Raw genomic sequence first — 57,671 nt, 5'->3', positions numbered from 1 at the left:
TGAATTCGCTGCATGGGAGGTACGGCTGCCCGCCCCCAGTCGCAGACCGCTGGCACGCCCGGATGCTCCAAGCACGCCATGATGCGGGACTCTCGCCGGAATCGCCGTACGAGGGCATCGTCATGCCTGTCCTCGTGCAACTGGATGAACTTGACGGCGATCTCCCGGTCAAGGTGTGGTGTCCCGACCGAACCAGGCCTGCCCGATGGCTCCACCGGGGATCGGCAATGGCTCCAGCTCGTAGCGGCCGTTCAGCAAGGTCCGCCCGGACACACCGCCTCCCCGCCCCGCTTTGGCGATATCGCCAGCCGCTTGGCGGGGAGGGCCGCGCTGGCCGCCATCGCCCGGACCAGCACATCCCAGTCGGGCCGAGGCAATGTGCCTCGCCAGGTAGTCGAGGTCTCCATCGTGGCGTACTCGGCGTAAGAACCCCTGGGGATCCCTAAGAAGCATTAGGGAGTCGGGACAGGTTGATCTTGCCGATGGGTTCGTATTCGGATCCTGTTTCCGCAGCTCAGCCACCTGACAGGGCGGATCGGCAAGGCTCGTTTGGGGCCTCGAATCGCCGACGCCCCCAACCGAGCCCCCAATGCCGCACCCAGCCGAGCCCCCACACGCGAGCTGACAACCACGGGGCCGGCTCGGCGGCGACGAGCGCCCACAACAGGCCCCTTTTCGACCGCTGGCACGGGTCGCCGCACAGCCCGCAGGCCACCGCGACGGTCGCGGGATTCCACACCGCTGCTGCACCCTTGTCAGCCTCCGTCAGGACCGACAGCGCCACCGACCCGAACGTGCCCTCGGTTCTATGGAGACCAGCTGCTTGGCCCACCCGTCGGGTCAGGTTCTGTCAGGTCGGGTCAGGTTCTGTCAGGTCGGGTCAGGTTCTGTCAGGCAGCGGGCTTGCGGACAGCAGCGCTCGCTCGCCTCACAGACACGGCGCAGTCTGACCGGAATCGCGGGCCGTGGTCCTGTCAGGCGGAGTCCCGGTCTGACAGGTCCCGCGTGAGCTGGTCAGGTGTGGTGGCATCGGCGCGCAGGAGGTGCACGAGCGCGGAAGCGGTGGCGTCGGACAGGTGGCGCCCGTCAGCGCGTAGCCGTCGGGCGAGGGCCTCGCGGGACAGCCGTGTGCATGAGCGGTCAACGCGTGGGCGGCGGTCCGGGCGGCCGGGACCAGAGCGACGGTCTGGGGGCCTCGGTCCGGACCGGTGTGTGTCGCTCGCCCGCCGGTCCGGGACCGCCGAACGCGGTCCGGGACCGCCGAGCGCTGGTCCGCTGAGGCGGGACCGCGGCGGTGGCGTCCCGGACCGCGGGCAGGCCTGCGCGGACCGGCAGAGGCGGTCCGGGGACCGGTCCGCCAGAGTCCAGGACCGACTGTCAACGATGAGCGCCGGCCTCCCGGGTAGACCGAACCGTAGCTCTGAGCGCTGGCCCCGCCGGCGGTCCTTGCCGTCGCATACCGGCGACGGCGGGCAGGTTGTCGGCCACCTCGACGCAGTTGCCACCGTTGCCGCCGCTGCGGGCGCCGGTCCACCAGGTGCGCGCCAGTCAGCTCAACCCAGGGCACTGCTCCGGCACCTGACGGCGCCGGCCGACGAACTAAGCCAGGCCACAGGTACTGCTCGCCAAGTTCGCCCTGACAGGATCGCTCCTGCTCCCGGCAGTGCTCGGCCAGGCCCTGGTCGCCGGCGGGCTGCTCCAGGAGCAGCGCCAATTCCGCAAAGTCGTCCCGCGCCATCCGATAATCGCCTGGGAGCATTTGCAGATTCGCCAGGTCAAGGCGGATCGCCACGATCTCGGATCTTGGGCGTGGCTGCCCGCTTGCCGGCGCCCGCCAGGGGCGGGCGGCGGCGTGGGTGGGTGTGGGCGGGTCAGGTGGTGTGGGCCGTGGTGTCCCGGGACCGCTGGGTAGGGATCGGGCGGGTGGGCGTCGCCGGCCAGGGGATCTCCGGGGCGGGGTGGAAGGCGATCCCGGCGGCGGTCCAGCGCGGGCCGTGGCCGGCGAGGCGGTCCCGGAACGCGGCCCAGTCGTGCGTCGACCGGGGGGACCAGCCCAGCTCGGCGACGGCGGGCAGGCGCGGGAAGAGCATGAACTCCACCTCGGCCAGCGTGGTGACCGTCTCCGTCCAGAGCGGCGCCTCCACGCCGAGCACGGCCTCGGCCGGTACGCCGGTCAGGTGCGTCCCCGGATCCCAGTCGTACGCCCGGCGTACGTCGATCAGCCCGGCCCAGTCGTGCCCGATCGGGGTGTCCGCGGTGTACTTCATGTCCACGTATGCGTGGTTGGCGGGGGAGAGGATCAGGCGGGCGCCGCGGCGCACCGCGTCGGCGGTCTCGGGGTCGTCGCCGTTGGTGCCCCACCACTGGAGCACCCGCCCGTCGGCGTGCCCGGCCGGGGCGAGCTGGTGCCAGCCGACCACGGTCTTCCCGGTCGCCGCCACCAGTTCCTGCGCCCGTTCGATGAAGCCGCGGTAGGTGTCGGCCGGCACCTTGAACGCCTCGTCGCCGCCGAGGTGCAGCCACGGCCCGGGGGTGAGCGTGGCCACCTCGCCGAGGACCTCGGCGACGAAGGCGTACGTCCGCTCGTCGGCGGGGTCGACGTAGCTGAAGCCGACCTCGGTGCCGGTGTACGGCGGTGGCGGGATCTTGCCCGGCGCCAGCTCGGGGTACGCGACCAGCGCCGCGTTGGTGTGCCCGGGCAGGTCGATCTCCGGCACCACGGTGACGTGGCGGCGGGCGGCGTACCGGACGATCCGCCGGTAGTCGTCCTTGGTGTACCAGCCGCCCGGTCCGTCGCCCACCTCGGTGGTCCCGCCGACCTCGGTGAGCCTCGGCCAGGAGTCGACGGCGATCCGCCACCCCTGGTCGTCGGTGAGGTGCAGGTGCAGGTGGTTGAGCTTGTAGCGGGCCAGGTGGTCGATCACCCGCAGCACGTCGTCGACTCCGAAGAAGTGCCGGGCCACGTCCAGCATCGCGCCCCGGTACGCGAACCGCGGCCGGTCGACGATGGCGCCGCCGGGCACCACCCAGCGCTCGGCGACCGGGGCAGCGCTGTCCACCGCCGCGGGGAGGAGCTGCCGGAGCGTCTGCACGCCGTGGAACAGGCCGGCCGGGGCGCCGGCGGTGATCCGGACCTCGGCGTGGGTCACGTCGAGCCGGTAGCCCTCGTCGCCCAGCGACTCGGCGCCCGCGCCATCCGCTCCGTCGTCACCGGCCGGGCCGGCCGCATCGGCGGGCGCCGCCGCGCCGGACAGGGTGAGCATGAGCGGACCGTCGGCCCGGGTGGCGGAGTCGGTGACCGGAAGCGGGTAGCCGGTGGCGGGGCGGAGCAGCTCGGCGAGCTGTTCGGCGACGTCCCGGGCGGCCGGGTCGGCGTCGACGCGGATTACCGCGTCCTCGGGGAGCAGGAAGTCGGCCGCCGGGTCCGGCGCGACCAGCTCGGGGGCGGGCACCACGTCACCCAGGCGCACCGGCGTGGGCGGGGCGAGCAGCTCGCCGGCCGTGTGGGCGGCGCTCCGGGCCAGCTCAGCGGCGGCGGGCTGGCGGGCGGAGAGCTCGACCGGGTCGAGCGGCTCGGGACCGGTCTCGGACGGGGCGGCGGGGGTGGTCGGCACGGTGACGGCTCCCGGGTGTATTTGCGCCGGATATGGCAAAGGTGAGGTTCAGCGGAACCAGTGCCGTCAAGCGTACGAGAGGAACGGGGAATTGCGTGATCCTGCGCGTGGAAGCGTTCCCAAAAGCCGGTACGAACGCGGATAGTGGTGACGGTTGTGCCAATAGTCACCGAACGGTCCCAGGCCCCTCGATGTTCGCTTAACCTTCGCCCACCGATCGCTGACGACACCGGGATTACCGGTGGTCGGTCTCGGGGTATGTCCGAACTGAACCTTCGTTAAGTGTCTATTCCGGCGCGCGTGGGAGGCTCTGGTGGCAGCGCAAGAGACGGTCGATCACAAGTACGTCTACGACTTCGCCGAGGGCAACAAGGACCTCAAGGAGCTGCTCGGCGGCAAAGGGGCCAACCTGGCCGAGATGACCAATCTCGGGCTGCCGGTGCCGCCCGGCTTCACCATCACCACCGAGGCCTGCAAGGCGTACCTGGCGACCGGCCGGGAGCCGGACGGGCTGGCCGGCCAGATCGCGGCGCACCTGGAGTCCCTGGAGCGGGAGATGGGCCGCAAGCTCGGCGACCCGGAGGACCCGCTGCTCGTCTCGGTCCGCTCGGGGGCCAAGTTCTCCATGCCCGGCATGATGGAGACCGTCCTGAACGTCGGCCTCAACGACCGGAGCGTGGTCGGACTCAGCGCACAGGCCGGGGGGAACGACAGGTTCGCCTGGGACTCCTACCGCCGCCTGATCCAGATGTTCGGCAAGACCGTCTGCGAGGTGCCGGGCGAGGAGTTCGAGCACGCCATCGACGACGCCAAGCGCGCCAAAGGCACGGACAACGACCTCGACCTGGACGCGGACGACCTGCGCGGGCTGGTCGACACGTTCAAGAAGATCTTCGCGAAGCACACCGGCCGGGAGTTCCCCCAGGAGCCCCGCGAGCAGCTCGACCTGGCCATTCGCGCCGTCTTCGAGTCGTGGAACGCCGAGCGCGCGGTGGTCTACCGGCGGCAGGAGCGCATTCCGGCCGACCTGGGCACCGCGGTCAACGTGGTGGCCATGGTCTTCGGCAACCTCGGCGCCGACTCCGGCACCGGCGTCGCCTTCACCCGCGACCCAAGCAGCGGCGCCCAGGGCATCTACGGCGACTACCTGGCCAACGCGCAGGGCGAGGACGTGGTCGCCGGCATCCGCAACACCGTGCCGTTGCAGGAGCTGGAGCGGATCGACAAGAAGTCCTACGACGAGCTGCTCGACTACATGGCCCGGCTGGAGGAGCACTACAAGGACCTCTGCGACATCGAGTTCACCATCGAGCGCGGCAAGCTCTGGATGCTGCAGACCCGGGTCGGCAAGCGCACCGCCGCGGCGGCCTTCGTCATCGCCGGCCAACTCGTCGACGAGGGCCTGATCGACCTGGACGAGGCGCTGCACCGGGTCAACGGCGCGCAGCTCGCCCAGCTGATGTTCCCCCGGTTCAAGCTCGACCACGAGTTCGAGCCGGTGGCCAAGGGCATCGGGGCGTCGCCCGGCGCGGCGGTCGGCAAGGCCGTCTTCACCTCCGCCCGGGCCGTCGAGCTGGCCGCCGAGGGCGAGGCGGTGATCCTGGTCCGCCGGGAGACGAACCCCGACGACCTGAACGGCATGATCGCCGCCAAGGGCATCCTCACCTCGCGGGGCGGCAAGACCAGCCACGCCGCCGTGGTGGCCCGGGGCATGGGCAAGACCTGCGTGTCCGGCGCGGACGAACTCCAGGTCGACATCCCGGCGAAGAAGTTCACCGTCGCCGGGCAGACCGTCAACGAGGGCGACGTGGTCTCCATCGACGGCACCACCGGCAAGGTCTACCTCGGCGAGGTGCCGGCCACGCCGTCCGAGGTGGTGCAGTACTTCGAGGGCACCCTCGACCCGGAGCAGATCGACGACCCGTTGGTCCGGGCCGTACACCGGATCATGACCCACGCCGACGCCAAGCGGCGGCTGGCGGTCCGGGCGAACGCCGACACCGGCGCGGACGCGGCCCGGGCCCGGCGGTTCGGCGCCCAGGGCATCGGCCTGTGCCGCACCGAGCACATGTTCCTCGGCGACCGGCGGGAGCTGGTGGAGCGGCTGATCCTGGCCGCCGGGGACGAGGAGCGGGAGGCGGCGCTGGCCGCGCTGCTGCCGTTGCAGCGGGAGGACTTCGTGGAGATCTTCCGCGAGATGGACGGCCTGCCGGTCACCGTGCGGCTGATCGACCCGCCGCTGCACGAGTTCCTGCCCCCGCTGGAGCAGCTCGCCGTCAACGTCGCGGTCGCCCAGGAGCGCGGCGAGGACGTGGCCAAGGAGGAGGCGCTGCTCGCCGCCGTCCGGCGGATGCACGAGGAGAACCCGATGCTCGGCCTGCGCGGCGTACGCCTGGGCCTGGTCATCCCCGGCCTGTTCGCCATGCAGGTCCGCGCGATCGCCGAGGCCGCCGTGGCGGTCACCCGGTCCGGCGGGTCGGCCTGCCCGGAGATCATGGTCCCGCTGGTCGGCGCCGTGCAGGAGCTGGAGACGGTACGCGCCGAGGCCGAGAAGATCATCGCCGAGGTGGTCGGGGACAGCGGCGTCGAGGTGCTGATCGGCACGATGATCGAGGTGCCCCGGGCGGCGCTGACCGCAGGGCAGATCGCCGAGGCGGCCCAGTTCTTCTCCTTCGGCACCAACGACCTGACCCAGATGGGCTGGGGCTTCTCCCGCGACGACGTGGAGGGCGCCTTCTTCTGGCGCTACCTGGAGCTGGGCATCTTCGGCATCTCGCCGTTCGAGTCGATCGACGCCGAGGGCGTCGGCCGGCTGGTCCGGATCGCCGCCGAGGAGGGACGGGCCGCCCGGCCGGGGCTGAAGCTCGGCGTCTGCGGCGAGCACGGCGGCGACCCCGACTCGGTGCACTTCTTCCACGAGGTCGGGCTCGACTACGTCTCCTGCTCGCCGTTCCGGGTGCCGGTGGCCCGTCTGGAGGCGGGCCGGGCCGTGGTCGAGACCCAGGGCTCCGACTCCCGCTGACCGCCCGACCCTCGATGATCATGAGGTTGGCGGCCGACCTCGGCTGCCGCCGCCAACCTCATGATCGACCGAACGCGCCAGGCGCGCCGATCCGCGTGGTCGGGCGTAACCTGGGCTGATTCGATCACTGCCCGATCTCGCAACGAAGGGTGGCCGCATGAGCAGCGTCTGGGAGAGCCTGACCGTGGACGCCCTGGACCCATCGCGGCTCGCGCACTGGTGGGCCGAGGCGCTCGGCTACCAGGTGGTCAGCGAGAAGCCGGACGCGGTGGAGATCCGCCGGGCGCCGGACCAGCTCCCCGCCATCACCTTCGTTCCGGTCACCGCCGCGAAGGAGACCAAGAACCGGCTGCACCTCGACCTGCGCCCGGCGGACCAGGAGGCCGAGGTCGAGCGGCTGGTCGACATGGGCGCCCGGCACGTGGACATCGGCCAGGGCGAGGTCGGGTGGACCGTGCTGGCCGACCCGGAGGGCAACGAGTTCTGCGTGCTTCGGGGGCGCAAGGAGTGAGCCGGGTCCGCGAGCCCCACAGTCGCGAACCCCGCGACGGCCGGCGGCCGCGGCCCGGGCGCGAGCGGTGGCGCGACCGCGGGGATGACGGTTGACCACCGGCCCCGACGCCGACGACGCGGCGCGCTTCGTCGTCGAGGCGCCCAAGGACACCGGCTCCGGGCGGTCGCCGTACGAGCGGGACCGGGCGCGCGTGCTGCACTCGGCGGCGTTCCGCCGGCTCGCCGCGAAGACCCAGGTGCACACGGCGGGCACCGACGACTTCCTGCGTACCCGGCTGACCCACTCCCTCGAAGTGGCGCAGATCGCCCGGGAGATGGGCGCCCGGCTCGGCTGCGACCCGGACGTGGTGGACACCGCCGGGTTGGCGCACGACCTGGGGCATCCGCCCTTCGGGCACAACGGCGAGGACGCCCTGGACCTCCTCGCCGCCGGCTGCGGCGGCTTCGAGGGCAACGCGCAGACGCTGCGGGTGCTCACCCGGCTGGAGGCGAAGGTACTCGGCCCGGACGGCCGTTCCGCCGGGCTCAACCTGACCCGGGCCGCCCTCGACGCGGTCAGCAAATACCCCTGGGAGCGCCGCCCCGGCCAGCGCAAGTTCGGCGTGTACGCCGACGACCGCCAGGTCTTCGACTGGCTGCGCGCCGGGGCCCCGGCCGGCGGCCGGCGCTGCCTGGAGGCGCAGGTGATGGACTGGGCCGACGACGTGGCGTACTCGGTCCACGACGTCGAGGACGGCATCCACGGCGGGTACGTCAGCCTGCGGCCGCTGCTGACCGACCCGGCGGAGCGGCGGGCGCTCTGCGCCGACGTGGCCGCCACCTACTCGGGGGAGGCTCCCGAGGACCTGCACGAGGTGCTGGTCGAACTGCTCGCCGAGCCGGCGCTCGCCCCGCTCGCCGCGTACGACGGCAGCCACCGGGCGCTGGCGGCGCTGAAGGCGACCACCAGCGTGCTCACCGGCCGCTTCGTCGCCAGCGTGGTGGCCGCCACCGAGGAGCGGCACGGCCCCGGCCCGCACCGCCGGTACGCCGCCGACCTGGTGGTGCCGCGCCGGATCCGGGCGCAGTGCGCGTTGCTCAAGGGCATCGCGCTGCGTTACGTGATGCGCCGCCCCGGCGCCGGCATCCGGTACGCCCAGCAGCGGGAGATCCTCGCCGACCTGGTCGCCGTCCTGGCCGACCGGGCGCCGGACGCGCTCGACCCGGTCTTCGCGCCGCTGTGGCGGGAGGCGCCGGACGACGCCGCGCGGCTGCGGGTGGTGATCGACCAGGTGGCCTCGCTCACCGACCCGGCCGCCCAGGCCTGGCACGTCCGCCTGGCCCGCAGCTGACCCGCCCCGCGCGATTTGTCCGGATCGTGCCGGCACCGACGGGGGAGAGACCCGGGCGGAAGTGGGCGACCAGGCGATTTAGGCTAGCCTAAGTGTTATGACGGAGCGTCCGAAGAAGGTCACCGCCGCCACGGTCGTACGGACCGAGCGGCCCACCCCGCACCTGGTCCGGCTGGTGCTGGGCGGGGAGGAACTGGCCGGCCTGCCGGTGGGCGCGTACACCGATCACTACATCAAGTTCCTCTTCCCGCCGGCCGGGGTGGTCTACCCGCACCCCACCGACCTGGCCACGATCAAGCGGGAGTTCCCGGCCGCGCAGTGGCCGCGGCTGCGGGCGTACACGGTGCGGGCCTGGGACGCGGCGGCCGGCGAGCTCACCGTCGACGTGGTGTACCACGGCGACCAGGGGCTGGCCGGGCCGTGGGCGGCCGGCCTGCGCCCCGGCGACCGGGTGCTGTTCACCGGCCCCGGAGGGGCGTACGCCCCGGACCCGGCGGCCGACTGGCACCTGCTGGTGGGGGACGAGAGCGCCCTGCCGGCGATCGCCGCCGCCCTGGAGCGGCTGCCCGCCGGCGCGCCCGCGAAGGTCTACCTGGAGGTCGACGGCCCGGCCGACGAGCTGCCGCTGACCAGCCCGGGTGCGGTCGAGCTGAGCTGGCTGCACCGCGCCGGCCGTCCGGCGGGCGCGGCGCTGGTGGAGGCGGTCCGGGCGCTCGACTTCCCGCCCGGCCGGGTGCACGCCTTCGTCCACGGCGAGGCCACCGCTGTCCGGGAGTTGCGCCGGCTGCTGCGCGTCGAGCGCGCGGTGCCCCGGGACGCGCTGTCCATCTCCGGCTACTGGCGGCGCGGCCTGGACGACGAGGGCTGGCGGTCCACCAAGGCCGCCTGGAACGCCCAGGTCGAGGCCGACGAGTACGGCGCCGCCGCCCTGCCCGCCTGACCGACCCTGCCGGGCTGCTGACCTGTCGCGATCGCAACCGAGAGCGGGTGTGCCTCGACATGTAGTAGAGGTGCTACATTTCGCGGTATGACTGCGGTCGAACTGCCGGGAGTCGCCCCGGCTCCCCACCCGCCCGGCGAGGACCTGGTCCTCGACGTCCGCGACCTGCGCATGCGGTACGGCACCGTCGACGTGCTGCACGGGGTCGACTTCACCGCCCGGCGCGGCGAGGTGCTCGCCCTGCTCGGGCCCAACGGCGCCGGCAAGACCACCACCATCGAGATCCTGGAGGGCTTCCGGATGCGCTCGGCGGGGGAGGTCCGCGTCCTCGGCGTCGACCCCGGCCGGGGCGACGAGCGGTGGCGCGCCCGCATGGGCGTGGTGCTCCAGTCGTGGCGCGACCACGGCAAGTGGCGGGTCCGGGACCTGCTGGCCCACCTGGGCGCCTTCTACGCGGCGTACGCCACCGACCGGATCAGCCGGCCCTGGCCGGTCGACGAGCTGCTGGACACCGTGGGCCTCACCCCGCACGCGGCCAAGCGGGTGCACCAGCTCTCCGGCGGCCAGCGCCGCCGGCTGGACGTGGCGGTCGGCATCGTGGGCCGCCCGGAGCTGCTCTTCCTGGACGAGCCGACGGTCGGCTTCGACCCGGCCGCCCGGCGCGAGTTCCATGAGCTGGTGCACCGCCTCGCCGACCTGGACGAGACCACCATCCTGCTCACCACGCACGACCTCGACGAGGCGGAGAAGCTCGCCGACCGCATCCTCATCCTGGCCGGCGGCCGGATCATCGCCGACGGCTCATCCGACGAGCTGGCCCGGCGGGTCGCCGGGGACGCGGAGATCCGGTGGACCCGGGACGGCGAGCGCTTCGTGCACGCCGCGGCCGACGCCACCGGCTTCGTCCGCGACCTGCTGCGCCAGCACGGCGACAGCGTGCAGGAGTTGGAGGTGCGCCGGGCCAGCCTGGAGGACGCGTACATGGCACTGGTCTACGAGGAGGAATCCGGGGTCCGGGCCGGCACGGCGGCGGCCTCGGTCTGGCGGCAGGGGAGCGAGCGATGAGCGAGCGAGCGAATCATCAGTGCAGCGCCGTGGTGCCTCATGCCGGCGCCGAGCGGAGCGAGGTGGCGGCATGAACCCGACCACGGCGGCCGTCCGGGCCGGCGTCCAGCGCGGCGTGATCGAGCTGCGCAACACCTTCACCAACGCGCAGGACCTGTGGAACTACTTCTTCCCGACCGCGGTCCTGCTGGTCACCATGTTCTTCATGCGTGGCGCCACCGTGCCCGGCACCTCCTTCTCCCTCGGCGCGCGTACGCTGCCCAGCGCTCTCGGCATGGGGCTCGCGTTCGGCGGGCTGATCGGCCTGTCCCAGCAGCTCATCGTCGACCGGGAGGACGGCACCCTGCTGCGGGCCAAGGCGACGCCGAACGGGATGCTCGGCTACCTGATCGGGAAGATCGTCATGCTCTCGGCGGTGGCGCTGATCGGGCTGGTCCTCCAGCTCACCCCGGGGCTGTTCTTCCTGGATGGGATCCGGCTCACCGACGGCGGCGCCTGGCTCACGATGGCCTGGGTGGTGCCGCTCGGGCTGGTGGCGACGCTGCCGCTGGGCGCGGTGATCGGCTCGCTGATCGAGAACCCCCGCAACATGGGCCTGGTGGTGCTGCCGACCTTCGGCCTCATCGCGCTCTCCGGCATCTTCTATCCGATCAACGGCTACCCGGGCTGGCTCCAGGCCGTTGCCCAGGCCTTCCCGGTCTACTGGCTAGGGTTGGGGATGCGCTCGGCGCTGCTGCCGCCGGAGCTGGCCGCCGTCGAGCTGGGCGGGTCCTGGCGGCAGCTGGAGACGTTCGGTGTGCTGGGCCTCTGGGCCGTGCTCGGGCTGACCCTGGCCCCGGTCGTGCTGCGCCGGATGGCCCGCCGCGAGTCCGGCTCCCGGGTCGCGGCCCGCCGGGAGAAGGCCATGCAGCGGGCCATGTGAGAGGGCGTCGATGAGTGAGAACGTGCACAATCGGATCGCCGTGCTGCGCGCCGAGCGGGGCATCTCCCGGCGGCAGCTCGCCGATGCGCTGGGCGTGCACTACCAGACGGTCGGCTACCTGGAACGGGGCGAGTTCCGGCCCAGCCTGCACCTGGCGCTGCGGATCGCGGCGTACTTCGAGGTGCCGGTCGAGGTGGTCTTCTCCATCGAGCCCTTTCCCCGGATCGGGGAGGATGCCCGCAGCTCCGGGCGTCCGGCCTGAGGCGGCGCGTCAACGCTTGCGCGCCTGGCCGGTCAGATGCCGGCTGGCGAGCACCGCGTATCCGGCGACCGCCGCGGCGAGCAACACGAGCAGGGGGAGCGGTCGGGCCACGACGGCGCTGATCACGGCGACCGAGGCGATCCCGTAGCCGGTGATGGCGAGCCGGCGGACGTCCGGCCGCTCCACCGACAGCCAGTTCAGGCCGAGCCCGCAGAGCAGCCAGGTCACCAGGGAGGCCGCCAGGATCAGCCGGACCATGGGTCGAGTGGTCGGCGCGTCCGCCTCGACCTGCCGGACCACCTCCCCGAGCGACCAGCCGAGCAGCAGCAGCCCCGCGCCCAGCGGGATGTGCAGGTGGGTGTAGCCCACCCCGCCGCGCAGCCGGGCCATCGCCAGGCCGGCGTTGACAAAGGTGGTGTAGACCCACCAGACCGCGGCCGGGATGGTGAACGCGATCGCCGCCGCGCCGATGATGCGCGGCCCGGATCCGGCCGGGACCGCGGCCAGCAGGTCGGCCAGCGCGCTGCCCAGGACGATGATCGCGAACTGGCCGATCCGCTCGGGCAGGTGCACCACGTCCACCGGGAACCGGCTCAGCCGGCGCAACCCCAGCCAGGGCGTGGCCAGCTCGACGGCCATCGCCGCGGTCCACATGGCCGGCCGGGTGGACGCCGGCACGGCCAGCGAGGCGAGCCAGATCGCCCAGCCCATGCCGAAACCGACCAGGTAGACGTTGGTCACCAGGCGGGCCGGCTCCCCGGTCGATCGGGCCCGCAGGTAGAGCAGTAGCAGGACGCCGCGGACCACGAGGAAGCCGGCCGGCAGCAGCACGCCGTTGGGGGCCTCGGCCACGCCGAGGGTGAGTGCCCCGACGCCGACCAGCGCCACCAGGACCAGCAGTCGGTGCGGGATGTCGTCCGGGTCGTACCGGGTGTCGTAGAAGACCTGGCCCACCCAGGCCCACTGCAGCACCACGAAGAGGCCGCACGCGGCGAGCACCGCCGAGGTTCGGGGCTCGTGGCCCAGCCGGTTGACCACGGCGCCGAGCGCGAAGACGAACATCACGTCGAAGAAGAGCTCGAGCCAGCTGGCGTGCCGTTGCCCGGCGTCGTCCGCCCGACGACCGGGGAGGGCGAGCCGGGCGGTCAGCCGGCTCGCCCAGGAGGCCGCCCCACCGCCCGCCCCTCGCACAGTCACCGATGATCGCGGACCCGGCGTGACCTCCGGGGCGGAACGCGCGAGCCCGGGCGGCATTCGCCACACCGGGTGTCCCCCGACCGTCGGATCGTCGGTCCGGCAGGGCAGGATGTACGCCGAGGGGGTGGCGGAGATGGCGGGGCGGATCCGGGACGAGGACATCGCGCTGGTCCGCGAGCGCACCTCGATCGCCGAGGTCATCTCCGACACGGTGACCCTCAAGTCGGCCGGCGGCGGCAACCTCAAGGGGCTGTGCCCGTTCCACGACGAGAAGAGCCCCTCGTTCAACGTCTCGCCCGCCCGCAACGTCTGGTACTGCTTCGGCTGCGGGGCTGGCGGCGACGCCATCAAGTTCCTGATGGACGCCGAGCACCTGAGCTTCGTGGAGTCCGTCGAGCGGCTGGCCGCTCGCGCCGGCATCCAGCTCCGCTACGTCGAGGACGACCGGTCGGCCCCGCGACGCGACCGGCCGCAGCAGGGGCAGCGGCAGCGGCTGGTCGCCGCGCACGCTGCCGCCGTCGAGTTCTACCGCGCCCAGCTAAGCACCGCCGGCGCCCGTCCGGCCCGGGAGTTCCTGGCCCGGCGCGGCTTCGACCGGGCCGCCGCCGAGCGCTACGGCTGCGGCTTCGCCCCCGACGCCTGGGACCTGCTCACCAAGCACCTGCGGCAGCAGGGCTTCACCCACGACGAGCTGGTCACCGCCGGGCTGTCCCGCCCGTCCCGCTCGGGCAGCCTGATCGACCGGTTCCGCCGGCGGCTGCTCTGGCCGATCCGCGACCTCACCGGCGACGTGATCGGCTTCGGCGCCCGCAAGCTGTTCGACGACGACGACGGCCCGAAATACCTGAATACCCCCGAGACGCCGATCTACAAGAAGTCCCACGTCCTCTACGGCATCGACCAGGCCAAGCGGGAGATCGCCAAGCAGGGCAAGGTGGTCGTGGTCGAGGGCTACACCGACGTGATGGCCTGCCACCTGGCAGACGTCCCGACCGCGGTGGCCACGTGCGGCACGTCGTTCGGGTCGGACCACATCTCCGTCCTCCGTCGGGTGCTCTTCGACAGCGACGAGCGAGCCGGCGAGATCATCTTCACCTTCGACGGGGACGCCGCCGGGCAGAAGGCCGCGCTGCGCGCCTTCGAGGACGACCAGCGCTTCGTCGGGCGTACCTTCATCGCGGTCAGCCCGGACAACATGGACCCGTGCGAGCTGCGCCTGGCCAAGGGCGATCTGGCCGTCCGTGACCTGGTCGCCCGCCGCGAGCCGCTGGTCGACTTCGCGCTCCGCCACGTGATCAACCGGTACGACCTGGACACCGTTGACGGCCGGGTGGAGGCGATGCGCCGGGCCGCCCCGCTGGTCGCCAAGATCAAGGACCGGGAGAAGCGCCCCGAGTACGTCCGCAAGCTCGCCGGCGACCTCGGCATGGAGATCGAGCCGGTGCAGCGTGCGGTGCTGGCCGCCGCGTCCGGGAAGCCGGCCGGCGAGGCCGCCGCCCCGGCCCGCTCCGGGCCGGCGGCGCCGACCGTGGACAGCCCGCAGTCGATGGTCGAGCGGGAGGCGCTGAAGCTCGCCCTCCAGGAGCCGGTGCTGGCCGGCCCGATGTTCGACGCGGTGGAGGCCGGCGAATACCGGCACCCGGTGCACGTCGCGGTGCGGGCGGCGATCGCGGCGGCCGGCGGGGTGGCGGCGGCCACCAGCGGCGCGGTCTGGATCGAGCAGGTCCGGGACGCCTGCGACGACCTGGCGGGCCAGGCGCTCGTCGGCGAGCTGGCCGTCGAGCCGCTGCGCATCGACGGCGAGCCCGACCCCCGGTACGTCTCGATCACCATGGCCCGGCTCCAGTGGGGCTCGGTGACCGGCCGGATCAAGGACCTCAAGTCGAAGATCCAGCGGATCAACCCGGTGAGCAACAAGGACGAGTACTTCGCGCTCTTCGGGGAACTGCTCTCGCTGGAGCAGCACGCGCGGGCGCTGCGCGAGCAGGCCGCGGGAGGACTGTGATGGGACTGTTCAACCGCAAGCCCAAGCTGCCGCCCGGCGCCCGCCCGCCGCTGGCCGCCGAGGAGCGGGTGCTCGCCTGGGCCGCCGTCGGCAACGGCGAGGGCGACGGCGTGGTGGTCGCCAGCAACCTCGGGCTCTGGCTGCCCGGCCGGGGGCACCGGATCGGGTGGCACGACATCCTCAAGGCGGTCTGGTCGGGGCGCGAGCTCACCGTCACCCCGGCCGAGCGGGTCGCCGAGCGCGACGGCTACCTGGTGGTGGCGGACTGCCCGGCCGAGACCTACCTGCTGCTCGACCCGGGCGACCTGCCGCACCAGGTGCGGGCCCGGGTCACCCGGTCGGTGGCGTACACCAGCCACCACCCGGTGCCCGGCGGCGCTGGCCGGATCGCCGCCCGCCGGGTGTCCGGGGTGGACGGGCTGACCTGGACGGTCCGCTACGACCCGGGCACGCCCGCCGACGACGAGGCGGTGCTCGCCGAGACCGACCGCCTGGTCGCCGCCGCCCGGTCGGCCACCGCCCCGGCGAACCTCTGAACGTCAGCCGTTGCGGTAGTAGCGGGCGGCGCCCGGGTGCAGCGGGATCGGATCGGTGCCCGCCGCGCTCTCCCGGCTGAAGTTGCCCGCCTCGGGGTGCACCTTGATCAGCTCACCCTGGTACGTGAAGAGCACCCGGGTCAGGTCGTACGCGAGCTGGTCCGGCATGTCCGCAGCGACCAGGATCACGTTCGCCACGGTGATGGTCGGCGTGGCCGCTGGGGTGCCGTAGACCTCCTTCGGCAGGGTGGCCGTGGTGTAGACCGAGCCGTACCGGGCGGCGAGCGGCTCGACCAGGTCGGTGAGGGGGAGCAACTGGAACGTCCCGGGCGCGCTGGCGAGCAGGTCCTTGATGCCCGGGGTGGGCAGGCCGCCGGAGAAGAACATCGCATCCAGGGTGCCCGCCCGCATCCGCTTCACCGTCTCCGGCAGCGACAGGTTGAGGCGCTGGATGTCCCGGTCCGGGTTGATCCCGGCCGCGGTCAGCAGCCGTCCCGCGATGATGTCGGTGCCGGACTTCGGCGAGCCGGTGGAGATCCGCTTGCCGCGCAGTTCGGCGAAGCTGTCGATCTTCCCGCCGGTCCGGACGATCACGTGGGTGTAGTTGCGGTAGACCTGGGCCAGCGCGCGTACCGGCTGTGGTTGGCCGTCGAACGCGCCCCGCCCGTTGACCGCGTCCGCCGCCGTGTCCGCCAGGCTGAAGGCGATCTCCATGTCGCCGCTGGCCAGCCGGTTGATGTTCTCCACCGAGGCGCCGGTCGGCTCGGCCCGCGCCTCGTAGCCGGGCAGGTGCCGGCTGATCAGGTCCGCGTAGCCGCCGCCGAGCTGGTAGTAGACGCCGGTGGTGTTGCCGGTGGCGAGGAAGATCCGCCCGCCGTGCCACGCCCGCGGGCCGGGGTCGGCCGCACCGCAGCCGGCCACCAGGGCGGCCAGCAGCAGCACGGCCGCCAGCCGCAGCGGGCGGCCGGTCACGGGCGGACCGCCGGTTCCAGCGCCTCCGCCACCCGCTGGGCCAGGGTCGCCGTCTCGAAGCCGATCTGGCCCAGGTCGCAGCCGGGCGCGGCGAGCACCCCGAGCAGGGCCCGCTCGCCGATCGCCATCACCAGCATCACCCCGCCGTCCATGTCGAGGATCTGCTGGCGTACCCGGCCGGCGGACATCAGCCGGGCGGCGCCCAGGCCCAGGCTGGCCAGCCCGCTGATCACCGCGGAGAGCTGGTCCACCTGCTCGATGGACAGGTCGGGGGAGGCGGCCAGCCGCAGCCCGTCCTGGGACACCGCGAGGGCGTGCGACACGTCCGGCACCCGCTCGGCGAAGTTCGCCAGCAACCAGTCGAGCCCGGCGGTCACGGATGAGGTCATGGATTTCTCCCGGTGGGTGTGGTGTTCGGGGTACGCCGCGTCGCGCTGGCCACGCCCTCGGCGAGCGCGGACAGGCGGGCCCGCACCACCTCCGGGTCGAGCAGGTCGTCGGCGGGTCGGGGCGGCGGGGCGGTGGCCGGCATGGCCGCGGGCAGCTGCCCGCCCCGGGTCCGGCGCGGCAGCGGGCCCCCGGCGGCCGGCGTGGGCGAACCGCCGGCCGGGCGGACCTGGGCGGCGGCGGGGGCCGGGAGGGCGGTGCCGGGCGGGGGCACGGCGGCGACGCCGCGCGCGGTGCCGGCGGGCGCGGCCGGCGGGCGGGTGGCGATCACCGGCACGGCGACGGTGGGGGCGTCGTGCCGGGCGGCCGGGTGGAGCGGGCTGGTGGCCAGGTCGCGGGCGTCGGCCACCGGCAAGGTAACCGCCGGCCCGGGCCGGAACCAGGGCGCGCCGCTGCCGGCGGTCGGCCGGCGATCGGGCCGCCGGGTGGCCGACTCGACCCGCGTCAGCGCGGACTCGGGCACCTCCACCTGGGCGACCGTGCCGGTGTCGGTGTGGTGCAGCTGCACCCGGATGCCGTGCCGGGCGGCCAGGTGGGCCACCACGTGCAGGCCCATGCTGCCGGCCGCGGCGCTGGAGAGCGCGGCCGGCGCGGCGAGCCGTTCGTTGATCTCGGCCAGCCGGCTCTCGCTGATGCCGATGCCCTGGTCGTGCACCCGCAGCGTGACCCCGTCGACCGTGCGCCGCCCGTCCACCAGCACCGGCGCCTCCGGCGGGGAGTAGACGGTGGCGTTCTCCAGCAGCTCGGCCAGCAGGTGCACCAGGTTGCCGACCGCCGCGCCGTGCACCGCCGCGGTCGGCACGTCGACCTCGACCCGGGGGTAGTCCTCGATCTCGGAGGCCGCCGCCCGGACCGCGTCGTCGAGGAGCAGCGCCCCCTCGTGCCCACGGCCCGGCTCGCCCCCGGCGAGGACCAGCAGGTTCTCCCCGTTGCGGCGCAGGCGGGCGGCGAGGTGGTCCAGCGCGAAGAATCGGTCCAGCGCGTCCGGGTCGGTCTCCTCGCGTTCGAAATCGTCCAGCAGTCGCAGCTGGCGGGTGATCAGCGTACGGATGCGGCGGGCCAGCGCCTCGGCCATCCGGGTCACGTCCAGCCGCAGCTCGGCCTGCTCGCCGGCGAGCCGCAGCGCGGCCTTGTTCACCGTGTCGAACGCCTCGGCCACCTGGGCCACCTCGTCCCGGCCGCGGCGGATGCCGGCGGTCAGCCGGGTCGCCGTGCCGTCGCCCGGGCTGCCCTCGCCCGCGGCGATCGCGGTGATCCGTTCCGGCAGCTCCCGGTTCGCCATGGTGAGCGCGGCGACTCGCAGCCGGCGCAGCCGGCGGCTGGTGCGTACCGCCAGCAGCACCGCGGTGACCAGCGAGGCGAGCGCGACCGTGGTGGTCCCCCCGGCGGTGAGCAGGGCGCGCTGCCGGGCGGCCCGGGCCAGCGCGGCGGCGTCCCGGTCGAGGTCCTCGGAGAGTTCCCGGCCCAGCAGGTTGTACCGGCGGATCGTGCCGCTCTGCGCCACGTACCAGGCGTCGCCGTCGGTCTTCAGCGCCTCGGGCCCGCCGTCGGTGTCCAGCACGTCGTCGCGCATCCGGCGGGCCGTCTCGACGTCGCCGCCGGCGATCACCCGGTACCAGGCGGTCTTCGCCGGGCCGATGGCGATCCGGAGGAACTCGGCCTGACGCTGCTCCCGGGCGCCGCGCAACCGGCCGAGCCGGACCAGCTCACCCCGGGCCAGGGCACCCCGGACGAAGACGCCGCGCAGCAGGTCGCGCTCCAGGGACGCCAGGTGCTCCTGGGTGGCCATGGCCGCCACCTCGCGGGCGCCGTTGGCCAGATGGGCGTCGCGCAGCTGGGCCGGCAGAGCGTCGGCGACGGCGAGCAGCGAGTCGACCAGCATCACGTACGCCGGGTCACCCCTGTCGCCGGCCAGCGCGAGCTTGCGGGTGGGGTCAAGTTGGCCGAGTTGGCCGTCCGCGTCGTTGAGCACCGGGGCCAGGTCCGGGGCGGCCCGCCGCGCGTCGCCGCTGGCCGACCGGTAGCGGTCGATCGCGGCGTCCACCCGCCGCCGTTGGGCGTCGACCAGCGGCCGGCCGGCCGTGCCGCCCCGCTGGCGCAGCGCCGCCGTCTCGCCCAGCTCGCGTTCCAGCTCGTGCACCAGCCGTACGGTCGCGGTGGCCGTGCCAGCGAGGACGCGGGCCCGGTCGGCGTCGGCGGAGGCGGCCAGCGCGGCGTCGGTCTGGGCGGCGCCGAGCACCACCAGGCCGGCCGTCGCCACCAGGATCGGCGCGAGCAGTTGGGTGCGGACCGACCAGAGCCGGTGGGTGTGGCCCGGCGGGCGGTGGTGCCGGCGTACGCGGCCGGGGAGGGGGAGCGGCACTGGATCTCCCGGTCGGGGTAGGGTGCCGGGCCCGGACGGATCGTCCGGGCCCGGCGTCGTCGGATCAGCTCGCGCCGAGGTCCTTGAGCGCCTTGTCCGCACCCCGGTGCAGCGACACCGGGTCGGTCTTGCGGGCGTTCTGCAGGTCGATGGCCTTGGCGGCCGGGTTGGCCTGGGCCAGGGCGTCCTTCTTCTCGAAGACCGTCCTGGTGATCGCGCAGGCCACGTTGGCGTCCAGGTTGTCGCGGACCAGCAGCACGTTCGGCACCAGGATGGTCGGGGTGTCCGCCGCGGTCTTGTAGACGTCCTTGCCGATGGTCCCGGCCTGGTACGCCGGGTTCAGCTCGGCCATCTTGGGCAGCAGCGGGCTGAGGTCGAGGAACTTGACCTTGTCGCCGGCGGTGGTGAAGAGGTCGGTGAGGCCGCCGGTGGGCAGGCCCCCGGACCAGAAGAAGCCGTCGATGCTGCCGTCCTTCATGCCGTCGACGGTCTTGGTCAGGTCGAGGCGCTGCGCCTGGATGTCCTTGGCCGGGTCGAGGCCGGCGGCGGTGAGCAGCCGGTTGGCGATGACCTCAGTGCCGGACTTGGGCGAGCCGGTGGAGATCTTCTTGCCCTTCATGTCGGCGACCGAGGTGATCCCCGCGTCGGCCCGCACGACCACCTGCGTGTAGTTGTCGTAGATCCGGGCCAGCGCCTTCACCGGCTGCGGGCTGCTGAAGCTGCCCTTGCCCTGCACCGCGTTGACCGCGGTGTCGAAGAGCGAGAAGGCGACGTCGTACTGGCCGGCCACGAGCTGTTCGATGTTCTGCACCGAGGCGCCCGTCTCGGCGGCCGTGCCGGTGAGCTTGCCGTCGGTCGTCGCCGCAAGTTGGCCGGCCAGCGCGTTGCCGACGACGTAGTAGACGCCGGTGGCGTTGCCGGTGGCGATGCCGACCCGGGTGTCCTTGGTGACCTTGCAGGTGACCTCGCTGGCGGCGTCGTCCGTCGCCGCCCCGTCCTGCCGGCCCCCGCATCCGGCGGCACCGGCCGCGACGAGGGCCAGCACTCCGACGACAGCGGCAACCCGCGTGTCGATCCGTCTCACTCTCTACTCCTCCCCATGGTCCAGCTGTTGTGGCACCGACGGGACCCCGGCGCGGCCGGCGGATCCACGTCGGACGAGCACACCCGTCAGGGTCAGCGCGGCCAGGACGGCGCCGACGGTGACGGGCACGGGTTCGAGCCAGAGCAGCACCAGCCCGGCGACCGCGCCGACGATCCGCTCGGGCACGCCGGCCGGGCCGACGCCGGGCAGCCAGCCGCCCGCGGCCACCGCCAGCACGGTGACGCCGAGCGCCGAGACCACGCCGGCCACCAGGATCCGTTCCACCCCGCCGATGCCGAGCAGCCCGAGACCGGTTGGCGTGATGACGAAGGCGATCGGGATCAGATACGCGGGCAGCGCGTACCGCAGGGTCTGCCACATCGTCGGGACGAGCCGGCCGCCGGTCACCGCGGCGGCGGCCACCGCGGCGAGCGCGGTCGGCGGGGAGACCTCGGACAGCACCGCGAAGTAGAAGACGAACATCGCCGCGGCGGGGGCGGCGACGCCGAGGTTGAGCAGCGCCGGGCCGATGATCACCCAGCCGATCACGAACGAGGCGGTGACCGGCACGGCCAGGCCGAGCAGGCTGAGCGCGACGGCGGCGAGTAGCGCGGTGAGCGCCAGCACCACGGCCGGCTGGGAGCTGACCGCCTGCGCCCCGCTCACCAGCAGCGCGGCGGCCTGCGGGCCGAGGCCGGTCTTCGTGGTGGTGGCGGTAATGATGCCGGCCGCGGCGCAGACGGCGCTCACCGCGAGCACCCCGCGTACGCCGCCGCGCAGCGCCTCGACCAGGCGGGCCGGGGTGAGCCGGTGGCGACGGTCCAGGAAGGACAGGGCGGCGGCCAGCACGGTGGCGATCACCACGGCGCGGGTCGCCGAGGCGCCCGTCGCGAGCACCACGATGATCACGATGAGCGAGAGGAAGTGGTATCCGAAGCGGGCCAGTAGGCGCCAGGCCGAACCGCTGTCGATCGCCACCGCGCGGACGCCGGAGCGCCGGGCGTCGATCTCCACGGAGAGCAGGATGCCCAGGTAGTAGAGGATCGTCGGGACGGTCGCCCAGCCGAGCACCTGCAGGTAGGACACGCCCAGGTATTCGGCGATGATGAAGGCCGCCGCGCCCAGCGTCGGCGGGGAGAGGATCGCGCCCACCCCGGCGGCGGCCAGCATGCCGCCGGCCCGTTCGGCGGGGTAGCCGGCGCGGCGCAGGATGGGCCAGGTGACCGCCCCGATGCTGACGGTGGTGGCCGCCCCCGAGCCGGAGACGGTGCCGAGCAGGAAACCCGAGGCGACGGCGGTCCGGCCGGCGGCGGTCCGGGAGCGGCGGAACGCGGCGGCGGAGAGTTCCACGAAGAACCGGCCGGCCCCGGACAGGTCCAGCACCGCTCCGTAGATGGTGAAGAGCACGATGTACGAGGCGGCCACGTCCAGCGGGGTGCCGTAGAAGCCGCTGTCGGAGTTGTAGAAGGCGTCGATGAGCTGCCCGAAGTCGAGCCCGGCGTGGGCCACCGCCCAGGACTGCGGCAGCAGCCCGCCGTAGTAGCCGTAGGCCAGGAAGAGCAGGCAGACGGCGGGGAGGATCCAGCCGGTGGTCCGCCGGCACGCCTCCAGCAGCAGGAGCATCAGCACGGTGCCCATCGCCACGTCCAGCGGCACCAGCAGGCCCTGCCGGTCGAGGAACGCGTCGTACCCGCCACCGCCCGCGCCGAGCGTCACCGGCAGCACCGGGTAGAGGCAGGTCACCAGCGCGGCCAGGGCCAGCAGCCAGTCGACCGGGGTGGGCCCGCCGTGCCGCGCCGCGGCGTCGGCCGCCTCCGTCGGGCCGTCCTTCGTCCGCCGCAGCCGCATCCCAGACGGGTACGCCAGGAAGACCGCCGGCAGGACGCCGGTCAGGAAGATGATCAGGTAGTACTTGCTGCCCTGGGGAAGCGGAAAGAACACCTGCCAGAGGGCGAGCAGTGCGACGGCGACCGTGACGCCGGTGAACAGCCGCCCGACCGGTCCGGACAGGACCCGTCCCGGTTTTTCGTCCTCGAACTGGGCGGCGAGCTCCCGGGTGTCGGGAGGTGCGGCGACCCGCCCGTCGTCGGCCCGCCCCGGGTCGTCGACCGCGCCCGCGTCGGGCGGGAGCGGCACCGGGGCATTGTCCAGGTCGGACGCGGCATCCCGCGTCCCGGCGGGCAGGGGCGTCGGCGCGGAGCCGTCGGACGGGCGAACGGGCGACACGAGGGGGCACGATACGCGAATAGTTCACATTATGGAACCATTGCCGAATGTGATTGCGCTAAGTGACGGAAATGGGGCGGCAATTACCCAGAGCAATGCTGTTCCGAGTGATTCTCGCAAATGCCCTCGCCGAGAGTGCGGCGAAGTCCGACGTTAACCGGTCGAAGCTGTCGGACCGGCCCGCTAGGGTCGGCCGGTGACCACAGCTCAACCACTCATCCAGGCGCGGGGGCTGGTGAAGCGGTTCGGTGACTTCACCGCCGTCAACGGCATCGACGTGGAGGTGCGCCCGGGCGAGGCGTTCGGCTTCCTCGGGCCGAACGGGGCCGGCAAGTCCTCCACCATGCGCATGATCGGCTGCATCTCCCCGCCCTCCGGCGGCGAGCTGCGCATCCTCGGCATGGACCCGGTCCGCGACGGTCCCGCGATCCGGGCCCGGCTGGGCGTCTGCCCGCAGCTCGACAGCCTCGACCCGGAGCTCAACGTCCGGGAAAACCTGACCACCTACGCCCGCTACTTCGGCATCCCGCGCCGGGTCGCCCGCGAGCGGGCCGCCGAGCTGCTCGACTTCGTCCAGCTCACCGAGCGGGCCGAGAGCAAGGTGGAGCCACTCTCCGGCGGCATGAAGCGCCGGCTGACCATCGCCCGCGCGCTGGTCAACAACCCGGAGATCGTCCTGCTCGACGAGCCCACCACCGGGCTCGACCCGCAGGCCCGGCACCTGGTCTGGGAGCGGCTGTTCCGGCTCAAGCAGCAGGGCGTCACGCTGGTCCTCACCACGCACTACATGGACGAGGCGGAGCAGCTCTGCGACCGGCTGGTGGTGATGGACGGCGGCCGGATCGTGGCCGAGGGCTCGCCGCGCGCCCTCATCGAGCGGCACTCCACCCGCGAGGTGGTCGAGCTGCGCTTCGCCGCCGAGTCGCAGGAGGCGTTCGCCGGCAAGCTGAGCGGCCTGGGAGAGCGGGTCGAGGTGCTGCCCGACCGGATCCTGCTCTACGTGGCCGACGGCGACGCGGCGGTGGCCGAGGTGACCGCACGCGGCCTCGTCCCGGCCAGCGTCCTGGTCCGCCGCAGCAGCCTGGAGGACGTCTTCCTCCATCTCACCGGCCGCACCTTGGTGGACTAGTCGCAAGGCGCGACGGCGGCTCCGGCCCTGGAGCGCGGGACGCGGAAGATGAGTCGTTTGTCCGGCACCGCCACGGGTACACCGCGGCGCCGGGGCCGCTGCCCCAGGCCGACGGGACCACTGCTCAGAGGTAGGGCACAACCATGACCGTGAACGGTGACGAACAGTACGAGCGCGGCCTGGCGGCACTCCGGCAGGCCGACGGCGGCGCCGGGCAGAAGCTTCTCGATGCCCTCGCCGACGTCTCACCAGAGCTCAGCTACCGCTCCGTCGCCTGGTCCTACGGAGACCTCTACGTCCGCCCCGGGCTGGCGCGCCGCGACCGGGAACTGCTGACCCTCGGCATACTCACCGGTCTCGGTGGCGCCGAGGCCCAGCTTGAAGTGCACGTCAACGGCGCGCTCAATGCCGGCCTGACGCCCTCCGAAATAGTCGAGGCGCTGCTGCAGTCCGTCGTGTACTGCGGTGTGCCGCGGGCGGTCAACGCCACCCTCGTCGCCAAGAAGGTTTTCGCCGAGCGCAACCTGTTACCCGTCCGCCCCACCACGGCCGGCTGACCGGCCGCCTTATCAGCGGGCTCTGGCCCAGGTCAGGAAGCGGTTGGCCAGCGCCTCCGGTGAGGCCTGGGCGTTGAGGTCGGCGAGGTCGGTCATCGCCTCGTGCAGGAGCGCGCCGAGATAGATCAGCAGGCCCGTCCGGTTCTCGCGGTACTCGCCGAGCAGCGCCAGCCGGGCCGGGGAGCACGGCCACGCCGCGCCGCACACCCGGCAGCGCCAGGGGCGGACGCGCCGCCACGTGCGGCCGGTAGCGAGGCATCAGCGCGCGCCCTCCTCGGGCTCACGCGGGCCCCTTCTCAGGCCCGCTCGGCTCCTCCTCGGGTCCGCTCGGCTCCTTCTCGGGGCAGCGCGGTGACGCCAGCCAGCGGCCCCCGTTCGCCCGCCACTCCTGCACGCGGGTCAGCCGCCCCGGGCGTCCCGGCCCGTCGATCGGGAACACCTCGGTCGGTGCGGTCGCCCACGACGGGCGCGCATTGGGGGTGCGCCGGGGGAGCGTGGTGGGTGGTGCCGGTCGCTGGCAACGCCAGAACCTGAGTCGCATGGTCGAACCTCCGCAGCTGTGGAATGGGGCGCCCGGCGGACCTCGTTGTCCGGCGGGCGCCCCGGCCTGGTTCCGCCCGCCGTCCGATCCCGTGAGCGGTTCCACTGCGTGACAGTCTGCTGAGGACGCGACTACGGTGGGAGGTCCCGCGCGCCGACGACCAGCGCGTACGGCGGCCGATCCCACGCGGTACGAGGATGTACGGAGGGTGTCCGTGGAAAGCTCGTCCATGCTGGACCACTTCGCGGAGGAGCTACGGCTGGCCCGGGCCGGCAGCGGCATGTCCCAGACCGCGTTGGCCGAGGCGTTGAGCTATTCGGGTGCCCTGGTCGCCAAGGTGGAGACCTCCGAGCGCCGGCCGAGCCTCGACTTCGCGCGCCGGTGCGACACCGTGTTCGGCGCGGACGGGCGGTTCGAGCGCATCCAGCGCCGGATCAGCCGGGAGACCGTGGTCCCGTGGTTCCGCGACTGGGCCGGCATCGAACAGGAGGCCACGGCGCTGCGCTGGTTCGAGCCGCTGTGCGTGCCCGGTTTGCTTCAGACCGAGGAATACGCTCGTGCGCTGCTGTCTGGCGGCGGGTTGTTCGCTGCGGACGAGATCGAGCAGCAGGTGGCGACCCGGCTGGATCGCCAAGCAGTGCTCACCCGCGATCGGCCGCCCCTACTCACCGCCGTCGTCGACGAGTACGTCCTGCACCGCCGGATCGGTACGCCGGCGGTGATGCGCGAGCAGTTGCAGCACTTGGTGAAGCTGGGATCCACGCTGCCCCGAGTCCGTATCCACGTCGTGCCAATGTCAGCCGGGGCCTACCCTGGACTCGCTGGGCACTTCGTGATCGCCACCTCGCCAACGAGGGAGGACATCGTCTACCTGGAGGGGCAGCGCCACGGGCAGGCGATCGACCGAACCGACTTCGTGCAGGAGATGGTCGAGGTGTGGGAGTCGATCCGCGGTGAGGCACTATCGCACCAGCAGTCCCTCGACTTGATTGCGGAAGTGGCGGAGACATGGACCTGACCGGCGCGCGGTGGCGCAAGAGCACCCGCAGCAGCGGCCAAGGCGGGGCGTGCGTGGAGGTGGCCGACAACCTCTCCGGCGTGGTCGCCGTACGCGATTCCAAGGACCCGGGTGGTCCGGTGCTGGCCTTCGGCCCCGACGCCTGGCGCGCGTTCGTCACCGGAATCGCCGAGCGGCCGTAGCGCGGCCGCAACAAGGAGTTCTTCGTCGTTGGGCCTGGTTGGGTCGTTGCCGGCCTTGATCCGTCGGCGACCAGTACGCGAGCACGGGCGACGTGACCTCCCTGCCTGGGGTCGCAGCGGTGGGCGTTGGGCCTGGCGGGCTGTCGCTCGGTGACGCCTCCTATGCCGTGGCCAGTAGCCCGCGCATCTTGTCGAGCGGGTCGTCGGTTGAAGCTCCCGTCGCATAGGCACCTTGTGGGGTGACGCGACGACGAATAACGTCCCGATGTATCGGAGTGATATATCGGGACGGCGTTTGTGGTCGCCCGCCAACGGGGAGGTGCGATGAGGTCGATCGACTACGACACGGAGCAGTACCAGGACTACGCGCGCGGTCGCGCGCTCACCCAGCAGCAACTGCAGGTATGGATCAACGCCTTTGCAGCGGTGCTGCCCGAGCGGCGTCCGCTGGCGGGGCTGGACGTCGGCTCAGGGACCGGCAGGTTCACCCCCGCGCTGGCCGGAGCGTTCGGGCCAGTGACCGGCGTCGAGCCGTCGGTCCGCATGCGCGAGATTGCGCAGACGCAGTCCCAGCATCCCGGTGTGCGGTATCTGGCCGGCGCCGCCGAGGACATGCCAGTGCCGTCCGGCAGCGCCGACTACGCTCTCATGTTCCTGTCCTGGCATCACGTGCAGGACAAGCCTCGGGCAGCCCGGGAGCTGGCCAGGGTGCTCAGGCCCGGCGGGCGGCTGCTATTGCGCGCGAATTTCAGCGACCACCATCCCCGGCCGTGGTGGCTGGAGTACTTCCCCCGCGGTTACGAGGTGGACGCCTCGCTGTTTCAGCCGCTGCACGAGGTCATCGCGATGTTCACGTCGCTCGGCTGGCGCGTGACCAGCTTCGGCACGTTCACCGAGCCGTCCGCGGGCACCCGCGGTGACATGCTCGAACGGCTGCGCCTGCGCACCCTCTCGTTCTTCGCGCAGCTCAGTCCCGACGAACTGGAGGCCGGCTTCCGCCGACTGGAGCAGTCTGTTGCCGCCGACCCCGGCGCACCAGCGCCGGTGTTTGCTGAGCCGCTGCTCACGCTCGAACTGTGCTGATGCGGTCGCTTCGGGGGCGTTCAGGGTGAAGATGGCGTGGTCCGTCCGCCCGTTTTCGGGGACCGGCCTGCCGTTCGCCGCGCGCCGGCAGCCACCCGCTGGGCCTGCGGGAGCGGAGAAACTGGCGCGACACCGTTCGTTGACCAGTCGTAGGGTGGCCGGCGGTCTTGTCGTACCCGGGCGGTAGGAAGACCGACGTGGACGGCGAGCGGGGGTGGTCGACGTGAGCGTGGCGGAGCGGGCCGGGCCGGCGGTGCCCAGGGTGCCGGCGCTGGCGGTGCTCGGCTATTACCTGGTCGGCTACCGGCGCACCTGGCGGGCGGGGGTCTTCTCGTCCTTCCTGCTGCCCGTGCTGACGGTGGTGGGCTTCGGCCTCGGCGTCGGCGCGTACGTGCGCCAGGGCGTCGGCGGGGTGCCCTACCTCGAGTGGCTGGTGCCCGGCCTGATCGCCTCCACCGCCCTCCAGGTCGCGGTCGCCGAGTCGACCTGGCCGGTGCACAGTAACTTCCGGTGGATCCGGACCTACCACGCGCAGGTGGCGGCGCCGCTGCGCAGCGGCGACATCCTCGCCGGGCACCTCGCCTTCGTGCTGTTCCGGGTGCTCACCAGCACGGCGGCGTTCCTGCTGGTGACGGCCCTGTTCGGGGCGCTGCGGTCGCCGTGGGCGGTGGCCGTGCTGCCGGTGAGCCTGCTGCTGGGCCTGGCGGTCGCCGCGCCGACCTTCGCGTTCAGCGCCGTCGTGCCGAGCGACAGCTACCTGGCTCTGCTGTTCCGCTTCGCGATCATCCCGATGACCCTCTTCGCCGGGGTGTTCTTCCCGGTCGAGTCGCTGCCGGCGGGGCTGCGCCAGGTGGCGTACGCGACCCCGCTCTGGCACGGCGTGGATCTCTGCCGGGCCGCCACGCTGGGCGTCGCTCCGCAGTGGTCGATCGTCGGTCACCTGCTCTACCTCGCCGCCTGGGCCGCCGCCGGCTGGCTGCTGGCCACGCGCGTGTTCCGCCGCTCGCTCGTCGTCTAGGAGATCCCGTGGTCGCTCTCGTCCTGCCCCGGCTGGTCGGCTCCGCGGGGATGCGCCGCTCCGCCTCGGTGGCCGAGCGCAACCTGACCGCGCTGCGGAGCGCGTACTGGCTGGTGCTGCTCTCCGGTTTCCTGGAGCCCGTGCTCTACCTGTTCTCGATCGGGGTCGGGGTGGGCGCGCTGGTCGGCGACCTCACCCTGCCCGGCGGGCAGGCGGTGTCGTACGCCGCGTTCGTGGCCCCGGCGATGCTGGCCTCGTCGGCGATGAGCGGGGCGCTGTCGGAGACCACCTTCAACTTTTTCGGGAAGATGAAGTACATGAAGCTGTACGACGGGGTCATCGCGACCCCGGTGCAGCCGTTCGAGATCGCCCTCGGCGAGCTGGGTTGGGCGATGATCCGGGGCAGCCTCTACTCGGCCGCCTTCCTGGTGATCATGGTGGCGATGGACCTGACCACCGCCGCGCGGGCGGTCCTCGCCTTTCCGGCCGCGGTGCTGGTCGGCTTCGCGTTCGGCGCGCTCGGCATGACGGTCTCCACCCTGATGCGCAGTTGGCAGGACTTTGACCTGATGGGGTCGGCCCAGTTCACCCTCTTCCTCTTCTCCGGCACCTTCGTGCCGGCCGAGGCGTACCCGACCGCACTGCGCTGGGTGGTCGAGGTGACCCCGCTCTACCGGTCGGTGCACCTGATCCGGGAGATCTGCGTGGGGGTGTCCGGCTGGTCGTGGCTGCCAGACGTGGCGTACCTGCTGGCGCTGACCGCCGGGATGCTCGCGCTCGCCTCCCGGCGGATGGGGAGGTTGCTCTACAAGTAGGTGGTTAACCGGCCTGCCGTCGGGCATCTCGTGGGACGACGCCGACGACCAGGGAGGGCCGATGGCCAGCGATGAGTCTTCCGCCCGCAGCGGGCGTGACCGCGACGATTCGGGCAACGCGTCAGGCGGGCGGGACCGCGCGGGCCGGGCCGGTCCGGTCGGCCCGGACCAGGGCCCGCAGCGCCCGACGGCATTGCCGGGCACCGGATGGCAGGCGGCGCTCAAGCGCACGGTTCGGGAGTTCCAGACCGACAACCTGACGGACCGGGCGGCCGCGCTCACCTACTACGGCATACTCTCGATCTTCCCGGGCATGCTGGCGCTCATCTCGGTGGTGGGCCTGCTCGGCCCGGGTGCCGTCAAGGGCGTCAAGGAAACCCTCGACCAGACGGCGCCGCAGCCGACCATCCGGCACATCATCGACATCGCGATCGCCCAGGCGAGCAGCTCGGGCGGCCTGGCCAGCATCGCCGCGGTCGTCGGTGTGCTGGGCGCCTTCTGGTCGGCCTCCGGCTACGTCGCCGCCTTCATGCGCGCGTCCAACACGATCTACGACGTGCCGGAGGGTCGGCCCATCTGGAAGACGCTGCCGGTCCGCCTCGGGGTGACCGCCCTGGTCGGCGTGATGCTGCTGGCCGCGTCGGTCATCGTGGTCTTCAGCGGCCGGCTCGCCACGCAGGTCGGCAGCGCGATCGGCCTGGGCTCGACGGCAGTGACGGTGTGGAGCATCGTCAAGTGGCCGGTGCTGCTGATCCTGGTGAGCCTGGTGTTCGCCATCCTCTACTGGGCCTCACCGAACGCTCGCCACGGCGGCTTCCGCTGGGTGAGCCCCGGCGGCGTGCTGGCCGTGGTGATCTGGCTCGTCGTCTCCGCGCTGTTCGCCGTCTACGTCGGCAACTTCGGCTCGTACAACAAGACGTACGGTGCCGTGGCCGGCATGATCATCTTTCTGGTCTGGCTCTGGCTGACCAACATCGCCATCCTGCTCGGCGCGGAGTTCGACGCGGAGTTGGAGCGCGGCCGGGCCATCGCGGCCGGGCACCCCGCCGAGTCGGAGCCGTACGTCGAACTGCGCGACGACCGCAAGCTCAGGAAGAAGGGCAGGCCCGCCGCCGGCGACTGACCCGTCCCGCGCCGCCGTTTCCCGCAGTCCCGGTATCCCCGGCGTCCCGCCGTCCCGCCGTCCGCCGCCCCGCCGTCTCGCCGTCTGTCGCGTCGGTCGCGCCGGGACGGCGGCCGTGGGGCGGCGGCGTCGATCCAGCCCGACAGTCTGACCTGGCGCTACCACCCCGTGGCAGCGCGCTGTTCTTGTTCCTGAAGACGATCATGCTTTCCGTGATCCACAGCCGGGCTTTTGTTCGCATGGACAAAAGTTTGGATCGGATGTGCTGAAGCTATGGACACGTGACCCGGAAGCCTCCTACTGTGTCGGACACGACACGTCGCCGTTGCGTCGATGTGAACGACTCCGATGCGGAGGTGTGCCGGTGCGGACTGTGGACCCCCTGCACGTACGGCTCCTGCGACTGCTCCGGGACGAAGGGGCGGTGTCCCGGGCCGAACTCGGCGACCGCCTGCAGATGCCCCGCCCCCGCTTGCTCGCCGAGCTGGAGCGGCTGGTCGGGCTCGGATACGTCGCCGAGGCGGGGCTGGCCGCGTCCCGCGGCGGGCGGCGGTCCACCCTGGTCGAACTGAGCCCGCACCTGCGCTTCGCCGCGGTCGACCTGGGCGCCAGCTCGATCGACGTCGAGGTGGTGAACGGCCGGCTCGAGCCGGTGGCCGCGTACACCGAGACGGCCGACATCCGCTCCGGCCCGAAGGTGATCCTCCAGCGGGTCGCCGAGCTGCTGCACAAGGCCAAGGTGGACGGGGCGTACGAGCGGCTGGACGCGGTGGGCATCGGCGTCCCCGGGCCGGTGAGCTTCCGGGACGGGGTGCCGGTCTCGCCGCCGATCATGCCGGGCTGGGACCGCTTCCCCGTCCGCGAGGTGCTCACCCGCGAGCACGGCTGCCCGGCCGTGGTCGACAACGACGTGAACATCATGGCGATCGGCGAGCGGCACGGCGGGGTCGCCCACTCGGTGGACGACTTCCTGCTGATCAAGATCGGCACCGGCATCGGCTGCGGCATCTACCTCAACGGCGAGGTCTACCGGGGCACCGACGGGTGCGCCGGCGACATCGGCCACATCCAGGTCGACCCGAACGGTCCGATGTGCTCCTGCGGGAACCTCGGCTGCCTGGAGGCCGTCTTCAGCGGGGCCGCGCTGGCCCGGGAGGCCACCGCGGCGGCCCGGGCCGGGGTCTCCCCGGCGCTCGCCGACCGGCTGGCCGCGCGGGGCGTGGTGACCGCGCTGGACGTGGCGCAGGGGGCGGTCGAGGGGGACGTCACCTGCATCCAGCTCATCCGCGAAGGCGGGCGGCGGGTCGGCAGCGTGCTGGCCGGGCTGGTGAGCTTCACCAACCCCTCGATGATCGTGATCGGTGGTGGGCTCGCCCAGCTCGGCCACATCCTGCTCGCCGAGATCCGCAGCGTGGTCTACCGCCGCTCGCTGCCGCTGGCCACCGGCAACCTGCCGGTCGTCCTCTCCGAACTCGGCCACCGGGCCGGGGTGGCCGGCGCCGCCGTGCTCGCCAGCGACCTCGCCTTCGGGGAGGCGTCATGACCGCCCGGCGCGAGGACGGGCCGTTCCGCTGGACAGCAAGGAGGCCGAGGTGACGAACCCACTGGTGGCGGCCCCCGCCGACACCGTCGCGGGCGAGATGGTCCTGCGGCTCACCGACGTGGTCAAGACCTTCCCCGGGGTACGCGCGCTGGACGGCGTGCAGCTGGAGGTCCGGGCCGGCGAGGTGCACTGCCTGCTCGGCCAGAACGGCGCCGGCAAGTCCACCCTGATCAAGGTGCTCGCCGGGGTGCACCGGCCGGACTCCGGCGAGGTCGAGTGGCGCGGCGAGCCGGCGAGCTTCGCCAACCCGCAGGCCGCGATGCGGGCCGGGATCGCCACCATCTACCAGGAGCTCGACCTGGTCGAGGACCTGTCGGTGGCGGAGAACGCCTTCCTCGGCCACGAGCCGCGCCGGCTCGGCTTCGTCCGCCGCGGCCACATGGCCCGGCGTACCCGGCAGATCCTGGCCCGGCTCGGCCACCCGGAGATCCCGCCCGGCCGGCTGGTCCGCCACCTGCCCGCCGCCGGCAAGCAGATCGTCAGCATGGCCCGGGCGCTCTCCCACGAGGCCCGACTGATCATCATGGACGAGCCGAGCGCCGTCCTCGCCCACGACGAGGTGGGCAACCTGTTCCGGATCATCCGGGAACTCACCGCGCAGGGCATCGCGGTCATCTACATCTCGCACCGGCTGGAGGAGATCCGCGAGATCGGCGACCGGGTCACCGTACTCAAGGACGGCCGGACCACCGCGGCGAACCTGCCGGCCCGCGGCACCCCGACCAACGACCTGGTCGCCCGGATGACCGGGCGGACCATCGAGTACGTCTTCCCGGAGCGCCCGGCCGACGAGACCGCCGGCGCGGAGCTGCTGCGGGTGGACGGGCTGACCCGGTCCGGGGAGTTCGCCGACGTGTCGCTGGCCGTGCGGGCCGGGGAGATCGTCGGCATCGCCGGACTGGTCGGCTCCGGCCGCTCCGAGCTGCTGGAGACCATCTACGGCGCCCGCCGCGCGCAGGCCGGCACGGTCCGGATGGGCGGCCGGACGCTGCGCCCCGGCAGCGTCGGGGCGGCGGTGCGGGCCGGCATGGGCATGGCCCCGGAGGAGCGCAAGAGCCAGGCGCTGCTGCTCGGCGAGCCGATCTACCGCAACGTCACCCTGGCCACCTTCGGCCGGTACGCCCGCCTCGGCTTCACCGACGCGGGGCGGGAACGGGCCGAGGCGGACCGGATCGCCGACTCGCTGGAGCTGCGTCCCCGCGACGTACGCCGGCCGGTGCGCACCCTCTCCGGCGGCAACCAGCAGAAGGTGGTGGTCGGCCGGTGGCTGCTCGGGGACACCCGGCTGCTGCTGCTCGACGAGCCGACCCGGGGCGTGGACGTGGGCGCCCGAGCCGAGCTCTACCAGGTCATCCGGTCCCTCGCCGCCCGGGGCGTCGGGGTGCTGCTGGTCTCCAGCGAGGTGCCGGAGGTGCTCGGCCTGGCCGACCGGGTGCTGGTGATGCGGGAGGGCCGGGTGGTCCGGGAGGCCCCGGCCGGCGAAATCGACGAAGACACCGTGCTCGACCTCGTCATGGCGGGGTCCCTCATGGAAGGCGCACCGGCATGACCGAGCGATGCGCAGAGACCGACGTGTGGACGGAGGCGGCGGCATGAGCGAGACGACACCGACCGCGGCGCCGGAACGGGCGGCGGGGCTGCCGGCCCAGTCGCCGCCGGTCGACCGGGCCGAGACCGCGAAGTCCGACGCGCCGGCACGGCTGTCCTGGTGGCGCGGTGACGGGGGCGAGGGCGCGCGGCGCAACCTCGGCCTGCTGGCCACCCTGCTGGTGCTGGTGGTCATCGGCATCCTCACCCGGCCCGACCTCTACGGCAACGCGAGCTGGGTGTGGGGCAACACCCTCACCATCCTCAAACTCGCCTCGGTGGTCGGCGTGGTCACCGTCGGGATGACCTTCGTGATCATCGGCGGCGGCATCGACCTGTCGGTCGGCGCGATCGTCGCGCTCGCCGGGGTGTGGTGCACCACGGTCGCCACCCAGAGCTACGGCGCCGGCGGGATGGTCTTCAGTGCGCTGACCGTCGGGCTCGCCGTCGGCCTGGTCAACGGGCTGCTCATCTCGTACGGGCGGCTGGTGCCGTTCATCGCCACGCTGGCCATGATGGTCGCCGCCCGCGGCCTGGCGGCCGAGATCTCCGACAAGCAGACCCAGGTCTCGAACGACACCTTCATCAACGGCATCGCCAGCACGAACGTCCTCGGCATCCCGCTGCTGGTCTACATCCTCGCCGCGGTCGTGGTGGCCGGCTGGGTGCTGCTCAACCGCACCACCTTCGGCCGCCGTACGGTGGCGGTTGGCGGCAACCCGGAGGCGGCCCGGCTCGCCGGCATCAACGTCCGCCGGCACACCCTGCTGCTCTACGGGCTCTCCGGGCTCTGCTGCGGCATCGCCGCGATCATGCTCACCTCGCAGGCCACCTCCGCGCAGGCGGCGATGGCCAACCTCTACGAACTCGACGCGATCGCCGCCGCGATCATCGGCGGCACGCTGCTCAGCGGCGGGCGGGGGACCATCATCGGCTCCCTGCTCGGCGTGATCATCTTCTCCACCATCACCAACCTGTTCGCCATCAACGGCCTCTCCACCGAGGCCCAGAACATGGTCAAGGGCGGCATCATCGTCGCCGCCGTCCTGGTCCAGCAGGTCCAGTTCGGCAGCCTCACCCAGTTCCTCCGCCGCAACCGGGCCACCAGCACCACCTGATCCGACCGCGACACCGGCGGCCACCTCGACAGCGACGGTGGCCGGGCCCAGCACACCCTTTTCACCCCACCACCTCATCCAGGAGGCCGTCATGACAACGCAGGGTCGCGACCTGTCGCGCCGCCGGCTGCTCTTCGGCGGAGCGGCCCTCTCCGCCGGCGTCGTGCTCGCCGGCTGCACCAGCAACGAGCAGACGCCCACCGCCGCCCAGACCAAGGCCGCGGCGACCGGCGGCAACAGCGAGCCCGGCAAGAAGGTGACCATCGGCTTCTCCGCGCCGGCCGCCGACCACGGCTGGATCGCCGCGATCACCAGCAACGCCAAGGCGCAGGCCGGGGCGTACTCCGACGTGGAGCTGAAGTCCGTGGAGGCCGGCGCCGACGCGGCGGCCCAGCGGGCGGCGCTGTCCACGCTGCTGTCCCAGAAGCCCGACGTGATCGTGCTGCTGCCGCACGACGGCAAGGAGCTCAACGCGTTCGGCCTGGAGGCCATGAAGGCCGGCATCCCGGTGGTCAACCTGGACCGCGCCTTCCCCGACGCGCGGGCCTACCGCCTGCAGATCAAGGGCGACAACTACGGCATGGGGGTGGCCGCCGCCACCTACATCGCCGAGCAGCTCAAGGCCAAGGGGGTCAGCAACCCGGTCATCGGCGAGATCCCCGGCATCGACTCGCTGGAGCTGACCCAGGAACGCTCCAAGGGCTTCGCCGACACCCTGGCGTCGTACGGCCTGAAGGTGGCCAACCGCCGCCCGGCCGAGTTCACCGCCGACTCCGGCCAGCAGGCCGCCACCGGCCTGTTCCAGGCCCTGCCGAAGCTCGACGCGCTCTGGAACCACGACGACGACCAGGGCATCGGTGTCCTCGCCGCGGTCAACCAGGCCAACCGCAAGGAGTTCTTCATGGTCGGCGGCGCCGGCTCGAAGAAGGCCATGGAGGACATCCAGGCCGACAACACCGTCCTCAAGGCGACCGTCACCTACAGCCCGTCGATGGCCTCTTCGGCCATCTCGCTGGCCCGCCTGATCGGCCAGAACAAGGGCATGTCGGACCTGGTGGAACTCCAGGTCCCGAAGGAGATCGTGCTCGCCTCCGAGACGATCACCAAGGAGAACGCGAGCAACTACCTGAAGCTCGGGTTCTGATACACGGGGGGAGACCCACCTTGTCCACTCACGACAATGTCCTGCGGGTCGGCATGGTCGGCTACGCGTTCATGGGCGCCGCGCACTCACAGGCGTGGCGCACCGTGAACCGCGTGTACGACCTGCCGGCGCGGGTGCGGATGGCGCTGATCTGCGGCCGGGACGAGCTGAAGGTGGCCGACGCCGCAGGCCGGCTCGGCTGGGACGGGCACACCACGGACTGGCGGCGGCTGGTCGAGTCCGACCAGATCGACGTGGTCGACATCTGCACACCGGGGGACAGCCACTGCGAGATCGCCATCGCCGCGCTGGCCGCCGGCAAGCACGTGCTGTGCGAGAAGCCGCTCGCCAACACTGTCGAGGAGGCCCGACAGATGGCGGCCGCCGCCGCCCAGGCCCGGTCCGCCGGGATACGGGCGATGTGCGGGTTCAATTACCGCCGGGTGCCCGCGGTCACCATGATGCGGCAGTTCGTCGCGGACGGGCGGCTCGGCGAGATCCGGCACGTCCGGGCGGCGTACCTGCAGGACTGGATCGTGGACCCGCAGTTCCCGCTGGTCTGGCGGCTGCAGAAGGACAAGGCGGGCTCCGGCGCGCTGGGTGACATCGGTGCGCACATCATCGACCTCACCCAGTACGTCACCGGACAGCGGATCACCGGGGTCAGCGCGGTGACCGAGACGTTCGTCAGGGAGCGGCCGCTGCCGGCCGGGTCGAGCGGCCTGGCCGCGCAGGCCGACGGCCACGGCCAGTCGATGGGTCAGGTCACCGTGGACGACGCGGCGGCGTTCGTGGCCCGGCTCGACGGCGGCGCGCTGGCCACGTACGAGGCGAGCCGGTTCGCCACCGGCCGCAAGAACGCCCTCCGGGTGGAGATCAACGGCTCGCTCGGCACCCTGGTCTTCGACCTGGAACGCCTCAACGAGCTGGAGTTCTACGACGCCAGCCGGCCCACGGCCGAGCAGGGCTTCACCCGCATCCTGGTGACCGAGGGGGAGCACCCGTACATGTCGGCCTGGTGGCCGCCCGGCCACATCATCGGCTACGAGCACTCCTTCACCCACGAGGTGCGGGACTTCGTCGAGGCGGTCGCCACCGGCACTGACCCGGCGCCGTCGTTCGCCGACGCGTTGCAGGTCCAGCTCGTGCTGGACGCGGTGACCCGCTCGGCGGAGCTGGCCAGCTGGACGGAGGTGGAGCCCGCGCTGGCCGAAGTGGCCGCCTGATCCACGCGGCGCCCGCAGGGGCGCCGCCCGAGGAGGCTTCCCGGAGCCCGACCGGCGAGGGCCCGCCGCGGTTGCGCCCCGCGGCGGGGACGAGGTCGGATCAGGGGAGCGTGCCACCGGAGCCCTCCGGCCCGGCACGACCAAGCACGGCCCACCGGTGCGGCCGGACCGGGATTCCCCGGCCGCACCGGCGGACCGACCCGACCCTGGGGAGGGAGCACGATGCGTACGGGTGTCTGGCTGGTGGGAGCGCGTGGCTCGGTCGCGACCACCAGCATCGTCGGGGCGCTGGCCCTGCGGGCCGGGCTCACCGACCCGACCGGGTGCGTCACCGAGCTGCCCGACCTGCGCGGGCCGGCCCTGCCGGCCTTCGCCGACCTGGTGTTCGGCGGCCACGACGTGGTCGCGTGTCCGCTCATCAAACGGGCCGAGGCGCTCGCCACCGCCGGGGTGCTGCCCGGCCGGCTGGTGGACGCCCTCGCCGGGGAACTGGCCAGCGTCGAGGCGGGGCTGCGTCCCGCCCCGACCGGGGCCACCCAGGCCGAGCGGGCGGCCGCCGTGGCCCGCGACCTCACCGAGTTCCGCGACCGGCACGCCCTGGACCGGGTGGTGGTGGTCAACGTCTCCACCACCGAACCGGCCGTCGCCGCGCACCCGGCCCACCACGACCTGGCCGCGCTGCGGGAGGCGCTGGCCGGCTCCGCCGACGTGCTGCCGGCCAGCTCGCTGTACGCGTACGCGGCCTTCACCGCCGGCTGCCCGTACGTCGACTTCACGCCGTCCACCGGGGCCCGGCTGCCCGCGCTGGCGGCCCTGGCCGAGGAGCGCGGCCTGCCGTACGCCGGGCACGACGGCAAGACCGGGGAGACCCTGGTCAAGTCGGTGCTCGCGCCGATGTTCGCGATGCGGCACCTGGCGGTGCGCTCCTGGTCCGGGCTGAACCTGCTCGGCGGCGGGGACGGCGCCACGCTCGCCGAGCCGGCCGCCAACGCCGCCAAGGTGGGCAGCAAGCAGCGGGTGCTCGGGGAGACCCTGGGCTACCTGCCGCAGGGCGACACCCGGATCGACTACGTCGAGGAACTCGGCGACTTCAAGACCGCCTGGGACCTGGTCACCTTCGCCGGTTTCCTCGGCACCCGGATGCGGATGGAGTTCACCTGGCACGGCTGCGACTCGGCGCTGGCCGCCCCGCTGGTGCTCGACCTGGCCCGGCTCACCGCCGCCGCGCACGCCGCCGGCCGCCACGGCCCGCTGGCCGAGCTGGCCTTCTTCTTCAAGGACGGCATCGACGCGCCCACCCACTCGCTCGCCGGGCAGTGGGCGGTGCTCTGCGACTTCGTCGCCGGGCTGCACGCCGGAGCCGGCCGATGACCCGGCTGGCCGACCTCGCCGAGCTGGTCCGGGCGCCCGCCGCGCTCTCCGTACCGGGGGACGTGGTGGCCGGCGCGGCGGCGGCCGGCGCGCTGGACCGCCGGACGCCGGCCCTGGCCGGGGCGTCGGTGCTGCTCTACTGGGCCGGCATGGCCGCCAACGACTGGGCCGACCGGCGGCTGGACGCCGTGGAACGCCCCGAGCGGCCGATCCCGTCCGGCCGGGTCCACCCGGCCGCCGCGTTCGGGGTCGCCGCCGGCCTGACCGCCGCCGGGCTCGCCGTGGCCACCGCCGCCGGGGGTCGGCGGGCCGCCGCCGTCGCGGTCCCGCTCGCCGGCGCGATCTGGGGGTACGACCTGCTCGCCAAGAACACCGCCGCCGGTCCCGCCGTGATGGCCGCCTGCCGGGGCCTGGACGTGCTGCTCGGCGCAAGCCCCGCTCCCGGCCGCCGCGACCGCCGGGCCGACACCGGCCGGGGTGCGACACGCGGCGTCCCCTCGGCCCGGCGGGGCGTCCTCCGGGCGCTGCCGGCGGCGCTGACGGTCGCCGCGCACACCTGGACCGTCACCGCGCTGTCCCGCCGCGAGGTCTCCGGCGCCGACCGGCGGCTGCCCCAAGCCACCCTGGCCGGCACCGCCCTGGTCGCCGCCACCGCGCTGAGCCGCACCGAGCCGGTCCCCGCCGCGCTCGCCGCCGGCTACGCCACCCGCTACGGATCGGCGCAGGTCCGGGTGCTCGCCGACCCGTCACCGGCCCGGGTCCGGGCCGCCGTCGGCGCGGGCATCACCGGGCTGCCCGCGCTGCAGGGCGCGCTGACCGCCCGGGCCGGCGCCCGGCTGCTCGGCCTCGCCGTCGCGGCCGCCGCCCCGCTCGGCCGCCGCCTGGCCCGGCTGATCTCGCCGACATGACCAGCCCTTCGCTCCCCTCCGCGTCGCCCGGCACCACCCAGGCGGCGGCGGACGCACCGGCCGGGCACGGGGGCCCGCTGGACCCGGCCGGGCTCCGCTTCGGGTACGGCACCAACGGCTTCGCCAACCACCGGCTCGACGACGCGCTCGGCGTGATCGCCGACCTCGGCTACCAGGGGGTGGCGCTCACCCTGGACCACGACCACCTGGACCCGTTCGCCCCGGAACTCGGCCGCCGGGTGGCCGCGGTGCACCGCCGGCTGGCCGCGCTCGGCCTGGCCGTGGTGGTCGAGACCGGCGCCCGCTACCTGCTCGACCCGTGGCACAAGCACGCCCCGACGCTGCTGCACGACGACCCGGCGCCGCGGATCGAGTTCCTCCGCCGGGCCGTGCGGATCGGCGCGGACCTGGGCGCGGAGGCGGTCTCCTTTTGGGCCGGCGTACGCCCGCCGGAGGTGCCGGAGTCGGTCGCCTGGGACCGGCTCGTGGCCGGCTGCGCCACCGTCTGCGCCGAGGCCGCGGCGGCCGGCGTGCCGCTCGGGTTCGAGCCCGAGCCGGGCATGCTGGTCGAGGACATCGCCGGCTGGCACCGGCTGCGGGACGCGCTCGGCGCGCCGCCCGGCTTCGGCCTCACCCTCGACATCGGGCACTGCCGCTGTCTGGAGCCCCGGCCGGTGCCCGACTGCGTCACGGCGGTCGCCGAGCACCTGGTCAACGTGCAGATCGACGACATGCGCCGGGGCGTGCACGAGCACCTGGAGTTCGGCACCGGCGAGATCGACTTCCCGCCGGTGCTGCGCGCCCTCGCCGACGCCGGCTACCGCGGCCTGGTGGCCGTGGAGCTGCCCCGGCACTCGCACGCCGCGCCGGCGGTCGCCGCCCGGTCGATCGAATTCCTGCACGCCGCCGCCGGGACCGCCCGGCACCGGACAACCGACTCGGACCCTTTGCTCTGCAGCCACGGAGGCAACACGTCCGGACCGCGGGTGCTGCGTAAAGGGCTGCAGAGCAAAGGCGGTGGCTGAGCACCTGCCACCCGGCTCAGAGGGGAGACGGCATGACACCCGACCGACTGCGCGCCGCGCTGCGGGGCGTACCCGATCCGCAGTGGCTGGACGCGGCCCTGCGCCGCGTCGCGACCGAGCCCAAGGCGATCGCGCGCCTCTTCGCCACCGCCGCCCGGCGGTGCGGGCGGGGGCCGCTGCCCGACCCGCCCGGCTGGACGGTCGACGAGGCCGCCCGGGCGCTGCTGCTCACCGCGCTCCCCGCCGACCACGCGGCGGCGGCCGACTCGCTCTACCGGCACGGCGACGCCGCCGAGAAGCGGGCCGTGCTGCGCGCCCTGCCGCTGCTGCCCATCGGGGCGGCCTGCGTGCCGCTGCTGCACGACGCGATCCGCACCAACGACACCCGGCTGATCGCCGCCGCGCTCGGCCCGTACGCCCGGCACCTGGAGCAGCCGGCCTGGCGGCAGGCCGTGCTCAAGTGCGTGTTCACCGGCGTGCCGCTGGCGGCCGTCGACGACCTGCACGGCCGGGCGGACGGCGAGCTGGCGGCGATGCTGGCCGCGTTCGCCGCCGAGCGGCACGCGGCCGGCCGGACCATGCCCGCCGACGCCACCGACCTGCTCGACCGGCTCGGCGCCGGCTCGCACCCCACCACCGCCAGGGAGGCGTGATGCGCATCTTCGACCCGCACATCCACATGACCTCACGCACCACCGACGACTACGAGCGGATGGCCGCCGCCGGGGTACGCGCGGTGGTGGAGCCCGCGTTCTGGCTCGGCCAGCCACGCACCAGCGCCGCCTCGTTCGTCGACTACTTCGACTCGCTGATCGGCTGGGAGCCGTTCCGGGCCGGGCAGTTCGGCGTCCGGCACCACGCCACCGTGGCGCTGAACCCGAAGGAGGCCAACGACCCGCGCTGCCACCCGGTGCTCGACCTGCTCCCGCGCTACCTCGACAAGGACGGCGTGGTGGCGATCGGTGAGATCGGCTACGACTCGATGACCCCGGCCGAGGACGCCGCCTTCGCCGGGCAGCTCGCCCTGGCCGTCGCGCACGACCTGCCCGCCCTGGTGCACACCCCACACCGCGACAAGGCCCGCGGCGTCGAGCGCACCCTGGCGGTGGTCGCCGAGTCCGGCATCGAACCCGGCCGGGTGCTGGTCGACCACCTCAACGAGGTCACCGTGAAGCTGGTCCGGGACACCGGCTGCTGGCTGGGCTTCTCCATCTATCCGGAGACGAAGATGTCCCCGCCGCGGATGGTCGAGCTGCTGAAGACGTACGGGACCGAGCGGATGCTGGTCAACTCGGCCGCCGACTGGGGACGCTCGGACCCGCTGCTCACCCGGGCCACCGGGGAGGCGATGCTGCTCGCCGGGTTCACCGAGGACGACGTGGACCGGGTGCTGTGGCGCAACCCGGTCGAGTTCTACGGCCAGTCCGGAAAGCTGGACCTCACCGACGTCGACGCGCCGGCGCCCACCTTCGCCGGCAACTCCATCCTGCGCGGGGGCGAGTGATGCGGTTCCGGCACGCCGACGGCAGCACCGTCCACCTCGGCTACTGCACCAACGTCCACCCGGCCGAGGACCTGGCCGGGATCCTCGCCCAGCTCGACACGTACGCGCTCCCGGTCCGCCGGGCCCTCGGCGCCGACCTGCTCGGGCTGGGGCTGTGGCTGGCCGCCCCGGTGGCCGCCGCGCTCGCCGCCGACCCGGCGGCCCGCCGCCGGCTCCGGCACGAGCTGACCGTACGCGGCCTCGAGGTGGTCACCCTCAACGGCTTCCCGTACGCGGCCTTCCAGGCGCCGGTGGTGAAGGGCGCGGTGTACCACCCGGACTGGACCACCCCGGAGCGGCTCGGGTACACCCTGGACCTGGCCCGGGTGCTGGCCGACCTGCTCCCCGAGGACGCGGCCCGCGGCTCGATCTCCACGCTGCCGCTGGCCTGGCGCACGCCGTGGGACACCGGCCGGGCCGACCTTGCCCGGCGCCGCCTGGACGAGCTGGCGGCCGGACTCGCCGCAGTGGAACGGGAGACCGGCCGGACGATCCGGGTCGGCTTCGAGCCGGAACCGGGCTGCCTGGTGGAGTCCACGGGACAGGCGCGTGAGATATTCTCAGCCATGGATTTGGACCGGCTCGGGATCTGCCTCGACCTGGCCCACCTCGCCTGCGCATGGGAGGAGCCGGCCGAGGCGCTGGGCCGGCTCCGGGCCGCCGGATTGCCGGTGGTCAAGGTGCAGGTCTCCGCCGCCGTCGAGGCGGCCGACCCGGACGGCTCGGCCGAGGCGCTGCGCCGCTGGGTGGAGCCGCGCTTCCTGCACCAGACCCGGTCCGCCGGCTGTGCCGAGGTCACCGACCCGGCCGACCCGGCGTACGCCGCCGACGACCTCGACGCCGCCCTCGACGCGCGGCTGCCCGGGCCGTGGCGGGTGCACTACCACGTGCCGCTGCACGCCCCGCCCGAGCCGCCGCTGCGGTCCACCCTGCCGGTGCTGCGGGCCGCGCTCGCCGCGCTCTACGCCGGACCGGTCGCCGGCTGCGAGCACCTGGACGTCGAGACGTACACCTGGGGGGTGCTGCCGCCGGCGCGGCGACCGCGCACCGACGCGGAGCTGGCCGCCGGCATCGCCGCCGAACTGGCCTTCGCCCGCGACGAGCTGATCGGGCTCGGGCTGGCCACGACGGCGGGGGTGGCGGCATGAGCGAGCGTCAGCGAGTGAATCATCGACCCAGCGCGGTGGTGCCTCATGGCGGTGCCGAGCGAAGCGAGGTGCCGGCATGAGCAAGCGGTTGGTGGTCATCGACGTGGTGGGGCTGACCCCGCGCCTGCTGGCGCACATGCCCCGGCTGCGCGCGGTCGCGCAGGAGGGCTTCGCCGCCGAGCTGGGCACGGTGCTGCCCGCGGTCACCTGCTCGGCGCAGTCCACCTTCCTCACCGGGGAGCTGCCGTCCGGCCACGGGATCGTCGGCAACGGCTGGTACTTCCGCGACCTCGGCGAGGTGTTCCTCTGGCGGCAGCACAACGCCCTGGTCGGCGGGGAGAAGCTGTGGCAGGCGGCCCGCCGCGTCGAGCCGGACTACCGGGTGGCCAACGTCTGCTGGTGGTACGCGATGGGCGCGGACGTGGACTGGACGGTCACCCCGCGCCCCATCTACTACGCCGACGGGCGCAAGGAGCCGGACTGCTGGACCGACCCGCCCGAGCTGCACGACACCCTCACCGACGCGCTCGGCACCTTCCCGCTCTTCACCTACTGGGGGCCGGGCGCCGGGCTGCCCTCGTCCCGGTGGATCTGCCGTGCCGCCGAGCGGATCCTCGCCGACGAGGCCCCGGACCTGACCCTGGTCTACGTCCCGCACCTCGACTACGACCTGCAACGGTTCGGCCCGTCCTCGCCGCAGGCCGCCGCCGCGGCGACCGAGCTGGACGCGGTGCTCGGCCCGCTGCTGGACGCCGCCAGGGAACGGGACGCCACCGTGGTGGTGCTCTCCGAGTACGGCATCACCGACGTCTCCCGCCCGGTCGACGTCAACCGGCTGCTCCGCGCCGAGGGGTTGCTGCGGGTCTACACCCAGGACGGCATGGAATACCTGGACCCGTGGACGTCGCGCGCCTTCGCGGTCGCCGACCACCAGGTCGCGCACGTCTACGTCAAGGACCCGGCCGACGTGCCGGCGGTGGCCAAGCTCTGCGCCGGGCTGCCCGGGGTCGCCGAGGTGCTGGACGCCGAGGGCCAGGCCGGCTACGGGCTGGACCACGAGCGTTCCGGGGAGCTGGTGCTGGTGGCCGAGCCGGACGCCTGGTTCACCTACTACTACTGGCTCGACGACGCCCGCGCACCCGACTTCGCCCGCCTCGTGGAGATCCACCGCAAGCCCGGCTACGATCCGGCCGAGCTGTTCTTCGACCCGGCCGCACCGGGTGCCGCGAAGCGGCGGGCGGCGGTGGCGCTGGCCCGCAAGAAGCTCGGCATGCGCTACCTGATGAGCGTGGTGGGGCTGGACGCGGGGGCGCGGGCGGTCCGCGGCTCGCACGGCCGGCTGCCCGCCGACCCGGCCGACGGGCCGGTGCTGCTCTGCTCCGATCCGGCCGCAGCCCGGGACCGGGTCGCCGCGACCGACGTGAAGGCCCTGCTGCTCCAGCTCGCCGGACTGGCCCGGGAGGCGCCGTGACCGTGACCGTCGCACCGACCGACCCGGCCCTGCTGCGGGACCGCTTCGACGCCGCGCTCGCCGCGTTCCTGCGCGAGCGGCGGCCGGGTCGGTCGGACGACGGTACGGGGGCCGTCCACGCCGTGCTGCGCCGGTTCGTTCTCGCCGGTGGCAAGCGGCTGCGGCCCCTGTTCTGCTACTGGGGGTGGCGCGGCTTCGGGGGGCCGGACGGCGCCCCGATCGTGGTCGCGGCGGCGGCGCTGGAGTTGTTCCACGCCTTCGCCCTGATCCACGACGACATCCTGGACCGCAGCGACCTGCGGCGCGGCCAGCCCTCGGTGCACCGGGTCTTCGCCGACCTGCACGCCCGCTCCGGCTGGCAGGGCGACCCCGAGGCGTACGGCCGGGACGCTGCCCTGCTCTGCGGCGACCTCTGCGCCGCCTGGTCCGGGCAGATGTTCCACGACTGCGGACTCGAACCGGGGCGGGTCCGCCAGGGCCTCGCCGTCTTCGCGCGGATGCGCGCGGAGGTGATCGCGGGGGAGTACCTCGACGTGGTCTCCGCGGTCGGCGACGGCTCGGTGGCCTCCGCGCTCGCCGTGGTCCGGATGAAGACGGCCCGCTACACGGTGACCCGGCCGGTGCAGATCGGTGCCGCCCTGGCCGGAGCCGACCCGGCCGCGGTGACCGCGCTGGCGGAGTTCGGCGACCCGCTCGGGGACGCCTTCCAACTCCGCGACGATCTGCTCGGCGTCTTCGGCGACCCGGCCGTCACCGGCAAGTCGAACCTGGACGACCTGCGGGAGGGCAAGCCGACCGTGCTGCTGGCGCTGGCCCGGGCGGCGGCCGGCCCGGCCGATGCGGCGCGGCTGCGGGCGCTGGTCGGCGACCAGGAACTGGACCACGGGGGCGCGGCCGAGGTGCGGGAGATCATCGAGGCCACCGGCGCGCGGGAACGGGTCGAGGGGATGATCCAGACCCGGGTCGACCAGGCCCGTGCCGCGCTCGACCGGACGCCGCTGGCCGAGCCCGCCCGCTCGGCCCTGGTCGAACTGACCGTCCGCGCCGCGCACCGCCGGCAGTGAAGGCCAGAGTCCGCGGATGGGGCCTTCCGCGAGCGGGGCGGCGGAAATAGAGTGGGGGCGGCGACCGTGAGGTGGCCGGTGACTCGACGGGAGGCGCAACCCGTCGGGCCTGAGGCGCGACCGCGCCCACCGGTGCCCCAGGGTCGCTGACGCCCGGTCGCCCTCGCCCCGGCCCGCAACGGAATCCCCCATCACCACAGGGGAGAAGGACAATGGCGCGACCCATCACGCTGTTCACCGGCCAGTGGGCCGATCTTCCGTTCGACGAGGTCTGCCGGCTCGCCGCCGAGTGGGGCTACGATGGCCTCGAGATCGCCTGCTGGGGCGACCACTTCGAGGTCGACAAGGCGCTCGCCGACGAGTCGTACGTGGACCGGAAGCGGGCCACCCTCGCCAAGCACAACCTGCAGGTCTTCGCCATCTCCAACCACCTGGTCGGGCAGGCGGTCTGCGACCACCCGATCGACGAGCGGCACCAGGACATCCTGCCCGCCCGGATCTGGGGCGACGGCGAGCCGGAGGGCGTACGCCGCCGGGCCGCCGAGGAGATGAAGGACACCGCGCGCGCGGCGGCGAAGCTGGGGGTGCGGACGGTGGTCGGCTTCACCGGCTCGTCCATCTGGCACACGCTGGCGATGTTCCCGCCGGTGCCGCCGGCCATGATCGAACGCGGCTACCAGGACTTCGCCGACCGGTGGAACCCGATCCTCGACGTCTTCGACGAGGTGGGGGTCCGCTTCGCGCACGAGGTGCACCCCAGTGAGATCGCCTACGACTACTGGACCACGAAGCGGACGCTGGAGGCGATCGGCCACCGGCCCGCGTTCGGGCTGAACTGGGACCCGTCGCACTTCGTCTGGCAGGAGCTGGATCCGGTCAACTTCATCTTCGACTTCGCCGACCGGATCTACCACGTCGACTGCAAGGACGCGAAGGTGCGTACGGGCGACGGGCGGCGGGGCCGGCTCTCCTCGCACCTGCCCTGGGCGGACCTGCGGCGCGGCTGGGACTTCGTGTCCACGGGCCACGGGGACGTGCCGTGGGAGGACTGCTTCCGGGCGTTGAACGCGATCGGCTACGACGGCCCGATCTCCATCGAGTGGGAGGACGCCGGCATGGACCGGCTCGTCGGCGCGCCCGAGGCGATCCAGTTCGTCCGCCGGCTCGCCTTCGACGCCCCGGCCGCGGCCTTCGACGCCGCCTTCAGCAGCAACCGGGACTGACCCTTTTGGCCGCTACGAACTTGATGACGTGAACGATTCACCCCGGTCGGCCGCAGCCGGTCGATCCGCCGGGCGGGGCAGCGCCGGTGATTCACCTACGTCATCAAGTTCGTAGCGTCCAGCCAGTGATTCGCGGCACCCGCCCGAAGGCCGTGCAGGCCGACACGATCGGGAGCGACTACGACACCGTGCTCTCCGCCGGACCGGAACGAGGCCGCCGGCGATCAGCAGGCCGCGAAGACCTGGTCGCTGACCAGGCGCGCCGCGCCGACCAGCGCGGCGCGGTCGTCCAGGTCGGAGAGGACGATCGGCATGCTGCCGGTGGCCAGCGGCGTCGAGCGCCGGTAGACCACGCCGCGGATCTCGGCCAGCAGGACCGGGCCGATGCCGGGGGCCGCCCCGCCGATGATCACGATGGCCGGATTGACGAAGCTGACCAGGCTGACCAGCACCTGCCCGAGCCGGCGGGCGGCGTCGCGGACCAGGGTCTGCGCGACCGGGTCGCCGCCGATCGCGGCCCGGGCCACGTCGGCCATGGTCAGCGTGCCGGCCGCCGCCAGCCGGTCGCCGAGCGCCGTCGAGCGTCCGGCCCGCGCCGCGGTCACCGCGTCCCGCACCAGCGCGGCATCCCCGCAGTACGCCTCCAGGCAGCCGGGCTGACCGCAGCCGCACAGCGGCCCGTCCTCGGTGAGCTGGAGGTGACCGACGTCACCGGCCCCGCTCGCCGCGCCCCGGTACAGCGCGCCGCCGAGGATCAGCCCGGAGCCGATCGCGTTGCCCAGCTTCACGTAGAGGAAGTCGTCGAACGCCCGGCCGGTGCCGGCGTGCTGCTCGCCGAGCGCCATCACGTTGGCGTCGTTGTCGACCTGCACCGGGCAACCCAGCTCGGCGGCGATGGTGTCGCGGACCGGGAACTGGTGCCAGCCGGGCAGGGCGGGCGCGACGGACGGCGCGCCGGCGCGGACCGCGACCGGTCCCGGCAGGGCCACCCCGACCCCGGCCAGCCGGACCAGCCCGGCCTCGGCGCGGAGCTTGCCGAGCACCTCGACCGCACGGCCCACCACCGCTTCCGGACCGACCCGTGCGTCGAGCGGCTCGCCGTGCCGGGCGAGCACGGTCAGCTCGCCGTCGGTGAGCGCGACATCGAGCCGCCCGTCGCCGACGACCACCGCGCCAAACCGGACCTGCCCGGCGATCCGGAGCAGCGACGACCGGCGGCCGCCCCGGGACGCGGCCGGCCCGGCCGTCTCCACCAGCCCCTGCGCGGTCAGCCGGTCCACCTCGGCGGTGAACCGGGCCCGGGGCAGGCCCACGGCGTCCGCCAGTTCCACCCGGGAGCGCGGGCCGTCGCGCAGCAGTCGCAGCAGCCGCGCCTGGTCCGCGTTCTCCGGTCCGACCATGGTCATACGATCACCTCGCTTCCGAATGTGCCACACCCGCGTCACCACCGCGTGACGCGAAGGGGCCGCCCCCGGTTTCCCGGGCGCGGCCCCCCTCTACGGGTCGGCGGGTCGGATCAGCCCCGCAGACTCGACATGTGCTGGTAGCTGATCTCCGCGTAGCGCAGCGACCGGCCCGGGTCGGCGCTGCCACCGGGCGCGGTGTCCTGCTCCCACATCGGGTTGTGGTAGCCCTTGGCGCCCATGTTGGCGAAGAAGCCGCCGTAGTCGATGTCGCCCTGGCCGAGCGGCACCATGTCGTACCCGTTGGTGGTGCCCGTGTTGATCTTACCGTCCTTGGCGTGGAACAGCGGGAACCGCATCGTGCGGGCCGCCACCGTGGCGAGCGGGTCGAAGATGTTCGTCTGGGTCACCCCGTCCGGGTCGGTGTAGCTGCGGTAGCGGTACTGCGCCACGTGCGCCCAGTAGATGTCCATCTCGAACCAGACCCACTCCGGGTTGGTGAGCCCGAAGAAGTACTCCAGCTTGCGGATGCCGGAGGACCGGGTCGGCCGGCCCAGCGCGTCCAGCGGCCCGCTGTCCAGCAGGAAGTTGTACGCCGCGTCATGGTTGTGGGTGTAGAGCTTCAGCCCCCGCGCGGCGGCCATCTCGCCGAAGGTGTTCCACCGGTCGGCGGCGGCGTCCCAGTCGGCCTTGTAGTTGCTGCCCGTCGGGTCGCTGCCGGTGCCGATGTGCGTCATGCCGAGGATCTCGGCGGTGTCCAGCGTCTGCTCGAACTGGGCGATCGTGGTCGGGGTGACCGTGCTCGGGACGGAGGCGTGCGAGCCGTTGGCGCGCAGCCCGTTGTCGTCGAGGATCTTGCGGATCTCCGCCGGGGTGATCTGCCGGCCGAGGATCGAGGTGTGCTGCGTGTAGCCGGCGAACTCGACCTCCTTGTAGCCGATCTCGGCGAGCCGGCCGAGCACCCGCTCGAACCCGAACGGCACTCCGCTGCCGTCGTCGGCGGCACCGATCCGGTCGCGGACGCTGTAGAGGATGATGCCCCGCTTGCCGGTCGGGACGAGCACGCCGTTGCTCGCCGCGGCGGCCGAGGGGGCCCAGCCGGCGGCGCCGACGGCGACCGCGCCGGCCGCCCCGGCGATGGTGCCGAGCATCCGGCGGCGGCTCATCCCGTGTGTGCTGTCGTTCATCTCGGGCTGCCTTTCTGAGGTGATGGTGGTGGTGGGGAAGGGGGCCGGGGTGGGACCGCCCGGTGGGCGGCCCCACCCGGGCGTCACGGGGTGACGCCGATGCCCTGGCCGGTGAACTCGACCCAGTTGAGGTTGCCGAAGCCGCTGGTCGGCCCGCCGGGGACGGTGGTGAAGACCAGGTAGAGCTTGTGCGTCCCGCCCGGGTCGGTGATCGGCACGGTGGTGCTGGTGAAGGCGTTGTTGCCGCTGGTCGCGTTGACCGTGGCGGTGGTCAGCAGCGGGCCGGTGGGGGAGTCCAGGCGGAACTGGACGCCGAACCGCGGCTGACCGGCGGTGGCCGCGCTGCCACCGGAGGTGCGCAGCGTGACCGACTGCATGTTGGTCAGGTTGACGGTGTTGTTGATCGCGATCCAGTCACCCGGGTCGAGGCTGCCGCGCTGCTGCCCGCCGCCGGTGTCGGCGGTGGTGGCGACCGTGGTGCCGGACTCGTCGGTGGCGAACTCGACCTCCTGCCGCTTGGCCTGGATGATCTGCTGGTCCACCGTGGTCAGCGCCGGCTGCCCGTTGGCGCCCTTGTCGGTGTACGACGCGCTGACCACGCCGTAGATGTAGCCGCCGTGCGAGGCGTCGTCCGCGTCCGTGGGCAGCACCCCGGTGCAGCCGAACTGGTTGGCCTCACCGTGCCCGTGGCTGTCGTGGCCGAGCACGAAGGTCACCTCGACCTTGCTGCAGTCGATCGGCCCGTCCTCCGGGTCGGTGACGGTGACCGTCCACGGGATGTCGTCACCCCAGTTGAAGAAGCCGCCTTCGAGCGGGGTGTTGACCGTGACGGTCGGCGCGGTGTTGCCGACGGTGATGGTGGTGTTCGCCGACGCGGTCTTGCCGCTGGAGTCGGTCACCGTCAGGCGGGCGGTGTAGACCCCGTTGGTGGTGTAGGTGAACGACGGGTTCGGGTCGATCGAGTCGGTGGTGCCGTTGCCGTCGAAGTCCCAGGCGAACTTGATCGAGTCGCCCGGGTCCGGGTCCTTCGAGCCCTCGCTGGAGAAGGCGACGGTCAGCGGTGCCCGCCCGTTGGTCGGGGTGGCGTTCAGCACGGCAGTCGGTGCCCGCAGGCCCTTGACGTAGCTGAACTTGAGCATCGCCGCGTCCGGGTTGATGTTGAAGAACCCGTCGCCGTAGGTGAGCAGGTAGAAGTTGCCGTCCTTGCCCCACCGCATGTCCATCGGGTTGTCGCAGAGGAACGGCTTGGCCGGGGTGGTGGGTGCCTGCCCGCAGTTCAACACGTTGTTGATCTTCAGGATGTCACCCTGGTCGTCCAGCCGGATCTCCTTGAGGGTGTCCCGGGTGAACTCGCCGAAGAAGATGGCGCCGTCGTAGTACTCGGGGAACTTCGTCTCCGACCTCAGCTCCGGGTCGTAGTCGTACTTCGCCGCGCCGTGCGGGCCGACCCCACCGGTGCCCAACTCGGGGAAGAGCACCGGGCAGGTCTGCGTCGGAGTAGACAGGTAGGACTCCGGGCAGGGGGTCGGCGCCTGGAACGAATACCACAGCTCCGACTTCTCCACCTTCGGCAGGTCGGTCAGACCGGTGTTGTGCCGGGAGGTGTTCTTCGGCGCCGCGCAGTCGAACGGCGCGACCGGCGAGATGGGGTTGGTGGTCCAGTTCATTTCGATGTACGGCAGGTTCGGCTGCACGCACATCGGCCAACCGTAGTTCGCCGGCTTGTCGACCACCATCATCCGACCGGTGCCCGCCGGTCCGCGCCCGACCTGGGGCACTGAGGAGTCGGGGGAGTAGTCGGTGATGTAGGCGACGTCGTTCTTGTCGAGGGTGATCCGGAACGGGTTCCGGAAGCCCATCGCGTAGATCTCGGGCCGGGTCTTCTCCGTGCCGGCCGGGAACAGGTTGCCCGCCGGGACGGTGTACGAGCCGTCCGCGCCCACGGTGATCCGCAGGATCTTGCCCCGCAGGTCGTTGGTGTTGGCCGAGCTGCGCCGGGCGTCCACGAAGGGCGCCTGGTAGACACCGGTGGCGCTGACCGAGTCGTTGTGCGGCGAGAAGCCGCCCGACCCACCGCCGCCGGCCGGGGTGTCGTCCCCGGTGACCAGCCACAGGTTGTTCTTCGAGTCGAAGGCGATGTCACCGGCCACGTGGCAGCAGGCGCCCCGGTCGACCGGCACCTGCATGATCTTCTGCTCGGTGCTGAGGTCGAGCGACGGGTTCTCCCCGTCGACGAACTTGAACCGGGAGAGCTGGAAGTAGCCCTTCCACTGGTCCCAGGCGTGCGGGTCGGTGCTGGTGGTCGGCGCGCTCCCGGCGGGGGTGTTCAACGGGGGCGCGTAGTACAGGTAGACCCACTTGTTGGTGGCGAAGTCGTTGTCGATCGCCGGGCCGTACATCCCGTCCTCGCTGTGGGTGTAGACCGGGATCTGGGCCAGGACGGTGGTCTCGTTGGTCTCCGGGTTGTGCAGGCGTACGCCGCCGCGCCGGTCGGTCTGGATCACCCGGCCGTCGGGGAGCACGTCGAAACCGATCGGCTCGTTGACGTTGGGCTGCGCCCCGATGACCGTCATCTGGTAGTTGGCCAGCACGGTCGCGCCGCAGTCGCCGTCGGTCACGCCGGCCGCCCACTGGATCGCGCCGCCCAGGTGGGCCCGCAGGTCCACGGTGCCGTAGCTCTCCGGGGTGGCGCCGAGTCCGGTGTAGAACGACCGGCCGCCCTGGTAGTCCTTGCACCAGGTGATGGGGTGGTCGAAGCCCATGGTGCCGCCGGTGTACGTCTTCTCGTCCACCGTGGCCAGCACGTGCGATACGCCCCGGACGTTGGCCGCGAAGTTGTACCACCGGTCGGTGGTGCTCCACCGCTGCGGCAGCGTCTCCGAGGCCGGGTGGACCCGGTCGGCGACGGTGACCGTGGCCTTGCTGACCGCGGACGGCGCGCCGGTGGCCCGGGTGCCGAGCACGTTGGTCAGGAAGGACCAGTCCGGTTCGGCCTCGATGGCGGAGTTGACGCCGACGAAGCCGCCGCCGTCGCGGTAGTACTGCTCGAAGGCCGCCTGCTGGGCGTCGTCGAGCACGTCACCGGCGGTGTTCAGGAACACCACCGCGCGGAACTGCTTCAGGTGCGGCTCGTCGAACTTGCGAGCGTCGTTGGTGACCTCGACGGTGAAGCGTCGCTCCTGCCCGAGTTGTTGGATGGCCTGCACGCCGGCGGCGGTGGCGGCGTTGTTGCCGCTGGCCGACCGGGTGAACACGAGCACCTTGTACTGCATGCCGTTGCTGTTGGGTGCGGGGGTGGTGAGCACCGGCGCGGCCTGCGCCGGGGTCGGAGCCTGCTCCGCCGTCGCGACGAGCGTCGCGCCGACGAGAGCGAGCAGGCTGAGGTGGGTGGCGGCCCTGCGGCCGAAGGGTCTGCGCATCGAACCTCGCTCTGGTCGGGCGGGTCCGCCTCAGCGCGGGACGAAGCTGAGGAGGTCGCTGATGTGGTGACGAGAGCCTGGCCAGGTTCTACGCGAGACGATATTTGCGGAGGCGAGCAAAGAGAAGAGGTGGAAGCCAAAAGTTTTCTATGAATCGCTTCGACTTTTGTTCAGGATCAGCAAAAGTAGGGCGGTTGGGTCCCGTCCGGACAGACGAGAACGGGCCGATCGCCCGATGGCGATCGGCCCGCTGCCCTGGCGGCGTCAGGAGTTGCTGCTGCTGCCGCTCGTGCCGGACGGCTTGGTGCTTCCGCCGCTGGTCGAGCCCGTGCTGGTAGAACCTGACTTGGCGCCGACCGAGGCCGGCGTGCCGGCGAACGGCTTGTCGGCCTCGGTCAGCCCCTGCCGGTTGCCGTTGCCGCTGGTCAACTTCTCGCCGAGCTTCGTCTGCCCCAGCTTGTCCTTGCCCTCGGCATAGAGTCGGGTCGCCTGGGCCTGCGCCACGCCCGCCGCCTCCTGGACGGTCGGGTGGTCGAGCACCTTGCGGCCCCGGACGACGAGTTCCTCGTACTTCTCCCGACCGGCACGGGCGCCCAGGACGAATCCCGCAGCCAGCCCGCCAAGAAACATGATCTTTCCGCGCATGGCGGCTCCTTCCGTACCTGACGCGCCGCCGCTGCCGACCGGGTGGTTCCCGACCGGCAGTGGCCATCTCGCGCCTGCGTCCTCTGTCGGCGGCTAACTACCCATCCTGCTCTCCCCTCATGCCTCCGGGTGCCCAGATGGCGATTTGTCCGTATTGATGCTTGATCGTGTCGCCGGAAAACCCCGCCACCAAGGCGGGTAACCCCCTGGCGCGCCACCCCCGGATGTCCTGTATTCTTGTCCCCGTCGCCCGGCGCGGAGAGATCCGTAACCGGGTGATCTGCGGTCCCCCGTAGCTCAATTGGCAGAGCAGCCGGCTGTTAACCGGCAGGTTTTTGGTTCGAGTCCAAACGGGGGAGCTTCTCTTCACAGCGCGCCCGCCGACACAGGTCGGCGGGCGTTTCTCGTTCCTGGCCCGCCATGGCCGGCGCCTTCGGTCCCGCCTCCGGACGCCTTGCCTCGCGCTCGCTGTCGAGCTGATGACGCAGACGATTCACCCGTGGCGACTTGTGGCCGGGCAAACGCGCCTCCCGGGCGGTTTCCCCCCGAAAAGACCGCTCTGCCCGGCAGGATGGACGTCGACTGGGACTCCCGCTGCGTCGGTTCGTGCGTCGGTTCAGAGGGTGGGTGGAGATGGCCGGAGGAGCCCGCCGCTGGACGGCCACGCTGACCGCGGCGGCGGTCGTGCTGGGCTGGCTCGTGGTCGGGGCGATCGCCGGACCGTACTCGGGGAAGCTCGGCGACGTCGCCACCAACGACAACGCCTCCTTCCTGCCGGCCAACGCCGAGGCAACCCGGGCGCTGGACCTCTCCGCCGGCTTCATGCCGAGGGAGACCACCCCCGCCCTCGTCGTCTACGAGCGCGCCTCCGGCATCACCCCGACCGACCAGCAGCGCGTCCAGGCCGACGCCGCCCGCTTCGCCCGGGTGCCGGGCGTGGTCACCCCGCTGCCGCCACCGATCGTCAGCCAGGACGGCCAGGCCGTACAGGTGATCGTCCCGATCGACAGCGCCGAAGGCGAGCGGATCCGGCAGGTCGTCGACCAGTTGCGCGGCATCGCGGGCACCGACCGGGACGGGCTCACCGTGGACGTGGCCGGACCGGCGGGCCTGCTCGCCGACCTGATCGAGGTCTTCACCGCCATCGACGGACCGCTGCTGCTGGTCACCCTGGTGGTCGTGCTGGTCATCCTGCTGATCGTCTACCGCAGCCCGGTGCTCTGGATCTTTCCGCTGCTCGCCGCCGGCCTGTCGTACGCGCTCGCCTCGCTCTTCGTCTATCAGCTCGCGCGCAACGACGCCATCAAGCTGAACGGGCAGGCGCAGGGCATCCTCACCGTGCTGGTCTTCGGCGCGGGCACCGACTACGCGCTGCTGCTCATCGCCCGCTACCGCGAGGAACTGCACCGGCACGAGCGCCCCTGGGCCGCGATGCGCGCCGCCTGGAAGGGCGCCGGCCCAGCCATCATCGCCTCCGGCGCCACCGTCATCCTCAGCCTGCTCTGCCTCCTACTGTCCACCCTCAACTCCAACCGCGCGCTCGGGCCGGTCGCCGCCGTCGGCATCGCCGCCACCCTGCTGGTGATGCTGACCTTCCTCCCCGCCCTGCTGCTGCTCGGCGGACGCTGGGCGTTCTGGCCGCGACGGCCCCGATACGACCACGCCGACCCGCGGACCGAGCACGGCGTCTGGGGCCGCATCGCCGGCTTCGTCGCCCGGCGGTCCCGACCCGTCTGGCTGGTCACCGCGATCGTCCTGGCCGCGCTCGCCGTCGGCGTGACCCAGCTCGGCGCCACCACCCTGGGGCAGTCCCATCTGTTCACCAAGCGCACCGACTCGGTGGCCGGTCAGGAGGTGATCACGAGGCACTTCCCGGCCGGCACCGGCAGCCCGGCCACCATCTTCACCACCGCAGCCACCGCCCGGCAGGTCGCCCAGGTGGCCCAGGGCGTACCCGGGGTGTCCGCGGTGCGCCCGGTCACCGGCCAGGGACCGGGCGGGCCACCCGACCCGAACGCGCCGCCCAAGGTGGTCGACGGGCGGGTGGAGCTGGAGGCCACCCTCGCCGACCCGCCGGACAGCCACGCCGCCGAGCGGACCATCCGCGACCTGCGCGAGGCGGTGCACAAGGTGCCCGGCGCCGGCGCCGTGGTGGGTGGCTTCACCGCCGTCAACGTGGACACCGCCGACGCCGCCGTCCGGGACCGCAACGTCATCATCCCCGTGGTGCTGCTGGTCATCGCGGTCATCCTGGCCCTGCTGCTGCGCGCCCTACTCGCCCCGCTGCTGCTGATCGCCACCGTGGTGCTGTCGTTCCTGGCCACGCTCGGCCTCTGCGCGTTGATCTTCAGGTACGGCCTCGACTTCCCCGGCGTCGACCAGTCGTTCCCGCTCTTCGCGTTCGTGTTCCTGGTCGCCCTCGGCATCGACTACAACATCTTCCTGATGAGCCGGGTGCGCGAGGAATCGGTCCGCCGGGGCACCCGCGCCGGGGTGCTCGCCGGCCTCGCCGTCACCGGCGGCGTGATCACCTCCGCCGGCATCGTGCTCGCCGCCACCTTCTCCGCGCTCGCCGTGCTGCCGCTGGTGGTGCTCGTCGAGCTGGGCGTGGCGGTCGCCGTCGGGGTGCTGCTCGACACCGTCGTCGTCCGGTCCCTGCTGGTGCCCGCGCTCGCGTACGACATCGGGCCGAAAGTCTGGTGGCCGAGCCGGCTGTCCCGGGCCAACCGGGACGGCGACCGGGCCGGGGCGGAGGTGACGCATGTCCGCTGAGGCCGACGTGGTCATCGTCGGCGGCGGCCTGGCCGGCCTCGCCGCGGCCCGCCGGCTGCACCGCGCCGGCGTGCCGCGGCGGCTGCTCGAGGCCGGCGACCGGCTCGGCGGCCGGGTCGCCACCGACCAGGCCGACGGCTACCTGCTGGACCGAGGCTTCCAGGTGCTCAACACCGCCTACCCGCGGCTCGGCGGCCTCCTCGACCTGGCCACCCTGGACCTGGGCTGGTTCACCCCCGGCGTGCTGGTCCGCCGCGGCGACCGGCTGGACCGGCTGGTCAACCCGCTGCGCGAGCCCGCCGGCGTCGCCGGCACGCTGACCGCCGGGATAGGGTGGCTGTCGGACCGGATGCGCTTCGCCGGGCTCGTCACCGGCTGCGCCACCCTGCCGGTGAGTCGACTGCTCACCGCGCTAGAGACCACCACCGAAGCGGCGCGGCGCTGCGCCGGGCCGGCCTTTCCGACGCGATCATCGAGGGGCTGCTCCGGCCGTTCCTCTCCGGCGTCCTCCTCGACCGGGAGCTGGCGACCTCCAGCCACGTGCTGGCCATGATCCTGCGCTCGTTCGCCCGCGGGCGGATCGGCCTGCCCGCCCAGGGGATGGCCGCGCTGCCCCAAGCCATCGCGGCCCCACTGCCCGCCGAGCTGATCGAGCTGCACACCCAGGTCACCGAGGTCGCACCGGGCCGGATCCGCACCCAGACCGGCGACCTCGCCTGCCGCGCCGTCCTGGTCGCCGCCGACCCGCCGGCGGCGACCACGCTGCTGCCCCAGCTCCACCGGGTACGCATGCACAACTGCACGACCTACTACCACAGCGCCGACACGCCGCCCCTGGACGAGCCGATCCTGCTGCTCGACGGAGAGCGGCGGGAACTGGTGGCCAACACGGTGGTGCTCAGCCGAGCCGCGCCCACGTACGCGCCGGCCGGGAAGCACCTGGTGGCCACCTCGGTGGTCGGGCCGCAGCCCCCGCCCGAGGCGGTCATCCGCCGGGAGCTGGACCGGCTCTACGGGCGGTCCACCGCCGACTGGACCCACCTGACCACCGTCACCGTCCCGAACGCGCTGCCCGCCGCGCGCCCGCCGCAGGGCCGGCTACGCAAACCGGTCGCGCTCGGCGACGGGCTCTTCGTCGCCGGCGACCACCGGGACAGCCCATCCATCCAGGGAGCGCTCGCCAGCGGCTGGCGGGCGGCCGGAGCGGTGCTGGCGGAGCTACGCGGCGCAGGTTGAGCGCAATGGACGGCTCGGCCACCGTCGCCCCCACGACGCGCTGTTATTCTCGCGTTGCCCATCGTGCCGGTCGGATCTTGAGCCCGGCCCGTTCGGGTGGTGGCCGGTGATCCGTTGAGCGGGTTACGATCCGGCGCGGCAGCGGGGCGGTAGCTCAGCGGGTTAGAGCAGGGGACTCATAATCCCTCGGTCGCGGGTTCGAGTCCCGCCCGCCCCACCAGCACAAACGCTAGATCACGGATTTCCACGACGGCCTGGGTGGAACTGAGGCTTTCCGCACTCACGGAATTCGTCTCACGTCGTCGGCTCCCCGCTGATCCACGCTTCCGATCCAGGCTGAGTGCAGGCGCGGGTTGTTGTACCTACGATTCTCGCCGAAGAACAGCCGAAACTGACACAACAGGCCCCCTGAGCTGGGGAATTCGGTTCGTGTTCTGCCGCATCCGGTCCACGCGTGGCTGGGTGGAGTCTGCTTGCGGAAGGCGCAAGCTGGAGTCACTCGTCATGTCTGCTCCGGGGGCCGAGCCCCCGGACACCACACGGTGCGGTGGTCGCTGACCGCGACCACCGCCTCGGGCTCGGGGGATGGTCGCACTTTCAGTGGGAGGACTCGC

At 72.9% G+C, this 57,671-nt stretch carries 45 protein-coding genes, 2 tRNA genes and 1 pseudogene; 35 read left to right on the top strand and 13 right to left on the bottom strand.

Going from position 1 to position 57,671, the window contains the following annotated elements:
- Nucleotides 1–1,377 precede the first annotated feature (1,377 nt).
- Together ACY34I_RS27760 and ACY34I_RS27755 are read right to left on the bottom strand one after the other, a co-directional pair.
- A complete protein-coding gene (locus tag ACY34I_RS27760; RefSeq protein ID WP_462757968.1) occupies nucleotides 1,378–1,488 on the bottom strand; it encodes a hypothetical protein in 111 nt (36 codons plus the stop codon).
- Nucleotides 1,489–1,871: 383 nt separating this feature from the next.
- On the bottom strand, nucleotides 1,872–3,635 hold the full coding sequence (locus tag ACY34I_RS27755; protein WP_462757971.1) for a beta-N-acetylhexosaminidase: 1,764 nt from the start codon (nucleotides 3,633–3,635) through the stop codon (nucleotides 1,872–1,874).
- Nucleotides 3,636–3,927: 292 nt separating this feature from the next.
- On the opposite strand from ACY34I_RS27755, the gene ppdK reads away from it, so the two are divergent.
- The 7 genes from ppdK to ACY34I_RS27720 all read left to right on the top strand — a co-directional run bounded on the left by ppdK (nucleotide 3,928) and on the right by ACY34I_RS27720 (nucleotide 11,669).
- Complete coding sequence (gene ppdK / locus ACY34I_RS27750) at nucleotides 3,928–6,636, top strand: pyruvate, phosphate dikinase (RefSeq protein WP_462757967.1); 2,709 nt, start codon at nucleotides 3,928–3,930, stop codon at nucleotides 6,634–6,636.
- 157 nt (nucleotides 6,637–6,793) lie between these two features.
- Nucleotides 6,794–7,147 carry a VOC family protein gene (locus ACY34I_RS27745; RefSeq protein ID WP_462757965.1) on the top strand — a complete coding sequence of 118 codons (354 nt, stop codon included), beginning with the start codon at nucleotides 6,794–6,796 and terminating at the stop codon, nucleotides 7,145–7,147.
- A gap of 91 nt (nucleotides 7,148–7,238) precedes the next feature.
- A complete protein-coding gene (locus ACY34I_RS27740) occupies nucleotides 7,239–8,480 on the top strand; it encodes a deoxyguanosinetriphosphate triphosphohydrolase (protein ID WP_462757964.1) in 1,242 nt (413 codons plus the stop codon).
- A 97-nt stretch (nucleotides 8,481–8,577) separates the two neighbouring features.
- Entirely contained in the window at nucleotides 8,578–9,420 is an 843-nt protein-coding gene (locus tag ACY34I_RS27735) for a siderophore-interacting protein (protein ID WP_462757963.1), read from the top strand.
- A gap of 87 nt (nucleotides 9,421–9,507) precedes the next feature.
- Nucleotides 9,508–10,485, top strand: coding sequence for an ABC transporter ATP-binding protein (locus ACY34I_RS27730; protein WP_462757962.1), 978 nt, complete (start codon nucleotides 9,508–9,510; stop codon nucleotides 10,483–10,485).
- A gap of 70 nt (nucleotides 10,486–10,555) precedes the next feature.
- On the top strand, nucleotides 10,556–11,407 hold the full coding sequence (locus ACY34I_RS27725) for an ABC transporter permease (RefSeq protein WP_462757961.1): 852 nt from the start codon (nucleotides 10,556–10,558) through the stop codon (nucleotides 11,405–11,407).
- A gap of 10 nt (nucleotides 11,408–11,417) precedes the next feature.
- Nucleotides 11,418–11,669, top strand: a complete 252-nt coding sequence (locus tag ACY34I_RS27720) for a helix-turn-helix transcriptional regulator (RefSeq protein WP_148801961.1) — start codon at nucleotides 11,418–11,420, stop codon at nucleotides 11,667–11,669.
- Nucleotides 11,670–11,678: 9 nt separating this feature from the next.
- Here the strand turns inward: ACY34I_RS27720 and ACY34I_RS27715 are convergent, their stop codons facing one another.
- On the bottom strand, nucleotides 11,679–13,067 hold the full coding sequence (locus ACY34I_RS27715) for a low temperature requirement protein A (protein WP_462757960.1): 1,389 nt from the start codon (nucleotides 13,065–13,067) through the stop codon (nucleotides 11,679–11,681).
- Here ACY34I_RS27715 and dnaG point away from each other — a divergent pair.
- On the top strand, nucleotides 12,976–14,871 hold the full coding sequence (gene dnaG / locus ACY34I_RS27710; protein WP_462757959.1) for a DNA primase: 1,896 nt from the start codon (nucleotides 12,976–12,978) through the stop codon (nucleotides 14,869–14,871). The two genes, ACY34I_RS27715 and dnaG, sit on opposite strands and share 92 nt — an antisense overlap.
- The gene (locus ACY34I_RS27705) at nucleotides 14,871–15,407 is read left to right on the top strand and encodes a hypothetical protein (protein WP_462757958.1); all 537 of its coding nucleotides are present in this window, start codon (nucleotides 14,871–14,873) and stop codon (nucleotides 15,405–15,407) included. Before dnaG ends, ACY34I_RS27705 begins: the two co-directional genes overlap by 1 nt.
- A 3-nt stretch (nucleotides 15,408–15,410) precedes the next feature.
- Here ACY34I_RS27705 and ACY34I_RS27700 read toward each other — a convergent pair whose 3' ends face one another.
- The 5 genes from ACY34I_RS27700 to ACY34I_RS27680 form a co-directional block, all read right to left on the bottom strand.
- Nucleotides 15,411–16,379: a TAXI family TRAP transporter solute-binding subunit gene (locus ACY34I_RS27700; protein WP_462757957.1), complete on the bottom strand. Its 969-nt coding sequence runs from the start codon at nucleotides 16,377–16,379 to the stop codon at nucleotides 15,411–15,413.
- Nucleotides 16,376–16,768 carry a roadblock/LC7 domain-containing protein gene (locus ACY34I_RS27695; protein ID WP_148801951.1) on the bottom strand — a complete coding sequence of 131 codons (393 nt, stop codon included), beginning with the start codon at nucleotides 16,766–16,768 and terminating at the stop codon, nucleotides 16,376–16,378. Before ACY34I_RS27695 ends, ACY34I_RS27700 begins: the two co-directional genes overlap by 4 nt.
- Entirely contained in the window at nucleotides 16,765–19,188 is a 2,424-nt protein-coding gene (locus tag ACY34I_RS27690; RefSeq protein WP_462757956.1) for a sensor histidine kinase, read from the bottom strand. Before ACY34I_RS27690 ends, ACY34I_RS27695 begins: the two co-directional genes overlap by 4 nt.
- 64 nt (nucleotides 19,189–19,252) lie before the next feature.
- Nucleotides 19,253–20,272, bottom strand: a complete 1,020-nt coding sequence (locus ACY34I_RS27685) for a TAXI family TRAP transporter solute-binding subunit (RefSeq protein ID WP_462757955.1) — start codon at nucleotides 20,270–20,272, stop codon at nucleotides 19,253–19,255.
- Nucleotides 20,273–20,275: 3 nt separating this feature from the next.
- Entirely contained in the window at nucleotides 20,276–22,498 is a 2,223-nt protein-coding gene (locus ACY34I_RS27680; RefSeq protein ID WP_462757954.1) for a TRAP transporter permease, read from the bottom strand.
- Between the two features lie 196 nt (nucleotides 22,499–22,694).
- Between ACY34I_RS27680 and ACY34I_RS27675 the strand changes: the two genes are divergently transcribed.
- Both ACY34I_RS27675 and ACY34I_RS27670 read left to right on the top strand, forming a co-directional pair.
- Nucleotides 22,695–23,627 (top strand): ABC transporter ATP-binding protein, encoded by a 933-nt coding sequence (locus tag ACY34I_RS27675; protein ID WP_148801945.1) that lies wholly within the window; start codon nucleotides 22,695–22,697, stop codon nucleotides 23,625–23,627.
- A gap of 143 nt (nucleotides 23,628–23,770) precedes the next feature.
- The gene (locus ACY34I_RS27670) at nucleotides 23,771–24,184 is read left to right on the top strand and encodes a carboxymuconolactone decarboxylase family protein (RefSeq protein WP_148801943.1); all 414 of its coding nucleotides are present in this window, start codon (nucleotides 23,771–23,773) and stop codon (nucleotides 24,182–24,184) included.
- A 12-nt stretch (nucleotides 24,185–24,196) separates the two neighbouring features.
- Here the strand turns inward: ACY34I_RS27670 and ACY34I_RS27665 are convergent, their stop codons facing one another.
- Nucleotides 24,197–24,391: a flavin reductase gene (locus tag ACY34I_RS27665; RefSeq protein ID WP_462757953.1), complete on the bottom strand. Its 195-nt coding sequence runs from the start codon at nucleotides 24,389–24,391 to the stop codon at nucleotides 24,197–24,199.
- 548 nt (nucleotides 24,392–24,939) lie between these two features.
- On the opposite strand from ACY34I_RS27665, the gene ACY34I_RS27660 reads away from it, so the two are divergent.
- From ACY34I_RS27660 to ACY34I_RS27565, 20 genes are all read left to right on the top strand, one after another.
- A complete protein-coding gene (locus ACY34I_RS27660; RefSeq protein ID WP_255472496.1) occupies nucleotides 24,940–25,743 on the top strand; it encodes a helix-turn-helix domain-containing protein in 804 nt (267 codons plus the stop codon).
- Nucleotides 25,734–25,925: a DUF397 domain-containing protein gene (locus ACY34I_RS27655; protein WP_148801939.1), complete on the top strand. Its 192-nt coding sequence runs from the start codon at nucleotides 25,734–25,736 to the stop codon at nucleotides 25,923–25,925. Before ACY34I_RS27660 ends, ACY34I_RS27655 begins: the two co-directional genes overlap by 10 nt.
- 324 nt (nucleotides 25,926–26,249) lie before the next feature.
- Nucleotides 26,250–27,008 carry a class I SAM-dependent methyltransferase gene (locus ACY34I_RS27650; RefSeq protein ID WP_462757952.1) on the top strand — a complete coding sequence of 253 codons (759 nt, stop codon included), beginning with the start codon at nucleotides 26,250–26,252 and terminating at the stop codon, nucleotides 27,006–27,008.
- A 223-nt stretch (nucleotides 27,009–27,231) separates the two neighbouring features.
- Nucleotides 27,232–28,026, top strand: coding sequence for an ABC transporter permease (locus tag ACY34I_RS27645; protein ID WP_255472495.1), 795 nt, complete (start codon nucleotides 27,232–27,234; stop codon nucleotides 28,024–28,026).
- A gap of 8 nt (nucleotides 28,027–28,034) precedes the next feature.
- The gene (locus ACY34I_RS27640) at nucleotides 28,035–28,841 is read left to right on the top strand and encodes an ABC transporter permease (protein WP_148801933.1); all 807 of its coding nucleotides are present in this window, start codon (nucleotides 28,035–28,037) and stop codon (nucleotides 28,839–28,841) included.
- A 61-nt stretch (nucleotides 28,842–28,902) separates the two neighbouring features.
- Nucleotides 28,903–29,964, top strand: a complete 1,062-nt coding sequence (locus ACY34I_RS27635; protein WP_148801931.1) for a YihY/virulence factor BrkB family protein — start codon at nucleotides 28,903–28,905, stop codon at nucleotides 29,962–29,964.
- A gap of 364 nt (nucleotides 29,965–30,328) precedes the next feature.
- Entirely contained in the window at nucleotides 30,329–31,507 is a 1,179-nt protein-coding gene (locus tag ACY34I_RS27630; protein WP_462757950.1) for an ROK family protein, read from the top strand.
- A 97-nt stretch (nucleotides 31,508–31,604) separates the two neighbouring features.
- Nucleotides 31,605–33,116, top strand: coding sequence for a sugar ABC transporter ATP-binding protein (locus ACY34I_RS27625; RefSeq protein WP_462757970.1), 1,512 nt, complete (start codon nucleotides 31,605–31,607; stop codon nucleotides 33,114–33,116).
- 43 nt (nucleotides 33,117–33,159) lie between these two features.
- Nucleotides 33,160–34,272: an ABC transporter permease gene (locus tag ACY34I_RS27620; protein WP_462757949.1), complete on the top strand. Its 1,113-nt coding sequence runs from the start codon at nucleotides 33,160–33,162 to the stop codon at nucleotides 34,270–34,272.
- A gap of 91 nt (nucleotides 34,273–34,363) precedes the next feature.
- Nucleotides 34,364–35,416: a substrate-binding domain-containing protein gene (locus ACY34I_RS27615; RefSeq protein WP_462757948.1), complete on the top strand. Its 1,053-nt coding sequence runs from the start codon at nucleotides 34,364–34,366 to the stop codon at nucleotides 35,414–35,416.
- Nucleotides 35,417–35,436: 20 nt separating this feature from the next.
- Entirely contained in the window at nucleotides 35,437–36,642 is a 1,206-nt protein-coding gene (locus ACY34I_RS27610) for a Gfo/Idh/MocA family protein (protein WP_462757947.1), read from the top strand.
- A gap of 222 nt (nucleotides 36,643–36,864) precedes the next feature.
- Entirely contained in the window at nucleotides 36,865–38,013 is a 1,149-nt protein-coding gene (locus ACY34I_RS27605; protein ID WP_462757946.1) for an inositol-3-phosphate synthase, read from the top strand.
- A complete protein-coding gene (locus ACY34I_RS27600) occupies nucleotides 38,010–38,921 on the top strand; it encodes an SCO3242 family prenyltransferase (protein ID WP_462757945.1) in 912 nt (303 codons plus the stop codon). The genes ACY34I_RS27605 and ACY34I_RS27600 overlap by 4 nt, the downstream gene beginning before the upstream one ends.
- Nucleotides 38,918–39,946 (top strand): sugar phosphate isomerase/epimerase family protein, encoded by a 1,029-nt coding sequence (locus ACY34I_RS27595; protein WP_462757944.1) that lies wholly within the window; start codon nucleotides 38,918–38,920, stop codon nucleotides 39,944–39,946. The genes ACY34I_RS27600 and ACY34I_RS27595 overlap by 4 nt, the downstream gene beginning before the upstream one ends.
- Before the next feature lie 32 nt (nucleotides 39,947–39,978).
- Nucleotides 39,979–40,599: an EboA domain-containing protein gene (locus ACY34I_RS27590; protein ID WP_462757943.1), complete on the top strand. Its 621-nt coding sequence runs from the start codon at nucleotides 39,979–39,981 to the stop codon at nucleotides 40,597–40,599.
- Nucleotides 40,599–41,450 (top strand): TatD family hydrolase, encoded by an 852-nt coding sequence (locus ACY34I_RS27585; RefSeq protein ID WP_462757942.1) that lies wholly within the window; start codon nucleotides 40,599–40,601, stop codon nucleotides 41,448–41,450. The genes ACY34I_RS27590 and ACY34I_RS27585 overlap by 1 nt, the downstream gene beginning before the upstream one ends.
- Nucleotides 41,450–42,637, top strand: coding sequence for a metabolite traffic protein EboE (eboE, locus tag ACY34I_RS27580; protein WP_462757941.1), 1,188 nt, complete (start codon nucleotides 41,450–41,452; stop codon nucleotides 42,635–42,637). Before ACY34I_RS27585 ends, eboE begins: the two co-directional genes overlap by 1 nt.
- A gap of 76 nt (nucleotides 42,638–42,713) precedes the next feature.
- Nucleotides 42,714–44,108, top strand: a complete 1,395-nt coding sequence (locus ACY34I_RS27575) for an alkaline phosphatase family protein (protein ID WP_462757940.1) — start codon at nucleotides 42,714–42,716, stop codon at nucleotides 44,106–44,108.
- Entirely contained in the window at nucleotides 44,105–45,172 is a 1,068-nt protein-coding gene (locus ACY34I_RS27570; protein WP_462757939.1) for a polyprenyl synthetase family protein, read from the top strand. Before ACY34I_RS27575 ends, ACY34I_RS27570 begins: the two co-directional genes overlap by 4 nt.
- A gap of 212 nt (nucleotides 45,173–45,384) precedes the next feature.
- The gene (locus ACY34I_RS27565) at nucleotides 45,385–46,395 is read left to right on the top strand and encodes a sugar phosphate isomerase/epimerase family protein (protein WP_148804501.1); all 1,011 of its coding nucleotides are present in this window, start codon (nucleotides 45,385–45,387) and stop codon (nucleotides 46,393–46,395) included.
- 224 nt (nucleotides 46,396–46,619) lie between these two features.
- On the opposite strand, the gene ACY34I_RS27560 is transcribed toward ACY34I_RS27565, so the two are convergent.
- From ACY34I_RS27560 to ACY34I_RS27545, 4 genes are all read right to left on the bottom strand, one after another.
- Nucleotides 46,620–47,801 (bottom strand): ROK family transcriptional regulator, encoded by a 1,182-nt coding sequence (locus ACY34I_RS27560; RefSeq protein WP_462757938.1) that lies wholly within the window; start codon nucleotides 47,799–47,801, stop codon nucleotides 46,620–46,622.
- A gap of 110 nt (nucleotides 47,802–47,911) precedes the next feature.
- Nucleotides 47,912–48,985, bottom strand: a complete 1,074-nt coding sequence (locus ACY34I_RS27555) for a sugar phosphate isomerase/epimerase family protein (protein WP_255472800.1) — start codon at nucleotides 48,983–48,985, stop codon at nucleotides 47,912–47,914.
- 83 nt (nucleotides 48,986–49,068) lie between these two features.
- The gene (locus tag ACY34I_RS27550; RefSeq protein WP_462757937.1) at nucleotides 49,069–52,404 is read right to left on the bottom strand and encodes a ThuA domain-containing protein; all 3,336 of its coding nucleotides are present in this window, start codon (nucleotides 52,402–52,404) and stop codon (nucleotides 49,069–49,071) included.
- 264 nt (nucleotides 52,405–52,668) lie between these two features.
- Entirely contained in the window at nucleotides 52,669–53,049 is a 381-nt protein-coding gene (locus ACY34I_RS27545; RefSeq protein WP_148794394.1) for a hypothetical protein, read from the bottom strand.
- Between the two features lie 286 nt (nucleotides 53,050–53,335).
- On the opposite strand from ACY34I_RS27545, the gene ACY34I_RS27540 reads away from it, so the two are divergent.
- The 4 genes and pseudogenes from ACY34I_RS27540 to ACY34I_RS27525 all read left to right on the top strand — a co-directional run bounded on the left by ACY34I_RS27540 (nucleotide 53,336) and on the right by ACY34I_RS27525 (nucleotide 57,277).
- Nucleotides 53,336–53,408: transfer RNA gene (locus tag ACY34I_RS27540), tRNA-Asn, on the top strand.
- A gap of 274 nt (nucleotides 53,409–53,682) precedes the next feature.
- A complete protein-coding gene (locus tag ACY34I_RS27535) occupies nucleotides 53,683–55,821 on the top strand; it encodes an MMPL family transporter (RefSeq protein WP_462757936.1) in 2,139 nt (712 codons plus the stop codon).
- Nucleotides 55,811–57,057: pseudogene (locus tag ACY34I_RS27530) on the top strand (NAD(P)/FAD-dependent oxidoreductase). The gene ACY34I_RS27535 and the pseudogene ACY34I_RS27530 overlap by 11 nt, the downstream one beginning before the upstream one ends.
- 143 nt (nucleotides 57,058–57,200) lie before the next feature.
- Nucleotides 57,201–57,277: transfer RNA gene (locus tag ACY34I_RS27525), tRNA-Ile, on the top strand.
- Nucleotides 57,278–57,671 lie beyond the last annotated feature (394 nt).

It is taken from the genome of Micromonospora sp. RTBAU3-60 (genome assembly GCF_054963695.1).
The sequence above is the reverse complement of the archived record's forward strand: the minus strand, read 5'-3'. Positions and strand labels throughout refer to the sequence as shown.

What these genes read in the sequence shown, in the direction of transcription:
- ACY34I_RS27745 (WP_462757965.1), top strand. Translation starts at nt 6,794, where the DNA reads ATGAGCAGCGTCTGGGAGAGCCTGACCGTGGACGCCCTGGACCCATCG.
- ACY34I_RS27735 (WP_462757963.1), top strand. Translation starts at nt 8,578, where the DNA reads ATGACGGAGCGTCCGAAGAAGGTCACCGCCGCCACGGTCGTACGGACC.
- ACY34I_RS27730 (WP_462757962.1), top strand. Translation starts at nt 9,508, where the DNA reads ATGACTGCGGTCGAACTGCCGGGAGTCGCCCCGGCTCCCCACCCGCCC.
- ACY34I_RS27725 (WP_462757961.1), top strand. Translation starts at nt 10,556, where the DNA reads ATGAACCCGACCACGGCGGCCGTCCGGGCCGGCGTCCAGCGCGGCGTG.
- ACY34I_RS27720 (WP_148801961.1), top strand. Translation starts at nt 11,418, where the DNA reads ATGAGTGAGAACGTGCACAATCGGATCGCCGTGCTGCGCGCCGAGCGG.
- dnaG (WP_462757959.1), top strand. Translation starts at nt 12,976, where the DNA reads ATGTACGCCGAGGGGGTGGCGGAGATGGCGGGGCGGATCCGGGACGAG.
- ACY34I_RS27715 (WP_462757960.1), bottom strand. Translation starts at nt 13,067, where the DNA reads ATGACCTCGGCGATCGAGGTGCGCTCGCGGACCAGCGCGATGTCCTCG.
- ACY34I_RS27705 (WP_462757958.1), top strand. Translation starts at nt 14,871, where the DNA reads ATGGGACTGTTCAACCGCAAGCCCAAGCTGCCGCCCGGCGCCCGCCCG.
- ACY34I_RS27695 (WP_148801951.1), bottom strand. Translation starts at nt 16,768, where the DNA reads ATGACCTCATCCGTGACCGCCGGGCTCGACTGGTTGCTGGCGAACTTC.
- ACY34I_RS27670 (WP_148801943.1), top strand. Translation starts at nt 23,771, where the DNA reads ATGACCGTGAACGGTGACGAACAGTACGAGCGCGGCCTGGCGGCACTC.
- ACY34I_RS27655 (WP_148801939.1), top strand. Translation starts at nt 25,734, where the DNA reads ATGGACCTGACCGGCGCGCGGTGGCGCAAGAGCACCCGCAGCAGCGGC.
- ACY34I_RS27650 (WP_462757952.1), top strand. Translation starts at nt 26,250, where the DNA reads ATGAGGTCGATCGACTACGACACGGAGCAGTACCAGGACTACGCGCGC.
- ACY34I_RS27635 (WP_148801931.1), top strand. Translation starts at nt 28,903, where the DNA reads ATGGCCAGCGATGAGTCTTCCGCCCGCAGCGGGCGTGACCGCGACGAT.
- ACY34I_RS27625 (WP_462757970.1), top strand. Translation starts at nt 31,605, where the DNA reads ATGGTCCTGCGGCTCACCGACGTGGTCAAGACCTTCCCCGGGGTACGC.
- ACY34I_RS27620 (WP_462757949.1), top strand. Translation starts at nt 33,160, where the DNA reads ATGAGCGAGACGACACCGACCGCGGCGCCGGAACGGGCGGCGGGGCTG.
- ACY34I_RS27615 (WP_462757948.1), top strand. Translation starts at nt 34,364, where the DNA reads ATGACAACGCAGGGTCGCGACCTGTCGCGCCGCCGGCTGCTCTTCGGC.
- ACY34I_RS27605 (WP_462757946.1), top strand. Translation starts at nt 36,865, where the DNA reads ATGCGTACGGGTGTCTGGCTGGTGGGAGCGCGTGGCTCGGTCGCGACC.
- ACY34I_RS27600 (WP_462757945.1), top strand. Translation starts at nt 38,010, where the DNA reads ATGACCCGGCTGGCCGACCTCGCCGAGCTGGTCCGGGCGCCCGCCGCG.
- ACY34I_RS27595 (WP_462757944.1), top strand. Translation starts at nt 38,918, where the DNA reads ATGACCAGCCCTTCGCTCCCCTCCGCGTCGCCCGGCACCACCCAGGCG.
- ACY34I_RS27590 (WP_462757943.1), top strand. Translation starts at nt 39,979, where the DNA reads ATGACACCCGACCGACTGCGCGCCGCGCTGCGGGGCGTACCCGATCCG.
- ACY34I_RS27585 (WP_462757942.1), top strand. Translation starts at nt 40,599, where the DNA reads ATGCGCATCTTCGACCCGCACATCCACATGACCTCACGCACCACCGAC.
- eboE (WP_462757941.1), top strand. Translation starts at nt 41,450, where the DNA reads ATGCGGTTCCGGCACGCCGACGGCAGCACCGTCCACCTCGGCTACTGC.
- ACY34I_RS27575 (WP_462757940.1), top strand. Translation starts at nt 42,714, where the DNA reads ATGAGCAAGCGGTTGGTGGTCATCGACGTGGTGGGGCTGACCCCGCGC.
- ACY34I_RS27565 (WP_148804501.1), top strand. Translation starts at nt 45,385, where the DNA reads ATGGCGCGACCCATCACGCTGTTCACCGGCCAGTGGGCCGATCTTCCG.
- ACY34I_RS27560 (WP_462757938.1), bottom strand. Translation starts at nt 47,801, where the DNA reads ATGACCATGGTCGGACCGGAGAACGCGGACCAGGCGCGGCTGCTGCGA.
- ACY34I_RS27555 (WP_255472800.1), bottom strand. Translation starts at nt 48,985, where the DNA reads ATGAACGACAGCACACACGGGATGAGCCGCCGCCGGATGCTCGGCACC.
- ACY34I_RS27550 (WP_462757937.1), bottom strand. Translation starts at nt 52,404, where the DNA reads ATGCGCAGACCCTTCGGCCGCAGGGCCGCCACCCACCTCAGCCTGCTC.
- ACY34I_RS27545 (WP_148794394.1), bottom strand. Translation starts at nt 53,049, where the DNA reads ATGCGCGGAAAGATCATGTTTCTTGGCGGGCTGGCTGCGGGATTCGTC.
- ACY34I_RS27535 (WP_462757936.1), top strand. Translation starts at nt 53,683, where the DNA reads ATGGCCGGAGGAGCCCGCCGCTGGACGGCCACGCTGACCGCGGCGGCG.